The following is a 56,809-nucleotide window of genomic DNA, read 5'->3' as shown; positions in this document are numbered from 1 at the left end:
AGGTCGAGCGGCCCCTCGAAGGTCTCGAGGAACACTTCGAGCGCGTCGGGCGGGATGTAGAGATCCTGCGGCAGCTTGAAGAGCGGCTCGCCGTAGAGGCGCGCGAACGCCGCGACGCCATCGACCGTGTCGGGCGTCGAATCGGCGCCGGCCGGCGCGGCGAGCGCGTCCTCGGGCTTGGCGGCGGCCTCGTCGGCGGCGCTCACGGGCTCAGAAGTTCTGGTAATAGACGTAGGAGGTCTGCTTCACGCGCGACTGCTGCTGCGCCGAGCGCTCGTCGAGGTCGATCGGCTGCTTGTCCCACAGCAGCGCGCGGCCCTTGCGCTGTTCGTCCTCGAGCGACGGCTTCTGCTGCTTGAGCTGGTTCAGGAATTGCGTGACTTCGGACTGATACGACATGGTCGGTTCCGTGCGAAACGGGCGCGCCGCGTGCCGGCGGGCCGCCCGGGTTTGGGGATGGCGGGATTTTACCGCATCGCGGGGAACAGTCGGCGGCCGGCGGCGTCGAAGCAGCGCGGCAGGTCGCGAGCGGCGCCGGATTTGATGATCTTTCAAAATTGCGCCGCGGCGGCCGGATGCCGGTGTGGTCAAATGGCGTCTTTCGTTCCGAACATTCTCCGAGGGGGCGGTATTTGACAGGGCTGGCCATTTCAGCAGACGAGCGTCGCGCCCGCCGCGCGGCAACGCACGCTCGCATGGCGGCGCTGCCGTCGCGCCTGTTCCAGTGGCTTGCCTCGCCCGCGTCGCCCCGGGCGCGGCCGCGCCTCGCGGGCATCCTGCTCGGCTGCCTCGCGGCCGGCTTCGCGCTGCCGGCCCAGGCGAAATACGAGGTCGACATCGACGCGCCGCGCTCGGTGCGCAGCCTGCTCAAGCAGCATCTCGACCTGTCGCGCTTCGCGAAGCGCGACGACATCTCCGACGACCAGTTCGAGTTCCTGATCACCGCGACGCCGCAGCAGGTGCGCGACCTGACCGCCACCGCCGGCTATTTCTCGCCGGTGGTGGCGACCGACGTGCGCAACCACGACGGCAAGCGCGCCGTGACGATCAAGGTCGATCCCGGTCCGCAGACGGCCGTGGCCGGCGTCGAGCTGACGTTTCGCGGCCCGGTCGGCACCGAGGACCCGAAGCAGGAGACGGCCACCCGGCTCGCGTTCTCGCTGCACGAAGGCGATGCGTTCACGCAGTCGGGCTGGGACGACGCGAAGAACGGTGCGTTGAAGCAGCTGCAGTCGCGTCGCTACCTCGGCGCGAAGATCGTCGCCTCGCAGGCGCGCGTCGATCCGCGCACGCGCACCGCGAAGCTGTCGGTCACGTTCGACAGCGGGCCGACGTTTACCATCGGCGCGCTCGACGTGAGCGGCCAGCGCCGCTATCCCGAGCGCATCATCCGCAACGTCAACCCGCTCGGCGTGGGCGAGATCTACGACGTGCAGCGCATCAACGAGCTGCAGCGGCAGGTGCAGAACACGCCGTACTACGCGAGCGTCGCGATCGACGTCGGCGACGACACCGCGAAGCCCGACAACACGCCGGTCCACGTCAAGGTCAGCGAATACCCGTTCAACAGCGTGCGCGGCGGCGTCGGCTACGCGACCGACACCGGGCCGCACGTGCAGGGCTCGTACACGTATCTGGATACGTTCGGCGCGGCATGGCCGCTGCAGGTGTCGGGCCGCATCGACCAGATCCAGCAGTACGGGCAGGTACAGCTGTCGATGCCGCCCGGCCCGCGCGCCTGGACCAACAGCGTGCTGGCGTCGTACACCAACACCAACGTGTCGGACACGCGCATCTACAGCGCGCGGGTGGGCGTGCAGCGCGCCAAGACGAGCCAGAACATCGATTACACCTACTCGATCATGTTCTACGAGGACCGGCTCGACCAGAACGGCGCCGGCCCGACCACCAGCCGCGCGCTGGTGCCGCAATGGTCGTGGACGCGCCGCAACGTCGACGATCCGCTGTTCCCGCGCTCGGGCAACCTGATCCACGCCGAGGCCGGCTTCGCGATCAAGGGCCTGCTGACCGACCAGACCTTCGTGCGCGGCTACGCGCGCGCCCAGCAGTACATCCCGGTCGGCAAGCGCGACCTGGTGTTGTTCCGCGCGGAGGTGGGCGGCGTGTTCACGAGCGGCGGCTCGGCGGGCGTGCCGGCCTCGCTGCTGTTCCGCGCGGGCGGCTCGAACTCGGTGCGCGGCTACGGCTATCAGAGCATCGGCAACACCGTGGACGGCTCGGTGCTGCCGACCAAGTACCTGATGACGGGCACCGCCGAGTATCAGCACTGGTTCAACCACGACTGGGGCGCGGCGACCTTCTTCGACATCGGCACCGCCACCGATGCGTGGGGCGAGCGCGTGTTCTATCCCGGCGTCGGCGTGGGCGCGCGCTGGCGCAGCCCCGTCGGGCCGGTCAACGTCGACCTGGCCTACGGGCTGCGCAACCGCAGCGTGCGGCCGTACCTGACGCTCGGCATCGCATTCTGACGATGGTTTTCCGGATTCCAGCATGACGAAGGACGATTCCCCGCCGCCGCGCGAGCCCGCCTGGGCGGGCGGCCCCCCGGACCTGCCGGGCGACGGCCCCGCGCCGAACGATGCCGCCGCGCCGCCGCCCGGGCCGCCGCGCCGGCACCGGCTCGGCCGCGCGCTCGCGTGGACGGTGGGCGTGGTGTTGCTGATCGTGGTGTTGCTGGTCGGGGCGCTGGCCGGCGCGGTGTTCACCGAACGCGGTACCCGGCTCGCCTGGCAGGCGGCCGTGGCGGTGCTCGGCGGCCGGCTGTCGGGCACGCTGGATGGCGGCGCGCTCGCCACCGGGGTGCGCCTGAGGAACATCGCCTGGGCGCCGCCCGGCGGCAAGAGCACCGAAGTCCGGATCGATCGCGTCGTGTCGCGCTGGGCGCTCACGCGCGCGCCGCTGCGCTTCACCGTCGATACGCTGCGCGCCGGCACCATCGACGTCACGGTCGCGCCGGCGCCGCCGGGCACGACGCCCACCACGCTGCCGCGCAACCTGAACCTGCCGCTGCAACTGATGCTGCGCGACCTGCGCTTCGACACGCTGCGCATCCACGAGGCCGGCGCGACCACCGAGCTCTCGAACCTGGTGTTCCATGGTGCGAGCGACGGACGTCATCACACGGTATCGCTCGACCGGCTCGACACGCCGTTCGGCGCGCTGAGCGCGAACGCGCGGCTCGACGGCGCGCGTCCGTTCGCGATCGACGGCGCGGCGACCTATGCCGGCAAGGTATCGAACGAACAGGTCGACGCGCATGCCAGGCTGTCGGGTTCGCTCGAGGCGCTCGCGGTCGACCTCGACGCCTCGGGGATGAAGCTGGCCGGGCGCGCGCACATCGAGGCCGCGCCGTTCGGCGCGGTGCCGCTCACGCGCGCCACGCTCGCGTTCGATCACGTGAATCCGCGCGCGCTCGCGCCGGGCGCGCCGGTCGCCGATCTGGCGGTGCGCGCCGAGCTGGCGCCGGCGGAGGGCGGGGCCGGTGCCGCTTCGGCTTCGGTGGGTCCGGGGGCTTCCGCGGCTTCGATGACGGCGGCCTCTGGTCTGGCGGCTGTGAACCCGGTTTCGAATCCGGTCGTGAACCCGGCGGCCTCCGGTTCCGCCGCGCCGGCCACCGCGCAAGCGGCGTCCGGTGCATCCGCCCCGGCCTCGACCGCCGCCGCGCATGCCGCCTCGCCCGCATTCGTGGTGGCCGGCACCGTGTCGGTCGTCAACGCCGCGCCGGGCCTGCTGGCCGACGGCAAGCTGCCGCTCGTCGACATCCACACCCGCGTCAGGCTCGACGCGCGCGAGCAGCGCCTCGACGGTTTCGTGCTGCGCACGCTGCGCGACGGCAGCGTGACAGGCGGCGGCGCGCTCGCTTCGAACCACGGCCGCTTCGACCTGCAGGCCGCCAATCTCGATCCGACGCTGTTCTCGAACGCGGTGCGGCCGATGCGGCTCGGCGGCCCGATCGTGGTCGCGCTCGACGCCGGCTCGCAGCACGCGACGGTGGACCTGGCCGATCCGAAGCTCGCGCTCGGCATCAGCGCCGACGTGACGACCGACGCGAACGCCACCACCATCCGGCGCGCGCGCGTGTCGGCCGGCAAGGGCCGCGTGGACCTGAGCGGCGTGCTCAGGCGCGACAAGGCGGCGAGCTACGACCTCAAGGCGACGCTGGTCGATTTCAATCCACTGGCGTTCTCGACGCTGAACCCGGGTGCCTCGGCCGCCGCACGCGGCAAACCGGCGGCGAGCGGAACGAGCGCGAAGAAAGCCCCGGCCGCGGCACCCGTGCGGCGCGCGGCCGGGGCTGCGCGGCCCGTCGAGGCGCGCGTGAACGGCACGCTCGCGGCCACCGGCGCGCTCGCGCCCACGCTCACCGCGAAGCTGCGGTTCCAGCTCGGCGAGAGCGTCTACGACGGCGTGCCGATGACGGGGCAGGGCACGCTGCAGCTCGCCGGCACGCGGCTGCTGCCGAGCACGGCCGAACTCTCGGTGGCCGGCAACCAGGTCTCGCTGAACGGCAGCTTCGGCGCGGCCGGCGACCGCCTGCGCTTCGCCGTCGACGCGCCGCGGCTCGACCGGCTCGGCTTCGGCTTGCAAGGCCTCGTGGCCGCGCACGGCGAGCTGACCGGCAGCCTCGCGCATCCGAACATCGATGCCGACTACAAAGCCACCAGCGTGGTGGTCGGCAGCAACCGGATCGGCTCGGCCGAGGGCCACGCGCAGATCCGCGACGGCGCGAACGGCGCGCTCGCGCTGTCGGTCGACGCGAACGATCTCGTGCTCGGCTCGATCAGCCTCAGGACGCTCAACGCGAAGCTGGCCGGTACGCGCGCGAAGCACACGCTCGAGGCGTCGGCGCTCGGCAACGCCGACGGCCGCGTGATCAACCTGCATCTCGCCGCGGCGGGCGGCCTGACCGAGGCCGCGGGCGGCAGCCGCTGGGACGGCACGGTCTCGGAACTCGTCAATCGCGGCACGCCGGCGGTCTCTCTCGAGGCGCCGCTCTCGGTGTCGGCCGGCGCCGGGCACGTGGTGCTCGGCGCGAGCCGGCTGACCATCGAGGGCGCGGTGCTCGCGCTGCGCGGCTTCACGCTCGACCACGGCACGCTGCGCACGGCTGGCACGCTGACCAATCTGTCGGTCGCGCGCGCGCTGCAGGTGCGCGAGTTCCTGACCGGCGCGCGCGCGCCGGTGCGCACCGACCTCGTGCTCGATGGCGACTGGGACCTGACGCTGGCCGGCACCGCCAGCGGCCACCTGCAGATCCGCCGCCGCGCGGGCGACGTGACGGTCGAGGCCGGGCGCGGCATCGCCTCGCTCGGCATCACCGAACTCAGCGCGCGCGCCGAGTTCGGCGCCGGCAACCGGCTCAACACCACGCTGCATGCGAAGGCGAGCCGGATCGGCACCGCCGACGCCACCATCGGCGTGCCGTTCGCGTTGCGCGACGGCGTGCTCGGCGTGGCCGACGACGGCCCGCTGTCGGGCAACGTCGACGTGGACATCCCGGCGCTGCGCACCACCGGCGGCCTGCTCGGGCCGAGCTACCTGTTCGACGGACGCGCCGCGCTGAAGCTCAGCGTGGCCGGCACGCCGGCCAGGCCCGACCTGTCCGGCACGCTGAGCGGCGACAAGCTGTCGGCGACGATGGTCGACCAGGGCGTACAGCTGAAGGACGGCATCGTGCGGATTCGCCTCACCGACAACCTCGTCGAGTTCCAGCAGGTCGAATTCCACGGCGCCGAAGGCACGCTGCGCGCGCTCGGCCGCGTGCGGCTCGACGGCGACGCGCCCGACCTCACGGCCAGCATCGTGGCCGACAAGCTCGAGCTGTTCGCCTCGCCGGACCGCAAGCTCTCGCTGTCGGGCAACGCGAGCGTGCAGAACGACGGGCCGCGCGGCCAGCTCGCGATCAACGGCAAGTTCACCGTGGATCGGGCGCTGTTCGACCTGCCCGAGTCGTCGGCGCCGCAGCTCTCCGAGGACGTCGTGATCGTGCGTCCCGACGGCACCGTGCCGGGCGAGACGAAGACCGCTTCCGGCGTGCCGAAGGCGATCGCAGAGAAGCCGGCGCCGGCGCTCGGGCCGCGCGCGAACGTCGACATCGATCTCGGCGATCATTTCCGCTTCCAGGGACACGGCGCCGACCTCGGCCTGCGCGGCACGATCACGGTGATGAGCGCGCCGGGCCTGCCGCTGCGCGCGGTCGGCAACGTCCGCGTGACCGAGGGCTCGACCTACTCGACGTTCGGCCGCAAGCTCGCGATCGAGAACGGCTTCTTCACGTTCAACGGCCCGATCGCGAACCCCGGCATCAACATCCTCGCGATGCGCCGCAATCAGGAGGTGGAGGCGGGCGTGCAGGTGACGGGCACGGTGCAGTCGCCGACCGCGAAGCTGGTCTCGGAGCCGAACGTGGCCGACAACGAGAAGCTCTCGTGGCTGCTGTTCGGCCACGGCACCGACCAGGGCAACAACCTCGGCCAGCAGAACACCATGACGACGGCGCTCGCGCTGCTCGGCAGCGCGAGCGGCAAGCGTATCGCGCAGACGGTCGGCCTCGACGAGTTCACCATCGGCCGCAGCGACGTCGGGCTCACCGATCCGCAGGTGGTGCAGCTCTCGAAGGCGATCAACGAGCGCTTCGTGCTCGGCTACGAGCAGGGCCTGCAGTCGGCCAGCAACGCGTTCAAGATGACCATCAATCTGTCGCGGTTCTGGGCCGTGTCGGCCTACGGCGGCACCTTCCAGGGGATCGACCTGAACTACACGCGGCGCTTCGACAAATGGTGGTGGGCGCGGAGCAGGTAACGAACGGTTCGCGCATGAAAAAACCCGCTCGACGAGCGGGTTTTTTTCGGATGCCGCTGCTTGCGGCGATCAGCTCACGCGCATGCCCGGCTTCGCGCCGCTGTGCGGTTCGAGGAGGTAGAGGCCCGGTTCCGACTTCTCATCCTTCGCCGAGGCGGCCAGCACCATGCCCTCGGACATGCCGAACTTCATCTTGCGCGGCGCGAGGTTGGCGACCATCACGGTCAGCTTGCCGACCAGATCCTCGGGCCGGTAGGCCGACTTGATCCCCGAGAACACGTTGCGGGTCGTCTGCTCGCCGATGTCGAGCGTGAGCTGCAGCAGCTTGTCCGAGCCTTCCACGGCCTGGCACGCGATGATCTTCGCGATCCGCAGGTCGACCTTCGTGAAGTCGTCGATCGAGATCGTGCCGTCACCGGCGTCCTTCGCCTCTTTCGCGTCCTTCGCCGGCTTCGCGTCCTTGGCGCCCTTCGCCTTCGGATCGGCGCTCGCGGCCTTGGCCGCGTCGGCCGGCGCGAGCGAGCCGCGGTTCGCCTCGAGCAGCGCCGCGATCTGCTTCGGGTCGACGCGCGTCATCAGGTGTTGATACGCGTTGACGGGCTGCGTCGACGACAGCGGCGTCGCGGCGCTGGCCCAGGTCAGCGGCGCGATGCCGAGGAACGCCTCGACCGATTCGACCACGCGCGGCAGCACCGGCTTGAGCGCCAGCGACAGCAGGCGGAACGCCTCCAGGCTCACGCTGCAGGTTTCGTGCAGCGCCACCGCGTTGGCCGGATCCTTGGCCTGTTCCCACGGCTTGGCGGTATCGACGTAGCCGTTCACCGCGTCGGCCAGCTCCATGGTCTGGCGCAGCGCGCGGCCGTATTCGCGCGCCTCGTAGTGCGCGGCGATCTGCGGGATCGCGCCGCGCAGCGAGGCGAGCAGCGGATGGTTCATCGCGCTGTCCTGCACGCGGCCCTCGAAGCGCTTGATCAGGAAGCCCGCCGCGCGGCTCGCGATGTTCACGTACTTGCCGACCAGATCGCTGTTCACGCGCGCCTGGAAATCCTCGAGGTTCAGGTCGAGGTCTTCCATCGTCGCGTTCAGCTTCGCGGCGAAGTAGTAGCGCAGCCACTCGGGGTTCAGGCCCGTGTCGATGTAGCTCTGCGCCGTGATGAAGGTGCCTCGCGACTTCGACATCTTCGCGCCGTCCACGGTCAGGAAGCCGTGCGCGAACACGTTGGTCGGCGTGCGGTGGCCCGAGAACTCGAGCATCGCGGGCCAGAACAGCGTATGGAAGTAGAGGATGTCCTTGCCGATGAAGTGGTACTGCTCGGCCGTCGAGCCGGGACGCGTCCAGGCGTCGAAGTCGAGCCCGAGCTTCTCGCAGTGGTTCTTGAAGCTCGCGTAGTAGCCCACCGGCGCGTCGAGCCAGACGTAGAAGTACTTGCCGGGCGCGCCCGGGATCTCGAAGCCGAAATACGGCGCGTCGCGCGAGATGTCCCAGTCGGCCAGCTTCGCGTCGCCGGCCTCGCCGAGCCATTCGCGCATCTTGTTGGTGGCCTCGGGCTGCGCGAGGCCGCCCACCCAGCCGCGCAGGAAGTTCTCGCAGCGCGGGTCGGACAGCTTGAAGAAGTGGTGCGTCGACGTCTTGCGGATCGGCGTGGCGCCCGACACCACCGAATACGGGTTCAGCAGCTCGGTGGGCTGGTAGGTCGAGCCGCACACCTCGCAGCTGTCGCCGTACTGGTCCTTCGCGTGGCACTTCGGGCACTCGCCCTTGATGAAGCGGTCCGGCAGGAACATTTCCTTGACGGGGTCGTAAGCCTGTTCGATGTCGCGCTCGGCGATCAGGCCCGCGTCCTTCAGCGCCAGATAGATGTTCTCGCTCAGCACGCGGTTCTCGTCGGAGTCCGTCGTGTAGAAGTTGTCGAACGAGATCGCGTAGCTGTCGAAGTCGCGCTTGTGCTCGCGCCAGACGCGCTCGATCAGCTGCTTCGGCGTGATGCCTTCCTGTTCGGCGCGCAGCATGATCGGCGTGCCGTGCGTGTCGTCGGCGCCGATGTAGTAGACCTCATGGCCGTGCATTCGCAGCGTCCGCACCCAGATGTCGGTCTGGATGTACTCGACCAGGTGGCCGATGTGGATTTGCCCGTTCGCGTAGGGCAGTGCGGAGGTGACGAAGATCTGGCGGCGGCTCGAGGGCGCGCCGGCCTGCACGGTATTGAGATCGGATGCGGACATAGGGTCGTCAGGGAAGGCCGCGCAAGTCGCGGCTCGGGTCGGGGAATGCGTCGGAATGCGAGATTCTAACAGGCGGTGCGCGAGTGCTCCCGGCGTCGCGGCAAGCGGCGCGTTTGCGCGCCGTTTCGGCGGTTTTTCAGCCGAATTCAGGTCGCTTCGGCGTGGTTGCGGCGAATCGGCGTCGCGCTTTGCACCACGCTTTCAATGTGCTTTCGGCGTGTGCGCGCGAGGCATCGAAGCGCGCCGCCGTTGCGGCGTTTCGCGGTCAACGCGGAAGACGGGAGACATTGCGCGCTGGGGACGGATGAATTGCTGCGATACAGCAGACCGATTCCGGGTAAAAAAAACCGGGGCGACTGGTGCCCCGGAGCAACAACGACAAGAGGAGAATGGTGCCGCGGCAGCGTTCATTCCACCGCGTACCGTAAGGAAAGACCCAGGCCCGCGCAATAAGTTCGAAAAAATTTTCGAATCCAGTGCCGGTGCCCCGGAAGGCTTGCCTGGCGGGCCTGCGCGCGATCGACGCGAGCCCGCTCTCCGGTCGCGTCGCGTTATTGCTGCGGCTGCTGCGGCGCGCGCAGGTAGATCTCGACGCGGCGGTTCTGGGCGCGGCCGGCGTCGGTGGCGTTGTCGGCCACCGGGTTCGAGGCGCCCATGCCTTGCGCCGACAGGCGGCCGCCCGCTACGCCGCGCTGCACCAGTGCGGTGACCACGCTCTGCGCGCGGTTCTGCGAGAGCGTCTGGTTGTGCGCGGCCGAGCCGGTGCTGTCGGTATAGCCGACCACCGAGGCGGTGATCTGCGGGTTCTGGTTCAGCGACGCGGACAGGTCGTTGAGCAGCGGGGCGAACGCCGGCGTGATCGCGTACTGGTCGGTCGCGAACGTCACCGAGCTCGGCACGTTCAGCTTCAGCGAGCCGTCCGGCTGCTCCGTCACCTGCGTGCCGGTGCGCTGCGCCGACGGCGCGATGCGGTTCTTGATCGCCTGCCAGTTGTAGCCGGTCACGCCGCCGGCCAGCGCGCCGATCCCGGCGCCGATCGCCGCGCCCTTGCCGCCGCCGGCCAGCGCGCCGATGCCCGCGCCGAGCGCGGCGCCCGCGCCGGTGCCCACGGCGGTGTTGTTGCCCTGTTGCGTGGCGCAGCCGGCGAGCAGGGCGCCGGCGATGGCGAAGACGGAGAGGCGCGTCGCGATTTTGGTATTCATGTCGAGTTCCTTTCTGAAGTGAACGAATCGGTCACTACGCTGATGCGAGGTCCGCGGGCGGGGCCGCGCGGGCGGGCCGCATGCCCCGTCCGGGACCAAGGCTGTTCGGACGAAGCCGCGTCCAGCCTCTACAATATAGGCGTTGCGGGGGCGATATGTCCCCGAGGGACGCCGCAGGCGATCATTGCGCCGCGGGCGGTTTCGCGCAATGACTGCAATAAATTCTTTCACTTTTCCCGCCTGCCGGGCCGTTTCCTGACGATTCTTCACGTTTCGTTGCACCCGATACGGCCACGGGCCGCGTGCGGGCGAATCCATGTCTTCACGGAGTTTCGATGAGTATTGACCGGGCCACAGTCGACGCCGCGCTTGCGGCGCTCGTCGACCCCAACACGGGCCGCCCGTATGCGGCGAACAAGGGCTTGCGCGAGGTCGCGATCGACGGCGACACGGTTTCGGTGTCGGTCGTGCTCGGCTATCCGGCGCGCAGCCAGCACGAGGAGGTGCGCCAGCGCATCGCCGCCGCGCTGGCGGCGGTGCCGGGCGTGCGCGCCGCGCGCGTGGCGGTGCAGCAGGAGATCGTCGCGCACACGGTGCAGCGCGGCGTGAAGCTGCTGCCGAACGTGAAGAACATCGTCGCGGTGGCCTCGGGCAAGGGCGGCGTCGGCAAGAGCACGACCGCCGTCAACCTCGCGCTCGCGCTGGCCGCCGAGGGCGCCTCGGTCGGCATCCTCGACGCCGACATCTACGGCCCGTCGCTGCCGACCATGCTCGGCATCCACGGCCGCCCCGACTCGCCCGACAACCAGTCGATGAACCCGATGCTCGGCCACGGCCTGCAGGCCAACTCGATCGGCTTCCTGATCGACGAGGACAACCCGATGGTCTGGCGCGGCCCGATGGCCACCTCGGCGCTGGAACAGCTGCTGCGCCAGACCAACTGGCGCGACCTCGACTACCTGATCGTGGACATGCCGCCCGGCACCGGCGACATCCAGCTCACGCTCGCGCAGCGCGTGCCGGTGACGGGCGCCGTGATCGTGACGACGCCGCAGGACATCGCGCTGCTCGACGCGAAGAAGGGGCTCAAGATGTTCGAGAAGGTCGGCATCCCGATCATCGGCATCGTCGAGAACATGAGCCTGCACATCTGCTCGAACTGCGGCCACGAGGAACACATCTTCGGCGCCGGCGGCGCGGCGCGCATGGCGGCCGACTACGGCGTGCCGGTGCTCGGCAGCCTGCCGCTCGACATCGCGATCCGCGAGCAGGCCGACAGCGGCACGCCCACCGTGGCCGCCGCGCCCGACTCGACGGTGGCCGCGCGCTATCGCGAGATCGCGCGGCAGGTCGCGATCACGATCGCCGAGCGCGCCAAGGACATGACCTCGAAGTTCCCGTCCATCGTGGTGCAAAATACCTGAAACGGGGGCCAAAACAGTGTTTCGCGCGCGGCGAGCCGGGGTATCATGGCGACTTTCCCCTGGTCCCCTTTCCTGTCCTGCCCGCGGGTCAGCCTGTGCGGCAGGCGCGCTGGCGTGAGGATCGCATGAAACAACGAATCGACCGGACGACATGCGTCACCGCGTGTACCGTCCTGGCCGCCATGGTCCTGCTGAACGGCTGCACGTCGTTCGCGTCCACCCACGAGAAACGCGCCGACGCGCTGCTGCAGCCCACCTTCGGCAGCCAGGCGCGCGGCACGCTGACCTTCGTCGAGCGCCCCGACGGCGTGCAGGTCACCTACAACGTCGCCGGCCTGCCGCCGAGCACCGATCACGCGCTGCAGGTCCACGACCGCGGCGACTGCAACGCGGTGGACGGCGCGAGCGCCGGCCCGGTGTTCGCGCCCGGCGCCGACCGGCTGCGCGCCGGCGCGCGCGTGGCCGGCGATCTCGGCAACATCCACGCCGACTCGAACGGCGTGGCCGCCGGCTTCATCGTCGCGCCCGACGTGGCCCTCGACGGCGTGCGCTCGGTGCTCGGCCGCTCGGTGCTGATCCACCGCGATCCCGGCGACCCCGCCTTCCCGCAGCACGGCGCCGGCCCGGGCCTGGCCTGTGGCGTGGTGCGCTGATGACGCGGCGCCGCGTGCCGGCCGCGATCGCGTAAAATGTGCGCCTTTCCCCGCCGTCCGGTGCGACCGGCGGCGCGACCCCGATCTGTAGCGTTATCTGGCGCCTTTTTATGAGCATCAAGTCCGACAAGTGGATCCGGCGCATGGCCGAGCAACACAAGATGATCGAGCCGTTCGTGCCCGATCAGGTCCGTGCGTCCGAGGACGGCCGCAGGATCGTCAGCTACGGCACGTCGAGCTACGGCTACGACATCCGGTGCGCGGACGAATTCAAGATCTTCACCAACATCAATTCGACGATCGTCGATCCGAAGAACTTCGACGAGGGTTCGTTCGTCGACTTCAAGGGCGACGTCTGCATCATCCCGCCGAACTCGTTCGCGCTCGCGCGCACGGTCGAGTATTTCCGCATCCCGCGCACGGTGCTGACGGTCTGCCTTGGCAAATCCACCTACGCGCGCTGCGGGATCATCGTCAACGTCACGCCGTTCGAGCCCGAGTGGGAAGGCTACGTGACGCTCGAATTCTCGAACACCACGCCGCTGCCGGCCAAGATCTACGCGAACGAGGGCGTCGCGCAGGTGCTGTTCTTCGAGAGCGACGAGGTCTGCGACGTGTCGTATGCCGATCGCGGCGGAAAGTACCAGGGCCAGCGCGGTGTCACGCTGCCGAAAACCTGATCTGGTTGTTTACCGCTACACGCCAACCAGTGACCGGGTGACCGCCGCGCTTTGAGGCGCCGCGGTCGTTCTTTTTGGAGATTCGCCCATGAAGTTTCGTTTTCCCGTCGTCATCATCGACGAAGATTTCCGCTCCGAGAACATCTCGGGCTCCGGCATCCGGGCGCTTGCCGAAGCGATCGAGAAGGAGGGCGTGGAAGTCCTCGGCCTGACGAGCTACGGCGATCTGACCTCGTTCGCGCAGCAGTCGAGCCGCGCGTCGTGCTTCATCCTGTCGATCGACGACGACGAACTGATGCTGGGCGAAACCGGCCCGGACGGCGAGCTGCCCGAACTCGCCACGGCGATCCTCGAGCTGCGCGCGTTCGTGACCGAGGTGCGCCGCCGCAACGCCGACATCCCGATCTTCCTGTACGGCGAGACGCGCACCTCGCGCCATATCCCGAACGACGTGCTGCGCGAGCTGCACGGCTTCATCCACATGTTCGAGGACACCCCGGAGTTCGTGGCGCGCCACATCATCCGCGAAACCAAGGTCTACCTCGATTCGCTCGCGCCGCCGTTCTTCAAGGAACTCGTCAAGTACGCCGACGAGGGTTCGTACTCGTGGCACTGCCCGGGCCACTCGGGCGGCGTGGCGTTCCTGAAGAACCCGCTCGGCCAGATGTTCCACCAGTTCTTCGGCGAGAACATGCTGCGCGCCGACGTCTGCAACGCCGTCGACGAACTCGGCCAGCTGCTCGACCACACCGGACCGGTGGCGGCCTCGGAGCGCAACGCCGCGCGGATCTTCAGCGCCGATCACCTGTTCTTCGTGACCAACGGCACCTCGACCTCGAACAAGATCGTCTGGCACGCCACCGTCGCGCCGGGCGACATCGTGCTGGTGGACCGCAACTGCCACAAGTCGATCCTGCACGCGATCACGATGACGCACGCGATTCCGGTGTTCCTGACGCCGACGCGCAACCACTTCGGCATCATCGGCCCGATCCCGCGCGACGAGTTCAAGCCCGAGAACATCCGCAAGAAGATCGAGGCGAACCCGTTCGCGCGCGAGGCGCTGAAGAAGAATCCGAACGCCAAGCCGCGGATCCTGACGATCACGCAGAGCACCTACGACGGCGTGATCTACAACGTCGAACAGATCAAGGACCTGCTCGGCGACCTGCTCGACACGCTGCACTTCGACGAAGCCTGGCTGCCGCACGCCGAGTTCCACGAGTTCTACCAGGACATGCACGCGATCGGCGCGGGCCGGCCGCGCACCGGCGCGCTGGTGTTTGCGACGCACTCCACGCACAAGCTGCTGGCCGGCATTTCGCAGGCCTCGCAGATCGTGGTGCAGGACTCGGAGAACCGCACGTTCGACAAGCACCGCTTCAACGAGGCCTACCTGATGCATACCTCGACGAGCCCGCAGTACGCGATCATCGCCTCGTGCGACGTGGCGGCCGCGATGATGGAGCCGCCGGGCGGCACCGCGCTGGTCGAGGAATCGATCGCCGAGGCGATCGACTTCCGCCGCGCGATGCGCAAGGTCGACGCCGAGTACGGCGACGACTGGTTCTTCTCGGTCTGGGGCCCGGACACGCTGCCCGACGAGGGCATCGGCTCGCGCGAGGACTGGATGCTGCGCCCGAACGACCGCTGGCACGGCTTCGGCCCGCTCGCGGAAGGCTTCAACATGCTCGACCCGATCAAGGCCACGATCATCACGCCGGGCCTGGACGTGGACGGCGAGTTCGGCGAGACCGGGATTCCGGCCGCGATCGTCACGAAGTACCTGGCCGAGCACGGCATCATCGTCGAGAAGACCGGGCTCTACTCGTTCTTCATCATGTTCACGATCGGCATCACCAAGGGCCGCTGGAACTCGATGGTCACCGAGCTGCAGCAGTTCAAGGACGACTACGACAACAACCAGCCGCTGTGGCGCGTGCTGCCCGAGTTCGTCGCGCAGTATCCGATCTACGAGCGCGTCGGCCTGCGTGACCTCTGCACGCAGATCCACGACGTCTACCGCGCCAACGACATCGCGCGCCTGACCACCGAGATGTACCTGTCGGACATGGAGCCGGCGATGAAGGCGTCCGACGCGTTCGCCAAGCTCGCGCACCGCGAGATCGACCGCGTGCCGCTCGACGAGCTGGAAGGCCGCGTGACCAGCATCCTGCTCACGCCGTATCCGCCGGGCATCCCGCTGCTGATCCCGGGCGAGCGCTTCAACGCCACCATCGTCAGCTACCTGCGGTTCGCGCGCGACTTCAACGAGCGCTTCCCGGGCTTCCACACCGATGTCCACGGCCTCGTCGCCGAGGAAGTGAACGGGCGCGTCGAGTACTACGTCGACTGCGTGCGCGGCTGACGATGGTACGGTTCGGGACGATGCGCTCCGCCGGCGCGCGCCGCGCTCGCGCGCTGGCCGCGGCGGTGCTGGCGCTGGCCGGCTGGCTCGGCGCGGCCGCGCCGGCGCGCGCGGAGGTGGCCGCGGCCGATCCGATCGACGTCGGCATGCGGCAGTGCCTCGCGCGGCGCGACCGGTCGTCGACGGTGGGCCAGATCCAGTGCATGGACGAGGCGCGCGCCAAATGGCTGACGGCCGTGGACGATGCGTTCGCGCAGCTGAACACGGTCGCGCCGGCGAGCGCGAAGCGCGGCTGGCAGGAGAGCCAGCGGCGCTGGCAGCTGTGGCGCAAGGACGAGACGCTGCTCGCGCAGGCCGTCTACGCGACCACCAGCGGCACGATGTACGCGATGGCGAGCGCCGACATGCGGATCCAGCCGGTGCGCGACCGCGCGCTTTCGTTGCGCGACGCCGCCGATCGCTACGCCAAGCCGAACGGCGCGGCCGACGCCGTGCATCGCGTGCGGGCCTGCTCGGACGATGCCGCCTGCGAACACGCGCTGTTCGATCTGAACCGCTACTACGTGAAGCTGCAAAAGCGCATGCCGTCGCGCTCGCGGCCGATGCTGGTGCGTGCCCAGCGCGCCTGGGTGGGATTCCGCGACGCGACCACGCCGCTGATCAGCGAGCAGCAGCGCGTCGATCTGATCGGCGCGCGCGTGGCGACGCTGAAGCGGTTCTCGGAGACGGTGAACAACAAGTAGCGCCGGTGAATCTGCGGTGCAGACGAAAAAACGGACGCCTCGGCGTCCGTTTTTTTTGGGGCATAGGTCGCGCGGCTGTGTCAGCCGCCGGCGTCGCCATCGCCGGCAAGCTGTTTCACGCCGGCGACGAAGACGCCGAAACTATGCGATGCATTGCTCTTCGGTGTCAGGGAAAGATGGGGAGCCATGGCCCTCGCCCCCGACAATTTCTGAAATCGCGGAATGGCTGACTTCAACTCCACCGAGGGTTTATTCAGAGAGTCGGGCTTGGCGACGCGTTTTCGATAGCGCGTGGTATTGATGTCGACGTCCGGATAAGCTGCCGCGAGCGCCACGAGATCGCCGGCATACCAGCTTTCGAGTTCCTGGCAGACGAGACGGACCAGCGTGTCGGGCCGCCCGGCATGGCGGCACAGCGTTGCAAGGCGAGTCTTGATGGCGACGCAGTCCGCGTTGTCGTTGTCGCGGACCACGACGAAGCGCACGCCCGGTTCTCGCCACCCTTGGAGCTTGCGAGGAATGCTGCGATCGAGATCGCTTTTTCCTTCGTGAGGAACGCAGAGGAAGTCGATCGTCTCCTGCCAGCCGGGAATCAACCGGGGCAGCAAGCCATTGAGCAGCGCTGCCATCGACGGCTCTTCAGCAAAAAAATGACGCGTCCCGTTACCGGTTGACCCCTTCGAACAAGCCTTGTTTCCACAGGTATCCGGGCAGATCGCCCTGCTCAAAAAGCGAGCGCAGATTTTCCGAATCGCTGGCTCGAGAAATGACGGTAAAACCATCATCCTTTTTCAGGCAGTAGATTTCTTCGAGTGAGAGCGCATTGAGGAAATCTGGCGAGTGCGTCGAAATGAAGACCTGGCCCCCTCGTTCCGCATAGTCGCGGAATTCCTCGGCCAGCTCCGGCAGCAGTTCCGGATACAGCTGGTTTTCCGGTTCCTCGACGGCAAGCAGCGGGAAGGGTTTCGGATCATGGAGCAGCACCAGATACGCGAACATCTTGATCGTGCCGTCGGAAACGTACCGCGCAATGAACGGATCCTTGAAGCTGCCGTCCTGAAAGCGCAGGACCAGCCGCCCGTCCTCGGTGGGTTTGGCCTCGACGACGGACACGCCGGGCACGCGGCGCTGCATGGCGTCGAGTACCGCATCGAAACGGTCGCGATGATGTTCGAACAGGTAATTGGCGACCAATGGCAGGTTGTCGCCTCGCGTCGAGAGGTGCTCGGCATAGCCGTCGTCCTGGCTGGGCCGGGCGTCGGAGACATGAAAGTCGGAGATGTGCCAGCTCTCGATCATCTGGCGAAACGCACTGGCAGCCTTGAAGCGGTCGAACTGGCCAAGGCCCTTGATCGCCAGGATGTCGTTACCGTCCAGCTCCTGTTCTTCCCGGGCAAGGGCTTCGTCGGGTTTCGAGAAGTCTTCCTCGTTGGTGATGGCGTAGCCCTTGCCGTAGGTGAAATCGAGGAAATAGAAAGGCGCGCCATAGCTACTGCGTTTATAGCGCAGCACTTCGCGAGCGACGGTGGGGCGGCCGTTCGCATCCGGTTCGATCTTGAGCAGGTAGGTCGCGAGCCGCTCGCGGCCGGTAATCTCCAGCCGGAATTGCAGCGTGATCTCGATGGGCTGGTCGGCGCAACCGCGGCTGGCCAGTTCGCGAAAGCCGCCGCGCTTCGCAACGGCCTTCCCGACATTCATGACGAGCGCATCCTTCAGAAAGCAGAACACGTCGAACAGGGTGGTCTTCCCGGTCCCGTTGGCGCCGACCAGCACGCACAGGCGGGGAATGTTCGTGAGCTTCGTGTCACGGAACAGGCGGAAATTTTTGATCTCGATGAATTCGATCTGCATTTTTCCAACCCGATAGTAATGAAGTGTATGAGCAGCGGACGACGCTCACGTCGCCCGCGAGACTTCATGGATATCAGCCGAGCGCCTGGCGCGCCGCGGCAATCGCCGCGCGCACCTGGTCCGGCGCCGTGCCGCCCGGGTGGTTGCGGCTTGCCACCGAGCCTTCGAGCGTCAGGTACGAGAACACGTCGTCGCCGATCAGGTGCGCCACGTTCGGCAGGTCGCGCTTCATCTCGTCGAGCGTGAGGTCGGCCAGGTCGATGCCGCGATCGTCGCAGATCTTCACGGCGTGCGCGACGGCTTCGTGCGCGTCGCGGAACGGCAGGCCGCGCTTGACGAGGTAGTCGGCCAGGTCGGTCGCGGTCGAGAAACCCTGCAGCGCCGCGGCGCGCATCGGCTCGGCCTTCACGGTGATGCCGGCCACCATTTCGGCGAAGATCCGCAGCGTGTCGGCGACGGTGTCGACCGTGTCGAACAGCGGTTCCTTGTCTTCCTGGTTGTCCTTGTTGTAAGCGAGCGGCTGGCCCTTCATCAGCGTCAGCAGCGCCATCAGGTGGCCGTTGACGCGGCCGGTCTTGCCGCGCGCGAGCTCGGGCACGTCCGGGTTCTTCTTTTGCGGCATGATCGACGAACCGGTGCAGAAGCGGTCGGCGATGTCGATGAAGCCCACGCGCGGGCTCATCCACAGCACCAGCTCCTCCGAGAAGCGCGAGACGTGCGTCATCACGAGCGCGGCGGCGGCCGTGAATTCGATCGCGAAGTCGCGATCCGACACGGCGTCGAGCGAGTTCGCGCAGATCCCGTCGAAGCCGAGCGTGGCGGCCACCGCGTGGCGGTCGATCGGGTAGCTGGTGCCGGCCAGCGCGGCCGCGCCGAGCGGCAGGCGGTTCACGCGCGCGCGGCAGTCGCGCAGGCGGCCCGCGTCGCGCGTGAACATCTCCACGTAGGCGAGCAGGTGGTGGCCGAACGTGACGGGCTGCGCGACCTGCAGGTGCGTGAAGCCGGGCAGGATCGTGTCGGCGTGCTGCTCGGCGAGGTCGAGCAGGGCGCCGCGCAGGTCGCCGAGCAGCTCGCCGATGCGGTCGATCTCGCCGCGCAGCCACAGCCGGATGTCGGTGGCGACCTGGTCGTTGCGCGAGCGGCCGGTGTGCAGGCGCTTGCCGGCGTCGCCGATCAGCGCGGTCAGGCGCGCCTCGATGTTGAGGTGGACGTCCTCGAGGTCGAGCTGCCATTCGAATTCGCCGCGCTCGATCTCGCCCTGGATCTGCGCCATGCCGCGCTCGATCGCGGCGAGGTCGTCGGCGCTGATGATCTTCTGCGCGGCGAGCATCTTCGCGTGCGCGAGCGAGCCGGCGATGTCGACGAGCGCGAGGCGCTTGTCGAAGAACACCGACGAGGTGTAGCGCTTGACCAGATCCGACATCGGTTCCGAGAAGCGGGCCGACCAGGCCTCGCCCTTTTTGTGCAATTGGGATGTCATGGCGATGAGTAATGGGAGTGACGCGGCGAGCGCCGCGGGGCAGATGGGGATTCTAGCATTCGGCGGCGCGCGGGCCGCCCGGCTGCGGGCGTCGGGCGCGCGCGCCGGCGCTCAAAATGAGCGCGAGCCGACGCAGGCGGACACGCAGGCGGGCGAGCGCGTTCGCGCCGCGCCTCAGTGCGGTTCGTCGCTCGTCGTGCTGGTGCCGGCCGCGCCGTCTGGCACCAGCACGACGAACTTGAGGTCCTCGCGATGGGCCGGCTTCAGCGTGGTCTGCTGGTAGATCACGCGGCCGTCGCGCGGATGGTCGAACGCGCGCTCGCCGCCCTCGCGCTCGACCACGTCCTGCGAGGCCCAGTAATGCGCGAACGCCTCGCTGTCGGCGATCAGCGCGTCGATCAGCGCGCGGGTCGGCGCGTCGTTCAGGTGGCGGATCGAGTCGGCGCGAAATTCGGCCACGAGCCGGCGCGCGCGCGCGTCCCAGTCGACGATCAGCGTGCGCGCGGCGGCCGAGGTGAACGTGAAGCGCAGCAGGTTGCGGTCGTGGCCGTCGTCGAGCCAGCCGGTGAAGAGCGCCGCGGCCGGCGCGTTCCAGGCGAGCGCGTTCCACTGGCGGTCGAGCACGTAGGCGGGCGCGGCCACCAGCCCGACGGCCGCCACCAGCGTGTCGGGCAGGTCGGCGGTGGCCAGTTCCGGCTCGGCCGGGTCGCGCTGCGCGGCCAACTCGAACAGATAGGCGCGCTCGGCGCGCGAGAGCCGCAGCGCGACGGCGATCCGCGCCAGCGCGTCGGCCGAGGCCGACACCTGCCGGCCCTGCTCGATCCAGGTGTACCAGGTCGGGCTCACGCCGCAGAGCTGGGCGACTTCCTCGCGGCGCAGGCCCGGCGTGCGGCGGCGCGGGCCGGGCGGCAGCCCGATCGCGTCGGGCGTGAGGCGTTCGCGGTGGGCGCGGATGAAATCGCCGAGCGAACGCGCCGGCGTGGCGTCGAGCGGGGGCGGAGCGGGGCGGGAAGAACTCATCGAAATGGCGGTGCGACCGGGAAAAACGGGACGGCGAAACGGGACACGAACCGGGGAGAACCCACCCGGGCACATCGCGCGGCGGGGTAGCGCCGATACCGGGATAAAGCGTCGGCCGGTACTGGTACCGCGATGATTTTGTGATGATTGTACCGGCTCGCTCCGGTCCGCGCGCGCCGTCCGGCCTGCCCACGCCGGAAAACGAACGGCGCGGGCACCGTCGCCGATGCCCGCGCCGTTTTGGTAGCGAGGCGGCTTGCGGTGGCGGCACCAGGCGGCGCCGCCGTTCGCCGGCGTCAGCCGGTGTTGCGCAGGCCGGCCGCGATCCCGTTGATGGTCAGGTGGATCCCGCGCCGCACGCGCGCGTTGGTGTCGCCGGCGCGGTGGCGCTTGATCAGCTCGACCTGCAGATGGTTCAGCGGATCGAGGTACGGGAAGCGGTTCTTGATCGAACGGGCGAGCAGCGGGTTGGTGGCGAGCCGCGCCTCGTGGCCGGTGATCGCGGCGAGCGCGGCCGTGGTGCGTTCCCATTCGGCGACGATGCGGCCGAACACCTGCTTGCGCAGCTTCTTGTCGGCGACGAGTTCCGCGTAGCGCGAGGCCACCGCCAGGTCGACCTTCGAGAGCACCATGTCCATGTTCGAGAGCAGATGCGAGAAGAACGGCCAGGTGCGGTTCATCTTCTGCAGCAGCGCGAGGCGTTTGGCGCGCTCGGCGTCGTTCGCGGCGCCGTCGAGGTAGGCCGCGAACGCGCTGCCGAAGCCGTACCAGCCCGTCAGCAGCAGCCGGCACTGGCCCCACGAGAAGCCCCACGGAATCGCGCGCAGATCCTCGATCCTGCGGTGCTTCGGATCCTGCAGCTTGCGCGAGGCGGGCCGGCTGCCGATGTTCAGCTCGGCGATCTCGCTGATCGGCGTCGAGGAGAAGAAGTAGTCGGTGAAGCCGGGCGTCTCGTAGACGAGCGCGCGATAGGTGGCGATCGCCGCGTCCGACAGCGTCTGCACGGCGGCCTCGAACGCGGGCAGCTGCGCGGGCGCGTTGTTGCGCGGCAGCAGCGAGGCTTCGAGCGTCGCGGCGACCACCGTTTCGAGGTTGCGGCGGCCGATCTCGGGGTTCGAGAACTTGCTCGCGATCACCTCGCCCTGCTCGGTCAGGCGGATCTGGCCGTTCACGGTGCCGGGCGGCTGCGAGAGGATCGCCTCGTAGGTCGGGCCGCCGCCGCGGCCGACCGTGCCGCCGCGGCCATGGAACAGGCGCAGCTTGGTGCCGTGCGCGCGGAACAGCTCGACCAGCGCGAGTTCGGCGCGGTACAGCTCCCAGTTCGAGGTCAGGAAGCCGCCGTCCTTGTTGCTGTCCGAGTAGCCGAGCATCACCTCCTGCTCGCCGCCCTGGCGCGCGACGAGCGCCGCGGCGCCCGGCAGCGCGAAGTAGTCGCCCATGATCTCGGGCGCGTTGCGCAGGTCGGCGATCGTCTCGAACAGCGGGATCACCATCAGCGAATGCTTCGCGTCGGCCGAACCAGCGGTGTCCGGGCCGGCGCCGAAGGTGCCGTCGAGCAGGCCGGTCTCCTTCTGCAGCAGCAGCACCTCGACCAGATCGGAGACCGTCTCGGTATGCGAGATGATGTAGTTGCGCACCGCGCGCGGACCGAAGCGCGCGCGCACCTCGCGGGCCTTCTCGAGCACGCCGAGTTCGCTGTTGGCGAGTTCGGAATAGTCGACGTAGGGAATCCGCAGCGGGCGCGGGTCGGCCAGCGCGGCGAGCAGCACGCGCAGCTTGTCGGCTTCGGCCAGCGCCGCGTAGTCGGCCTCGACGCCGGCGCGCGCGAACAGCTCGGCGATCACGGCCTCGTGGATGTCCGAGCTCTGGCGCAGGTCGATGCTGGCGAGATGGAAGCCGAACGTCTCGGCCGCGCGCACCAGCGGCGCGAGGCGCGGCGTCGCGAGCAGCGCGCCGTGATGGGCGACGAGCGACTCGTGCAGCACGCGCAGGTCGCGCGCGAACGCCTCGGCGTCCGGATACGGCGTCGCGCGCACCGGCGGCGCGCCGCGTCCGGCGCTGCGCACCGCCACCACGCCCTCGCCGAGCCGCACGCGCGCGCTCGCGGCGATGCGCGTGTAGATGCCGATCAGCGCGCGGCGGTACGGCTCGTCGACGCGATGCGGCGACTGGTCCGGCGAGGCCGCCGCGAGCGCCTTGACCTCGTCGCTCGCGCCCACCAGCAGGTCCGACACCGACAGCTCGGCGCCGAGCTTGTGGACCTGCTCCAGGTAGTGTTCGAGGATCACGGTGCCCTGACGGTGGATCGCCTCCTCGAGCGTGGCGGCCGTCACGTTCGGATTGCCGTCGCGGTCGCCGCCGATCCAGCTGCCCATCTGGAAGAAGGCCGGCACGCGCGCGTCCAGGCCGTGTTCGGCGAGCGCTTCCTCGATGTCGGCGTAGAGTGCCGGCAGCTCGTCGAGAAAGGTCGCGCGATAGTAGGACAGCGCGTTGTCGATCTCGTCGCCCACCGTCAGCCGCGCGTCGCGCAGCATGCGGGTCTGCCACAGCGAGGCCACCCGTGCGCGCAGCAGCGCGTCATTGTGTGAGCGCTCGCGCGTGGTCAGCTCCTGATCGCGCTCGGCGAGCAGCCGCGCGATGTCGTGCTGGGCATCGAGGATGCTCTTGCGCTGCACTTCGGTGGGGTGCGCGGTCAGCACCGGCACGATCAGCGCCTCGTCGAAGAAGCGGCTGATCACCTCGGCCGACGCGTCGCCGGCCGCCTTGAGCGCCTGCAGCGCGTAGGACACGGTGCCGGCCTGCGGCGTCGAGCCGGCCAGCGCGTGAATCCGGCGGCGGCGGTTGTGATGGCGGTCCTCGGCGATGTTGGCCAGATGCGAGAAGTAGCTGAACGCGCGCACCACGCTCACGGTCTGCTCGGGCGTGAGCTTGCGCAGCATCCTGTCGAGCGCCTGCGCGGCCTCGCGATCGTCCTCGCGGCGGAACTTCACGGCGTGCTGGCGGATCGTCTCGACCACCTCGAACACGGCGTCGCCTTCCTGCTCGCGCACCACGTCGCCGAGCAGGCGTCCCAGATAGCGGATGTCCTCGAACAGCGGCTGGTCCTTGTCGTCGCGCGTGCGGCCGTTCGCTTTCGGCTTCGGCTGGCCGGCCGCGGCCGTGCCGCCGGTTCGCGCCGGCGTCCTGGCGGGCCTGGCGGTTTTGCCGGCCGGCCTGGCCGTGCCGTTGGCGGTGGTCGTCGCGGCGCCGTTGGCGGCCGGTTTTGCCGGTTTCTTCGTCGTTGCCGTCTTGGCGGCGGGTTGGGCGGCCGTGGTCGTGCCGCGCTGTTGCGCGGGGGCGTCGGTCGTGGCCGGCGCGGTGACGTTGGACGAGGCAGCATTGCGGCGCGCAGCGCGCGCCGATCCGGAGGACTTCACGATGGGTTTCCTTGGGAAAGCACGAGTGAACGGGAGACTGCGGTACTGTCGACTTGCCGGCGGAAGACCGCCGCGCGCCACGCCGGTCGCCGGCGGGCGACCTCGGCGCGTGCGCCCGGACCGCCTGAAAAGGGGGACGGGCGTGCGTGCTACCATTGTTCGTTCCTGATTCCCGTCCTTCGATGCCGCTGCAATGAATTCCGAGACTCTTACGGCCGACGTTCCGGCGACGCTCACGATCGCTTCGCGGGAGAGCCGCCTCGCGATGTGGCAGGCTGAACATGTGCGTGACGCGCTGCGCAAATTATATCCAGCTTGCGACGTGAAAATCCTCGGAATGACGACCCGAGGTGACCAGATCCTCGATCGCACGCTCTCGAAGGTGGGCGGCAAGGGCCTGTTCGTGAAGGAGCTCGAGACCGCGCTGGCCGACGGCCGCGCCGATCTCGCGGTCCATTCGCTGAAGGACGTGCCGATGTCGCTGCCCGAGGGCTTCGCGCTCACGGCCGTGATGAGCCGCGAGGATCCGCGCGACGCGTTCGTGTCGAACGATTACGCGTCGCTCGACGAGCTGCCCACCGGCTCGATCGTCGGTACCTCCAGCCTGCGTCGCGAGGCGATGCTGCGCGCGCGCTATCTCGATATCGACGTGCGGCCGCTGCGCGGCAACCTCGACACGCGTCTGGCCAAGCTCGACCGCGGCGACTACGCGGCGATCATCCTCGCCGCGGCGGGGCTCAAGCGGCTCGGGCTCGGTGCGCGGATCCGCTCGCTGATCGAGGTCGAGACGAGCCCGCCCGCAGCCGGGCAGGGCGCGCTCGGCATCGAGATCGCGTCGGCGCGCGCCGACGTCGCGCGCTGGCTCGCGCCGCTGCACGACCCGGCCACGGCGCTCGCCTGCGAGGCCGAGCGGATGGTCTCGCGCACGCTCGGCGGCAGCTGCGAGGTGCCGCTCGCCGCGCACGCGGTGTGGGACGGCGACGAACTGCAGCTGACGGGCCGCGTGTCGAACCCGAGCGGCACGCGCGTGCTGAGCGCGCGTGCGCGCGCGGCCGTCGCGACGCCCGACGCGGCGCTCGCGCTGGGCCGGCAGGTGGCCGACGAGCTGGCGCGGCAGGGTGCCTTCGAGATCGTCGAGGCGCTGCTCGGAGGGCGGACCTGATGGCCGCCGCCCGCGCGTTCACGGCGGTGCTGACGAAGCCCGAAGGGCAATCGGCGGCGCTCGCCGCGCAACTCGCGGCGGCCGGCATCGACAGCCTCGATTTCCCGCTGATCGACATCGCCCCCGCGGCGGACTTCGGTCCGCTCGACGTGGCGCTCGCGCGCCTCGACGCCTATGCGCTGGTGGTGTTCGTCTCGCCGAACGCGATCGACCGCGCGCTCGCGCGCTTCGGCGCGATCTGGCCGCATTCGCTGCCGGTGGGCGTGGTCGGGCCGGGCAGCGTGGCGGCGCTGGCGCGCCACGGCATCGCGGCGCCCGCGCATCGCGTGATCGCGCCGGGCGGCGCGGATGCGGCCGACGGCTTGCCGGAGACGGGCGCCGGGCCGGACGGCGGCGAGCCGCGCTACGATTCCGAAAGCCTTTACGCGCAGATCGAACGCGCGTTCGGCGCAAGCCGCCCGGTCGATCCGGCCGCGCGGCCGGCCGATCAGGTGTCCGATCAGGTGGCCGATGACGCGGCCGGCGCCAGGGCGAGCGACGGCGTGGCCCTCGACCGCCGCGACGACGGCGCCACGCGGGAAGCGGGCGTCGACTCGGACGCGGCGCGGGATTTCTCCGATTCTTCCGCTGCACCGGCTTCGTCCGGATCGCGCGAGCCCGAGTCCGCGGCGCATCCGGTCCCCGATGCTGATTCCGCTGCCGGCCGCGCCGCCGCCGCGCCGCCGCCCGCCGTGGCTGCCGGGCCGCTCGCCGGCAAGCGCGTGCTGATCGTGCGCGGCGACGGCGGCCGCGAATGGCTCGCCACGCGGCTGCGCGAGGCCGGCGCCGAGGTCGAACTGGTGGCCGCCTATCGCCGGATCGTGCCGGAGCCGTCGATCGGCGCCTGGGAGCGCGTCCACGCGCTGCTGGGCGGCGCGCCGCACGCGTGGCTCGTGACGAGTTCGGAGGGCATGCGCAACCTGCACGAGCTGGCGATCGACCACCTGACCGCGGTCGAGATCGAGGCGCTGCAGCACGCACCGCTGGTCGCGCCCCATCCGCGCATCGCCGATACGGCGCGGGCATTGGGTTTTGATACGATTACGCAGTCCGGCGCGGGTGACGAACGGATCGTCCGCGCATTCAGAACGTTGGCCGACACGGCCGCTCACGCGGCGCAAGCCGCCTCGGTACCCTCTCGCATGACAGACACCAACGATTCCAGCAAGGCTTCCCCCGCGGGCACCGGCAGCGCGCCCGCGCGGCCCGCGGCGGCGCCGCCACCCAATCCGCCGTTCACGCCGTTCGAGGCGCAGGGCCCGAAACGCCGCGGCGGCACGGCCGGCGTGCTGCTCTGGTGCGTGGTGGTGGTGCTCGCCTGTGGCGCGGGCGCCGGCGGCTACGTGCTGAACCGCAAGATCGACCAGCTCGACCGACTCACCGCACAGCGCCAGAAGGCGCTCGACGCGGCTACCGCCGCGGCGCGGCGCCAGTCCGAGCAGGCGCTCGTCAACAGCCATCAGGTGGACGGCCAGGTCTCGCAGTTCGCCGGCAAGCTCGCCGACGCGCAGGCCCAGCAGCAGGCGCTGCAGCAGCAATACCAGGACCTGTCGCGCAACCGCGATGCCTGGCTGCTCGATCAGGTCGAGCAGACGCTGTCGGGCGCGAGCCAGCAGCTGCAGCTCACGGGCGACACGCAGCTCGCGCTGGTCGCGCTGCAGAACGCCGACGCGCAACTCGCCACCTCGCAGGGCGCGCAGGCGATCGCGGTGCGCAAGGCGCTCGCGCAGGACATCGACAAGCTCAAGGCCGCGCCGGCGGTCGACCTGACCGGTCTCGCCATCAAGCTCGACGACGCGATCGGCCGCATCGACGCGCTGCCGCTCGCGGGCGAGGCGCCGATCGGCCGCGCGGTGCCGCGCGCCGCGCATCCGGCCGACGCCGCGCAGCAGGCCGCCGCCACCGGCCAGCCGCGCTGGAAGATCTGGTGGCACGACCTGTCCACCGGTGTCGCCGCGCAGCTCACGAGCCTCGTGCAGGTGCGCCGCATCGACAACGCCGATGCGATGCTGACCTCGCCCGAGCAGGGCTACTTCGTGCGCGAGAACGTCAAGCTGCGCCTGCTGACGGCGCGGCTCTCGCTGCTCGCGCGCAACGACGCGGCGATGAAGTCCGACCTGCACGCGGCGCAGGCCGCGCTCGGCCGCTATTTCGACGCCTCGTCGAAGGACACGCGCACGGTGCAGGACCTGCTCAGGCAGGTCGATGCAGCGTCGCTGTCGGTCGCGGTGCCGAACCTGAACACGAGCCTCTCCGCGATCCAACAGTTCAAGAGCCGGGGGTGACGATGACGCTGCGAGGAATCCTCTGGCTGGCCGTGCTGTTCGCCGTCGCCGTGGCGCTCGCCACGGTCGGCCGCTTCGACGGCGGCCAGGTGCTGATCGTCTATCCGCCGTATCGGGTCGACGTGTCGCTGAACCTGTTCATCGTCGCGATCGTGGTGCTGTTCATCGTGATCTACGCGCTGCTGCGCATCGTGCGCAACGTCTGGCGCATGCCGCAGCGGGTGGCCGCCTATCGCGCGCGGATGCGCCACGAGAAGGCGCACGCCTCGCTGCGCGACGCGATCGCGAACCTCTACGCGGGCCGCTTCTCGCGTGCCGAGAAGGCCGCGCGCGATGCGCTCGCGGTCGACGCGAACCAGGGCGCGGCGGGCCTCGTCGGCGCGGTGGCCGCGCATCGCATGCACGAATACGCGCGCCGCGACGAGTGGCTCGCGAAGGTCGATGCCGGCGACTGGCAGGAAGCGCGGCTGCTCGCGACGGCCGACATGCGCGCCGAGGCGCGCGACGCCGAGGGCGCGCTGGCCGCGCTGGCCGAGATGCAGCAGTCGGGCGGCAAGCGCATCCACGCGCAGCAGGTCGCGCTGCGCGCGCAGCAGCAGCTGAAGAACTGGGCCGAGGTGCTGAAGCTCGCCAAGGCGCTCGAGAAGCGCGAGGCGCTGCATCCGGCCGCGGCCGTGCGGATGCGCCAGCAGGCGGCCGAGCATCTGCTGCGCGACCGTCGCCACGACGCGGACGCGCTGCTGGAAGTATGGCAGTCGCTGTCGGCGTCCGAGCGGCAGTCGCCGCGCCTGGCCGATCTGGCCGCCGAACTGCTGGTCGCGCTCGATCGCCAGCCCGAGGCGCGCCGCATCGTCGAGGACGCGCTCGCGCATCACTGGGACGCGCGCCTGCTGCGCCGCTATCCCGACACCGCGAGTGCCGATGCATTGCCGCTGATCCAGAAGGCCGAGGGCTGGCGGCGCGACCATGCCGACGACGCCGACCTGCTGGTGGCGCTCGGCCGGCTCTGCCAGAAGCAGCAGCTGTGGGGCAAGGCGCAGTCGTTCCTCGAAGCGGCGCTGAAGCTCTCCGACAACGACGCGCTGAAGGTGCGCGCGCATCGCGCGCTGGCGAGCCTGTTCGAGCATCTCGGCGAACCGGACAAGGCGGCGCGCCATTACCGCGAGAGCGCGCTGGCGACGCACCTCGCCTAGTGGCTCACGCTGGCGTGGGCGCCCCCGTGAAACGGCAGCCTTCGGGCTGCCATTTCGCTTTCTAGCGGTTGACGAGCGCCTTCGGCACCGACAGCGCGAGCAGGCCGCCCAGCACGCAGAACGCGGCGAGCATCAGCATCCCGGGCGCGTTCGAGCCGGTCACGGTCTTGAGCCAGCCGATCATGTAGGGGCTCAGGAAGCCGGCCAGGTTGCCGATCGAGTTGATCAGCGCGATGCCGGCCGCGGCCGCGGTGCCGCCGAGGAACGCGGTGGGCAGGCTCCAGAACAGCGGCAGCGTCGTGAGGATGCCGATCGTCGCGAGCGTGAGGCCCACCATCGCGAGCGCGGTCTGGTTCGCCCACATCACCGACAGCAGCAGCCCGAGCGCGCCGAGCGCGGCCGGGAACGCGAGGTGCCAGCGACGCTCGCGATGGCGGTCGGCGCTGCGCGCGATCAGGATCATGCCGATCACGGCCGCCGCATAGGGGATCGCCGAGAGCAGGCCGATCGCGAACGCGTCGGTCACGCCGGTCGACTTGATGATGGTGGGCAGCCAGAAGCCCACGCCGTACAGGCCCATCACGAACGAGAAATAGATCAGCGCCATCAGCCAGACGCGCGGGCTCGCCAGCACGCGCGCCACCGACGGGTCGTCCTTGAGCGCTTCCTCGTCGGCCACGTTGCGCATCAGCAGCGCCTTCTCGTCGTCGCTGAGCCACGCGGCGCGGGCGATGCGGTCCTCGAGCCAGAGCAGCACCAGCAGCCCCACCACGATCGACGGAATCCCCTCCAGCAGGAACAGCCACTGCCAGCCGTGCCAGCCGTTCGCGCCGTGGAAGTGCTTCAGGATGTAGCCCGACATCGGCCCGCCCACCACGCCCGAGATCGCGATCGCGGTCATGAAGAAGGTGGTCATGCGGCCGCGCCGGTGCGCCGGATACCAGTAGGTCAGGTAGAGGATCACGCCGGGGAAGAAACCGGCCTCGGCCACCCCGAGCAGGAAGCGCATCACGTAGAACATCGCCGGCGTGGTGACGAACATCATCAGCGCCGAGATCAAGCCCCAGGTGATCATGATCCGCGCGATCCAGACCCGCGCGCCCACCCGGTGCAGGATGATGTTGCTCGGCACCTCGAACAGGAAATAGCCGAAGAAGAAGATGCCGGCGCCGAGCCCGTAGACGGTGTCGGACAGGTTCAGGTCGGTGGCCATCTGCAGCTTCGCGAAGCCGACGTTGACGCGGTCGAGATAGGCCACCACGTAGCAGAGCATCAGCAGCGGCGCGAGCCGCCAGGTGACCTTGCGGTAGGTGGCCGCCTCGAACGCGGACGGCTGGCCGGGATCGGCCGTTACGGTGCTCGCCATGTGTCGTCTCCTGATCTGATGGTTTTGTCGTATTGGTATGGGTGCTTCGGTGCTTCGGTGCTTCGGTGCTTCGGTGGCGCGCCGTGCGGGCCGCGCCGGTGCGCCGCTGCTTCAGATGCAGCGGCCGCCGTCCACCTCGAGGCAGACGCCGGTGATGAATTCGGCCTCGTCGGAGGCCAGGTAGAGCGCCGCGTTGGCGATGTCCTGCGGCGTCGAGAGCCGGCCGAGCGGGATCGTGGCGAGGAAGCGCTGGCGGTTCTCGGGCGTGTCGTCGACGCCCATGAACTCGGTCATGAGGCCGGTCTCGCCGAGCACCGGGTTGATGCAGTTGACGCGGATCCGGTCGGCGCCCAGCTCGGCCGCGAGCGCCTTGCTGGCGGTGATCATCGCGCCCTTCGTGCTGTTGTACCAGACGAGGCCGGGGCGCGGCCGGATTCCGGCGGTGGACGCGATGTTGACAAACACGCCGCCGCCCACCTCGCGGAAATACGGCACCAGCGTCTGCACGCTCCAGAACAGGCTCTTCATGTTGACGGCGTAGACGCGGTCGTATTCGGCCTCGCTCACGTCGAGCACGGGCTTGTTGCGGTGCGTGGTGCCGGCGTTGTTGACGATCACGTGGACCTGCCGGAAATCGTCGAGCGCGGCGGCGAACAGCGCGCGCCAGTCCTCGCCCTGCGAGACGTCGCCGGCGATCGCGATCGCGCGGCCGCCCGCCACCGCGATCTCGCTGGCCACGCGCTCGGCCGCCGCGCCGTTCAGGTCGTTGATGACCACGTTCGCGCCCTCGCGCGCGTAGGTCCTGGCGATGCCCTCGCCGAAGCCCGAGCCGCCGCCCGTGACGATCGCTGTCTTGCCCGCAAGCCGCATGGATGTCTCCTTGTCCGTTTCAGGTCGGGTAGTCGTTGCGTTGCTGTTGTGTGTTGCGTTGCCGGATCGCGCCCGGCCGCGCGCCGCGCCGGCGCCGGACGCGAGGCGTGGAGCGCGAATTCCGGAATCGGTGAAAAAGGCGGTGCGCCCGCGCGACTCAGCCGTGTTTCAGCGCGACGGTCTTCAGCACCGTGAAGCCGTAGAGCGCCTCGAAGCCCTTCTCGCGACCGTGCCCCGAGCGCCCGCTGCCGCCGAACGGCAGCTCGACGCCGCCGCCCGCGCCGTAGTTGTTGACGAACACCTGGCCGGCCCGCACGCGCCGCGCGAGCCGCATCTGGCGCGCGCCGTCGCGGGTCCAGACGCCGGCCACGAGCCCGTAGGCGGTGCCGTTGGCGAGCGCAACGGCTTCCTCCTCGTCATGGAACGGCAGCGCGGCCAGCACCGGGCCGAACACTTCCTCCTGCGCGAGCCGGTGCGCGGGCGGCACGTCGCGCAGCAGCGTCGGCGCCTGGTAGAAGCCGCTCTCGGGCGCTTCGGGCACGACCTCGCCCTGCGCGGCCATCGCGATGCCGTCGTGCTGCGCGTCGGACAGGAAATCCCAGACCCGCTGCTGCTGCTTGGCGTTGATGAGCGGGCCGCAGTCGAGATCGGCCAGGCCGGGGCCGACGCGCAGCGCGCTGAACGCGGTGGCGAGCCGGTCGAGCAGCGGCTCGTAGACGGCGCGCTCGATCAGCACGCGGCTGCCGGCCGAGCAGGTCTGGCCGCCGTTCTGCACGATCGCCGAGACCAGCACCGGCAGCGCGGCGTCGAGATCGGCGTCGGCGAACACGAGCTGCGGGGACTTGCCGCCCAGTTCGAGCGTGACGGGCACGTGCCGCTCGGCGGCGGCCAGCGCGACGAGGCGGCCGGTCTCGGGCGAGCCGGTGAACGAGATGTGGTCGATGCCGGGATGGGCGGTGAGCGCCGCGCCGGCCTCGTGGCCGGTGCCGGTGACGATGTTCAGCGCGCCCGGCGGCAGGCCGGCCTCGGCCGCGAGCCGCGCGACGTGCAGCAGCGACAGGCAGGCGTCCTCGGCCGGCTTCACGACGCAGGCGTTGCCGGTGGCGAGCGCCGCGCCGACGCTGCGCCCGAAGATCTGCATCGGGTAGTTCCACGGCACGACGTGGCCGGTCACGCCATGCGGCTCGCGCAGCGTCAGCACCGTGTAGCCGGCCTGGTAGGGCAGCGTCTCGCCGTGCAGCTTGTCGGCCGCGCCGGCGTAGAACTCGAAGTAGCGCGCGAGCGCGGCGGCGTCGGCGCGGGCCTGCTTGAGCGGCTTGCCGGTGTCGCGGCATTCGAGCCGTGCGAGCGTGTCCTGCTGCTCGGCCACGCGCTGCGACAGCCGGTACAGCAGCCGGCCGCGCTCGGCGGCGCTGGTCGCGCCCCAGGCGCCCTCGAAGGCCGCGCGCGCGGCGCGTACCGCGGCGTCGATGTCGGCGGCGTTGCCGCGTGCGAGGCGCGCGAACGGCGCGCCGTCGGACGGATCGATGACGGCGAGCGTCTCGCCGCTCGCGGGCGCGGCCCATTCGCCCGCGATGAAGTGCCTTGCCTCTTCCATGCCTGCTCCCGGATCGTGGGTGTCGATGCGCGTTTCAGGTTCTGTCGGGTTCGGTACGCATGCGGCGCGGCGCCCGTTCCGCGCGGGCCGGTGCCCGCATGCCGGTCAAGTGTGCGCCTAACTTCGGCCGAGCGCCATCGGGTGATTGGCTATAATGGCGGCTCTTCGCGGGCCGCGCCGGTTGGCGCCCCGTGCCGTTTTCCATCGTCATGCAGAGAGTGCTCATGAGCTTCAGCAATGTTCCGGCCGGCAAGGATCTGCCGCACGATTTCAACGTCATCATCGAAATTCCGGCGCAAAGCGACCCGGTCAAGTATGAAGCGGACAAGGACCTCGGCGTGCTGGTGGTCGACCGTTTCGTCGGCACCGGCATGCGCTACCCGGTCAACTACGGCTTCATTCCGCAGACGCTGTCGGGCGACGGCGATCCGGTCGACGTGCTGGTGATCACGCCGTTCCCGCTGCTGGCCGGCTCGGTGGTGCGCTCGCGCGCGCTCGGCATGCTGCAGATGACCGACGAGTCGGGCGTCGACGCGAAGCTGATCGCCGTGCCGCACGACAAGGTCTGCCCGATGACGGCCAACCTCAAGTCGATCGACGACGTGCCCGAGTACCTGAAGGACCAGATCAAGCACTTCTTCGAGCAATACAAGGCGCTCGAGAAGGGCAAGTGGGTGAAGGTCGAGGGCTGGGCCGGCATCGACGCCGCGCACAAGGAAATCACCGAAGGCCTCGCGAACGCGAAGAAGTAAGGCTGCGCGAGGCGAGCGGCCGGCAAGGCCGCGCTCGCGACGTGGTGTCAGACCGCGCGTGTCCCGTTTAGGGGCCGCGCGGTTTTGTTTTTGGCCGGGTCGGTTATGAGGCGGCGGCTATGAGGCGGCGCAGACGCGGTGGCCGGATCGGCCGGTGGCCGGGCGCGCGGCGTCCGGCTTGCCGGCGCGGGCACGGCGGCCCGCGATGACGGCCCTCTCCGGCTGCGGGTCGGGCGCGATGGCGTCGAGGCTGTCGATGGCCCACGGAGCGCCGCCGGCATGGAACGAACCGAAGCCGGTTGGTGCATCGAGCGGATCCAGCGCATCGGCCGCCGGTGCTTCAAGCACCGCCACGACACCGGCCGGCAGCACCGAATCGAGCGTGCGCAGCCCGCTCGCGAGTTCGCGCTTGCGCGCCGGCGTCAGGCGCTTGACCCAGTATTCGGCGCGCGAGGCGATCGAGCGGTCGGCCAGCGGGAACGCCGCGAGCACCGCGCGCGGCTTGCGCGAGCGCGTGTAGCGCGCGCCGGTGCCGTTCGCGTGCCGCGCGAAACGCGCGTCCACGTCGGTCGTGATGCCGGTGTAGACGCTGCCGTCGTCGCATTCGATCAGATACAGGAACCAGGACATGGCGGGGCGGCGGGAAGCGGAGCCGTCAGGGTGTCGGAACAGCCGCGCTCACGGCGCACCGTCCTTCAGCGCGCCGTCCTTGAACGGATTGTGCTCGCGCAACTCGTCCACGTAGGCGTGGATCTGCCCCGTCTCGCGCTTGAGGAAATCGCCGACCGCGTCCGAGAACGCCGGATGCGCGAGCCAGTGCGCCGAACGCGTGACGGTCGGCATGAAGCCGCGCGCGAGCTTGTGCTCGCCCTGCGCGCCGCCCTCGAACGCGGTGAGCTTCTCCTCGATGCAGAATTCCAGCAGCTGATAGTAGGCGGCCTCGAAATGCAGGCAGGGGACGTGTTCGAGCGCGCCCCAGTAGCGGCCATAGAGCGTGCCGCCGCCGGCCGGATCGCGCCGGTACACGGCCAGCGCGCTCGCGATCGGCTTGCCGTCGGCCTCGGCGATCACGAGCAGCAGGTTCTCCGGCATGGTCTCGCCGATTTGCCGGAAGAAGTCGAGGTTCAGGTACGGGCTCGAATAGTGTTCGCGGTAGGTCTGCCGGTAGCAGCGCGAGAAGAAGCGCCAGTCGGCGTCGGTGGCATCCTCGCCGCGCACGCGGCGGAACGTGACGCCGGCCTCGGCCACCTTGCGCCGCTCGGCGCGGATGTTCTTGCGCTTTTTCTGCTCGAGCGTCGAGAGGAAATCGTCGAAGTGCCGGTAGCCGTCGTTGAGCCAGTGGAACTGCACGCCTTCGCGCAGCATCATGCCCATCTCGTCGAGCAGCGCGGCTTCGTCAGCGGTCGGAAACAGCACGTGCAGCGACGACACCTCGCTCTGCTCGGCCAGCGCGACCAGCGTGGCCGCGAGCTGGCGGCGCGCGCGCGGGTTGTCGGCGATCAGGCGCGTGCCCTGCACCGGCGTGAACGGCACCGCGCAGAGCAGCTTCGGATAATACGGCACGCCGTTGCGCTGGTAGGCGTCGGCCCAGGCCCAGTCGAACACGTATTCGCCATACGAATGCTGCTTGGCGTAGAGCGGCGCGGCGGCCACCAGCGCGTCGGTGGCCGGGTCGGTGAGCGTGACGAAGTTCGGCGACCAGCCGGTCTCGCCGGTCGCGCAGCCGGTGGCGTGCAGCGCGGCAAGGAATTCGTGGCGCAGGAACGGCGTGGGATGCGCCTGCCGTTCGACGAGGGCGTTCCATTCGTCGGCGCTCGTTTCGAGCGGAGACGACAGGAGCCCCATGCGATAATCGTTGCGTTCGTGTTTCAACCGTCAGAGACCCGTTTCGTTCGGCGCGCGCGACGCGGCGCGCACCGGTGATGCGCCCGGAGGCGCTCGTCACGCGACCCGCGAGGCCGCGCAGATTCCGTCATGAAAACCCGTATCGCTCTCGCCCAACTCAACGTCACCGTCGGCGATTTCGCCGGTAACGTCACCCGCATCGTCGAGGCCGCGCGCGCCGCGCACAACGATGGTGCGCAGCTGCTCGTCGCGCCGGAGCTCGCGTTGTCGGGGTATCCGCCCGAGGACCTGCTGCTGCGCCCGGCGTTCTACAGCGAGGCGGCCGAGGCGCTGGCGACGCTGGCCGAGCGCCTGAAGCCGTTCGAGGGGCTCGCGGTGCTGGTCGGCCATCCGCTGCGCACGCCCAGCGCCGATGGTAATGCAAACCGCCCGATCGGGCGCGGCGCGACGCCGGTGGACACCTACAACGCGGCGTCGCTGATCGCGGGCGGCGCGATCGCGGCCACCTACCGCAAGCAGGATCTGCCGAACACCGAGGTGTTCGACGAGAAGCGCTACTTCGCCACCGATCCGCAGCCGTGCGTGTTCGAGCTGAACGGCACGCGCTTCGGCGTGATCATCTGCGAGGACGCCTGGCATGCCTCGGCCGCCCAGCTCGCGAAGGCGGCCGGCGCCGAGGTGCTGCTGGTGCCGAACGGCTCGCCGTATCACATGAACAAGGACGCGGTGCGCGTCGGGATCGTGCGCGAGCGAATCCGCGAGACGGGCCTGCCGGTGGTCTACGTGAACCTGGTGGGCGGGCAGGACGAGCTCGTGTTCGACGGCGGCTCGTTCGTGCTCGACGGCGCGGGCGAACTGGTCGCGCGCATGCCGCAGTTCGAGGCCGGCCACGCGATCGTCGAGTTCGACGGCGCGCGCCCGCTGCCGGCCGCGATCGCGGCGCCGCTGTCGGTCGAGGCGCAGGTCTACCGCGCGCTGGTGCTCGGCGTGCGCGACTACATCGGCAAGAACGGGTTTCCCGGCGCGCTGATCGGCCTGTCGGGCGGCGTCGATTCGGCGCTGGTGCTGGCGGTGGCCTGCGACGCGCTCGGCCCCGAGCGCGTGCGCGCCGTGATGATGCCGTCGCGCTACACGGCCGACATCTCCACCACCGACGCGGCCGAGATGGCGCGCCGGGTGGGCGTGCGCTACGACGAAATCGCGATCGCGCCGATGTTCGACGCGTTCCGCGGCGCGCTCGCCGACGAGTTCGCGGGCCGCGACGAGGACGCCACCGAGGAGAACATCCAGGCGCGGATTCGCGGCACGCTGCTGATGGCGCTATCGAATAAATTCGGTTCGATCGTGCTGACCACCGGCAACAAGAGCGAGATGGCGGTGGGCTACTGCACGCTCTACGGCGACATGGCGGGCGGCTTCGCCGTGATCAAGGACATCGCGAAGACGCTGGTCTACCGGCTCTGCCATTACCGCAACGCGGCCGGCGAGTTCGGCGCGACCGACGTGATCCCGGAGCGGATCCTCACGCGCGCGCCGTCCGCCGAGCTGCGCGAGAACCAGACCGACCAGGACAGCCTGCCGCCCTACGATGCGCTCGACGCGATCATGCGCATGTACATGGAAGAGGACCAGCCGCTCGCGGCGATCGTCGCGGCCGGCTACGACGAGGCCGACGTGACGCGCGTCACGCGGCTCATCAAGATCAACGAATACAAGCGGCGCCAGGCGCCGATCGGGATTCGCGTCACGCACCGCGCGTTCGGCCGCGACTGGCGCTACCCGATCACGTCGCGCTTCACCGAGCGTATCGACTGACGGGGCGCCGCGCGTAGAATCCGTTCCAGTCATCCCTTTACCGGAGCATCATCATGAAACGCATTACCGCCATCATCAAACCGTTCAAGCTCGACGAAGTCCGCGAGGCGCTCGCCGAGGTCGGCCTGACCGGCCTCACCGTGACGGAAGTGAAGGGCTTCGGCCGCCAGAAGGGCCACACCGAACTCTATCGCGGCGCCGAATACGTCGTCGATTTCCTGCCGAAGATGAAGATCGAGGTGGTGGTCGCGGCCGATCAGGTCGACCAGGTGATCGACGCCGTGATCGGCGCCGCGCGCACCGGCAAGATCGGCGACGGCAAGATCTTCGTGTCCGACGTCGAGCGCGTGATCCGGATCCGCACCGGCGAGGAGAACGAAGCGGCGGTCTGAGCCCGCGCGGCGGCGTGGTGTCCGCTCATGCATGACGATCGGGGCGCGGCCTGCCGCGTCCGGTCCGGCCCGGCTCTCCGGGCCGTTTTCATTTGGGGCAGTTCGCGGACGGTTCGATTCGCGCCGCGTCACCGGTCCGGGCCGCCAATAAAAAACGGTGCGATACCCGTTGGGGTACCGCACCGATACGCGCCTCTCGCAGCAGCGTGAAACTTTCAGTTCTAAGTCTGGGTTCCGGTTCGTCGCCGACGATCAGAACAGATGCTGGATGCCGGCGTAGACGCCCGTCTGCGAGCCGCCGGCCTTCGGGTTGCCCGAAGCGACCGAGGTGCCCGCGCCGTTCGCGTTCAGGCTGAAGTTCGCGGTCTTGCTGTTGCGAACCGTGGCCGCCTGCAGGTCGAGCAGCGTGCGCTTGGACAGGTTGTACGAGCCGCCGATCGTGTAGATTGTCGCGTTGCCGCCGCCATTGTTCGCGTTCACGTGGTACACCGCCGCGATCAGCGCCGCCGCCGGCGTTGCCTGCCACGTCACGCCGCCCCACACCTGCTGCGTCGTCGTGATGCCGTTGTTGACGGCCGGGCCGCCGCTGTCGGCGTGCGAGCTTTGGTACGACACCTGCAGCTTGAACTGGCCGAGGAACACGTTCGCGCCGGCGAAGTATTCGCGCGAGAAGTTGAACACGTCGTCGAACTTGCCGGTCGCGCCGTCACGCGTTTCGTCGAACAGGCCGCGAACCTGGAACAGCGAGTTCGTGTAGGTCAGCTGCAGGCCGTCGCTGCGGCCCTGGCTGCCCGCGGCGCCGGTGCCGCCGTTGTAGGTCGTCTGGTTCGACAGCGAGTACTGGCCGTAGGCGTCGAAGCCGTAGAACGACGGCGACTGGTACGAAATGTTGTTGCTGGTCTTGTTCCAGTTACGACCGCGCACGAGCGAGGCGGTCGACCAGTTCGACTGGCCGAACGGATCGAAGTCCCACACGCCGTTGGCGATCGCGAGTTCGCGACCGAGCAGCAGCGTACCGTAGGCGTCGTTCGAGATCCCGACCGTCGCGAAACGATCCCAGATCGTACCGGTCGAGCCCATGGCGCCCGTCATCGTGTTGAAGGCGCCTTCGAGGTGGAACAGGACCTTGTAGCCGCCGCCGATGTCCTCGGTGCCCTTGATGCCCCACAGGCTCGTGCCCCAGTCACCGCTTTCCGCGCGGATGCTGTGACCGTTCTGCAGGCCGTTCATGTACTCGAGCCCGGCGTCCAGGCGGCCGTACAGCGTCACGCTGCTTTGTGCCTGCGCTGCCACTCCGGCAGTCATCAGTGCTGCCGCCAGCAATGCTTTCTTCATCATCTCCTCCATACCCTGTCAAAAAGTCAACCCACCAACTGCGCAAGATGCCGGACGCTGAATGCGTCCGGTCAACATGGGATAACCAGGGAGACCGCGTGCGGCTGCCGGATAGGCGGACGCGATACGTGCGGACTGAACCGTTTTGCAGGCCGTTTTGCCGGGCAGGCAAGCCGGGGTCTCCTGTTGTCATGAAGTCAAACTACATTTCATGACTTTCGTTTTGCTACTTTGGTTACTAATTTAGCAAAAATACACTTTGATGGCGACGAAAATCGTTGTTTGACTAGCTGGTGTCTCCAAATTGCCATAAAGAGAGGGCGCGATCGTTGCTACGCCACGCTGCGACCGCAGGGAATGCCTTGTCCGACAAGGCATCCACGACTTACGGCAAAGTGGGTCAAGGATTGCCACTATTGACGCAGTCGCGTGAGGCGCGTACCGAAAAATCGGAGGAAATCGTTAGTTTTCCGTAAAGAAATGAGGTTCGACGGCTCTAAACAAAAAGAGATGTTTACTTCGTTTTGCTAAACGGATGATGGCGACGCCACGCATGCGCGCGAAGCGCACGCGAACACGTGGTGCGATCGCAACGGCGAGGCGATGCATGACGATGCGGGTAATCCCGGCGGCGGTCGCTGACGACGTCGATGAAGCGCGCGGGGGCGAGGCGGGAGAGGGCGGCGGAACGCGGGGGAACGCGGGGGAATGCGGGAGGGGGGGCCTGACGGTGCCGTGCCGGCAGCGAAGCCGGCACGGTATTGGCGATCGCTTACTTGAGGCTGCCCGAGAGGAACTGCTTCAGGCGTTCGCTGCGCGTGTTGCCGAACACCTCGGCGGGTGCGCCTTCTTCCTCGACGCGGCCCTGGTGCAGGAACATGACGTGGTTCGAGACGTTGCGCGCGAAGCCCATCTCGTGCGTGACCACGATCATGGTGCGGCCTTCCTCGGCCAGCTTCTGCATCACCTTCAGCACCTCGCCCACCAGCTCCGGGTCGAGCGCCGAGGTCGGTTCGTCGAACAGCATCACGTCCGGATGCATCGCCAGCGCGCGCGCGATCGCCACGCGCTGCTGCTGGCCGCCCGACAGATGCGACGGGTATTGCTTCTCGACGCGCGGCGGCAGGCCGACCTTCTCCAGGTACTCGCGCGCGCGCTCCTCGGCCTCGCGCTTCGACAGCCCGAGCACGTGGACCGGCGCCTCGGTCACGTTCTCGAGCACGTTCATGTGCGACCAGAGATTGAAATGCTGGAACACCATCGAGAGCTTGGTGCGCACGCGCTGCAGCTGCTTCGTGTCGGCCGCCTTCAGCGCGCCGGTCTTGTCCTTCGCGGTGCGCACTTCCTCGCCGTCCACGAAGATGCGGCCGGCGTTCGGCTGCTCGAGGAAGTTGATACAGCGCAGCATCGTGCTCTTGCCCGAGCCGGACGAGCCGATCACGCTGATCACGTCGCCGGCGTGCGCCTTCAGCGACACGCCCTTCAGGACTTCGTTGCTGCCGTACTGCTTGTGGAGATCGTCGACGAAAAGCTTGTGCATCTTGGAATTCATCAGGAGTCCTCGCGCCGTTTATTTGCCTTGCGGGCGCAGGTAGGCGAGCCAGCGCCGCTCGGCCTGGCGGAACAGCCACACGAGCGTGAACGAGATCGCGAGATAGAGGAGCGCGGCGATGCCGAACGCGTGGAACGACATGTAGGTGGCCGAGTTGACGTCGCGCGCGATCTTCAGGATGTCGGGCACGGTGGCCGTGAACGCCACCGTGGTGGCGTGCAGCATCAGGATCACCTCGTTGCTGTAGAGCGGCAGCGCGCGGCGCAGCGCCGAGGGCAGGATCACGCGCCGGTAGAGCGTGAAGGTGGACATGCCGTAGGCGCGCGCGGCCTCGATCTCGCCGTAGGCGGTCGCCTTGATCGCGCCGGCGAAGATCTCGGTGGTGTAGGCGCAGGTGTTGAGCGTGAACGCGAGCAGCGTGCAGTGCATGCCGTCGCGGAAGAACTCGTTCAGGAGCGGCGTGCCGCGCACTGCCTGCAGGCTGTAGAGGCCCGTGTAGCAGAGCAGCAGCTGCACGTAGAGCGGCGTGCCGCGGAACACGTAGGTATAGAGCCACACCGCGCCGGCCAGCCACTTGCGCTTCGACACGCGCGCGCAGGCGAGCGGCACCGACAGGCAGAAGCCGAGGCCGATCGACACCACCAGCAGCCACAGCGTGATCGCCACGCCGGTGATGTGATAGCCGTCGGTGTAGAGGTAGTTGCGCCAGTATTCCTGAATCAGTTCGATCATAGGTCAGCCTTGCGGACGCCCGTGGAGTAGCGCTTTTCCAGCCACATCAGCACGAAGTTCGAGATCGTCGTGATCGCGAGGTAGATGGCCCCCGCGAGCAGCGTGAAGAAGAAGAAACGCAGCGTGCCCTTGCCGGCGTCCTGCGAGGCCTTGACCACGTCGGCCAGGCCGATGATCGAGACCAGCGCGGTGGACTTGACGAGCACCTGCCAGTTGTTGCCGATGCCCGGCAGCGCGAAGCGCATCATCTGCGGGAACATCACGCGCGAGAACACCTGCCAGTTCGACATGCCGTAGGCGGCGCCGGCCTCGAGCTGGCCGCGCGGCACCGACAGGAACGCGCCGCGGAACGTCTCGGTGAAGTAGGCGCCGTAGATGAAGCCGAGCACCAGCACGCCGGCCGCGAACGGGTCGATGTCGATCTGATCCCAGTTCATCAGGTCGGTGAACTGGTTGAGCCAGATCTGCAGGCTGTAGAACAGCAGCAGCATCAGCACCAGGTCGGGCACGCCGCGGATCAGCGTGGTGTAGAGCGTGCCGATGCCGCTCGAGATCCGGTTGCGCGAGAGCTTCGCGGCCGCGCCGACGAGGCCGAGCACGAACGCGAAGACGAGCGACAGCACGGCGAGCTTGATGGTCTGCCAGGTGCCGGAAAGTATCAGCGGGCCGTAGCCTTGAAGAAACATATGAAGTCCTTGACGGCGCAACGCGCGCGCCGAGAAAGACGCGTGCCGCGGGTCGGGCGGCACGCCCCGTGCATGTGGGTCGGGCCGTCCGGTGATTCCGCCGGGCGGCTGGCGACTTCCTCGTGCCGGGCTCGCCGCCGTGCGCGGTGACGCGCGGCGGCAAGCCCGGCCGAAACGTGGTTACTTCGCCGAATACACGCTGAACGAGAAGTACTTATGCGACAACCTGTCGTAAGTCCCGTCCTTGTGCATCGCGGCGAGAGCGGCGTTGATCTTCGCCTTCAGATCCGTGTCCTCCTTGCGCAGGCCGATCGCGGTGCCGTCGCCGATCGTCTTCGGATCCGTCACTTCCGGGCCGGCCCACGCGAAACCCTTGCCGCGCGGCGTGCGCAGGAATCCGTAGTCGGCCTGCAACTCGTCCTGCAGCGCGGCGTCGAGCCGACCGGTCCCGAGATCGGCGTAGACCTGATCCTGGTTCTGGTACGGCACGATCGTCACGCCGTGGGGTTCCCAGTACGTCTTCGCGTAGGTTTCCTGCGTCGACCCCTGCTCGACGCCGACGCGCCGGCCCTTGAGCGAGGCGAGCGTGGGCCGCAGCGGCGAGCCGGCCGGCGCGATCATCCGCGCCGGCGCGTCGTACAGCTTGTCCGAGAAGTCGATCTGCTCGCGGCGCTTGTCGGTGACGGTCAGCGACGACACGATCATGTCGAACTTGCGCGCCTTCAGCGCCGGGATGATCCCGTCGAGATCCTGCGCGACCCAGGCGCAGCGCACGGCGATGCGCGTGCAGATTTCCTTCGTCAAGTCGACGTCGAAGCCGACGATGTCGCCGTTCTTCGCGACCGATTCGAACGGCGGGTAACTGGCGTCGACGCCGATCCGGACCGTCTTCCACTCCTTCGCGACGGCGCCGCTCGCCACCACGGCGAGCGCTGCGCACAGGGCGAGCTTCTTCATCTGATTCCTCTTGCGACTGCCGCGCGCCGGCCTTCGCCCGCATCGCGCCGGCCGTATTCTAGTCAGTCAAAATTCGGTGTCGGCAGCTTCGGCGATCGGGCGGGCGGGGGCCGGCCGGCCAAAAGGGCGGTATTTTACCCGAGCCGGCGGTGCACAAGGTCGAATCTCGATTCGGGATCTGCGCTAACTGGTGCTGCGCGCGGGCGGGGCGGCATGCCGTATGGCACGGGCCGGCGCCGCGGATCGTGTCGCGGGGCGCGTGCGGGTGGAGCGGCGGGATTGTCAACAATGATGGCGGCGGGGCGGCGGGGCGGCGGGGCGGCGGGGTGACGAACGATGGCGGGCGGGCGCGGCGCCATTGTCGGCGCGGAAGGCCAAGGGCCGGGCCAGCGCCGAGCAGCCCCAAGGCAGGCGACGCGCCGCCCCGGGGGCTGCGGTTGCGGCGGAGGAGGCTGCCGTGGCCGCCCAAGCGGGCCGGCTGCTCCGCCCGCTGCGCGCAGCAGGAGCGTGGCGGATTCACCACGCCGCCGGCACCGCCCGGCGAGAAAACGAAACCGGCCGGCGCCGCTGCCGCGGGCCGGCCGGTGCGCCGAGGCGCGGCGGCGCTTACTGCGAGGCCGCCGTCGCCTGCGCCGCGTGGTGCTGCTGCCAGCGCGCCTTCATCTGGTCGTGGTGCGCCTTCATGTTCGCGAACTGCTGCTTGAGCGCGGCGCTCACGGTCGTCTTCTGCTGGTCGTTCAGGCCGTCGTAGAACGCCAGCCAGGCGCGCTCGGTCTGCTCGCGCAGCAGCGTGTTCTGCTGTTCCGCCTGCTGGCGCGCGCTGTGCAGCGCGTCGAGGTCGAGGATCGGCTGGTTCTGCGCGGCCTGGAACTGCGAGCGGGCCTGCTCGAAGCTCTGGCGCATCGCCTGGTGGTTCTGCTTCGCGGTGGCTTCGGCGGCCTGGTACTGCTGCTCCTGCTGCGCGTTCAGCTTCAGCTGGTCGTGCAGGCGCTTGAACACGGCGTAGGGGCCGCCGTGGTGATGCCAGTGGTGGCCCGGGCCGCCATGCGCGCCGGCGGGCGGCACGGGGGCGCTGGCGGTCTGGGCCTGGGCGGCGGCGCCGAACGAGAGGGCCAGTACGGCGGCGGCTGCGATAGCCATGCGAGACGTCTTCTTATACATTGCGGTGACTCCTGATCGAATGGGTGAGTCGACGTGGCGGTGCGGTACTCGAAGCTGCCGGCGCCGTCCGCATCGGTAAGACGCAGCGTAGCCAAGCGCCCCGAGGCCCGTGTTACGTCGGCGCTGTCCCCGGTTACCGCGCATTACATCCGGCTTGCGCGGTAATTCCCAGTAACCCATTCCTCTGGATGTTTCAGCCGGCCCCGCCAACCCGCACGGTAAACTTCACGCCATGACTACCCAGATCCTCATCGTCGACGACGACCAAGAACTGCGCGACCTGTTGCGCGACTATCTCGTGCGCCAGGGCATGGAGGTGTCGGTGCTGCACGACGCCGCCTCGCTCGAGAAGCGCCTCGAGCGCGAACGGCCCGACCTGATCGTGCTCGACCTGATGATGCCGGGCGTCGACGGCCTGACCGCGCTGCGCCAGCTGCGCGCGGCCGGCGACGACATCCCGGTGATCATGCTGACCGCGCGCGCCGACGACGTCGACCGCATCGTCGGCCTCGAACTCGGCGCCGACGACTACCTCGGCAAGCCGTTCAACCCGCGCGAGCTGCTCGCCCGCGCCCAGGCGGTGCTGCGCCGGCGCCGCGCGACGCCGTCGGCGGCCGCGCCCGAGCAGCGCGAGCCCTACGCGTTCGGCCGCTTCGTGCTCGATTTTCAGGCCCGCACGCTGTCGGTGGACGGCCGGCCCGCCACGCTGTCGAGCAGTGAATTCGCGCTGCTGAAGATCTTCGTCAACAACGCGTTGCGCACGCTCACGCGCGAGCGCCTGCTCGAACTGCTGCACGGCCCCGAATACGACGGCACCGACCGCGGCATCGACGTGCAGGTCTGGCGCCTGCGGCGGATCCTGGAAAGCGATCCGTCCACGCCGCGCTTCATCCAGACGGTGCGTGGCCGCGGCTACGTGTTCGTGCCCAACGGCGAGGCCCATGCGCAGACCCATTGATTCGCTGTTCGGCCGGCTCGCGCTGCTGGTGGTGGGCGTACTGCTGCTGTCGCACTTCGCGTGGTATCTGGCGATCCGGCTCGACCGCAACGAATCGCAGATGCGCTACGCGGTGGAGGAGGCCGCGTTCCTGGTCGACGCGGTCCGCCAGCACGAGCAGCGCACCCCGGACCAGCCGCTGCCCTCGCGCGTGCGGCTCGTGCCGCCCGACAGCGCCGACGTGCCGCGCGAAGACCCCGACATGCCGCCGCCGCCGAAGCGTTTCCTCGACGATCTGCGCGATCGCATGCCGCCCGGCACCGAAGTGCGCTTCGGCCAGCCGGGCAAGCCGCCCGTGCTGTGGGTGAAGGAGCCGAACGACCGCAACTGGATCGTGGTGCCGGCGCAGCCGCTGCACCCGCGCCGCTCGCGCGACCGCATGCTGATCTGGCTCGGGATGATCTTCTCGGCCGCGGTGATGGCGGCGCTGTTCGCCGCCTGGCAGCTGCAGCAGCCGCTGCGTTCGCTCGCGCGCGCGGTGGGCCGCTTCGGCCGCGGCATGACGGTGCCGCCGGTGCGCGAGGCCGGCCCGCGCGAGTTGCGCCAGCTCACGCGCGGCTTCAACCAGATGGTCGAGCAGGTTTCGCGCGCCGAGAACGATCGCGCCGTGATGCTGGCCGGCGTCGCGCACGACCTGCGCACGCCGCTCGCGCGGATGCGGCTGCGCGCCGAGATGATGGACGACATGCGGCTGCGCGACGGCGTGGTTCGCGACGTCGATTCCATGTCGCACATCGTCGACCAGTTCCTCGTGTTCGCGCACGGCGGCGCCGATCGCAGCGAGGTGGTGGAGGTCGACCAGGCCTGCGAGCGGATCGCGCGCACCTATCGCGCGGTCGCGCCGAACGCGCCGCCCGTCGAGATCGCGCTCGCGGCCGGCGGCGGGTTCCGGCTGCCCGCCGCGACGCTCGACCGGATCCTCTCGAACCTGCTCGACAACGCGCACGCCTACGGCGCGCCGCCGGTGCGGATCGCCACCGAGCGGACCGGCGAGGGCTACCTGCTCAGCGTCAGCGACCACGGCAAGGGCATCGCGCAGCGCGACCTGGCCGATGCGACGCGGCCGTTCGTGCGGCTCGACCCGGCGCGCGGCGGCAACGGCCACAGCGGGCTCGGGCTTGCGATCGTCGAGCGGCTCGTGCAGCGCATCGGCGGGGCGTGCCGGATCGGCAATCAGGAGCAGGGGGGATTGCGGGTCGCGATGGTGTTCCCGTTCGACGTGGTGCCGAAACCCGAACGCGAATCCGTGGGGGCGTGAGCCGGCCGGCTCGGGGCGGGCGCGGCGTGTCCCGTTGCCCTGCGGTGCTGTCCGGCGTTCGCCGGGTGCCCCTTTTGTGTTGCACGGCGCGGCAGTGCGCCGCGCCGGCTTGTCGAATTACTCGCCGAACAGCGACCCGAGCGTTTCCGCCGCGTGGCTGTCGATCGTGTTGTAGGTGACGCTCGTCGCCTCGAAGATGTACAGCGTCGTGTATTTGCCGAGCCGCTCGAGGATCTCGTCCTGCAGCGATTCCGGCACGATGTTCATGTTCAGATACCACGCGGTAGACGACAGCCGCGCCTGGAACGCACCGTACTCCTGCATCAGCGTGTAGAACGCATCCGCATCCTGATCCCGGCACACGATAACCAGATTTCCTGCCATTCAGCCCTCCTGCATGTAGACGTTCGTTCTTGCGAAGCAAACCCGATCATACCTGCTTCGCCGCGGCTGTTTGCCCGCGTTTCGCGGGACACGCGCGCCGCCGCTGTTGCATCCGCACCCGGGCGGGTTTCGCCGCGTGCCGGATCGCGGCATAATTCGCCCTTGCACGGCCGCGCTCACGTTGCAGCCCGCTTGCGAGTTCTTTCAAAATCCCGCGATCCACCCGTTTTTGGGTCGATTTCTCCACGATTCGCGGTGGATGTCAGCACGTTGCGCACCGGAAGCTTGTGCCTGAAACAGGGGTTGTAGTAGTGTCGTGCCGTCGTCGCGTCGGGCGGTTTCGCCGACGACGGGAAGGTGGGGCGGACGGGGCAGCGGTGGCCTCGATTCGCGATTGCCAGTCATAACGAAACGCCGCGCTTCGCGCCTTACCATGAGTCGTGTGTGCATGATGGCCTTAATTTTTGACTCGAACGGCCGTACCGGGGAGGGCGCCTGATGGACTTTGGTTTCAATCCGAACCGGATCGCGAACGCGTCGGCGTGGCGCGTGCTGCCGAACCGCTGGGATTTCATCGCCTTTCCGCTGATCCTCTGCGTGATCGCGATGGCGGCGGTCGGTTTCCACCAGACGATGGCGCCGATCGCCACGCTCTCCGCCCAGAAGATCTCGCTCGATCCCGCGAACCTGCCCGAATACGCGCTGCGCACCACGCTGCGCATGCTGGCCGCGATGGTCGCCTCGCTCGTCTTCACGCTGGTCTACGGCACGCTGGCGGCCAAGAGCCGCCGCGCGGGCATGGTGCTGGTGCCGATTCTCGACATCCTGCAGTCGGTGCCGGTGCTCGGCTACATCTCGTTTACGGTCACCTTCTTCCTCGCGCTGATCCCGAGTCGCGTGGCGGGCGCCGAGCTGGCCGCGATCTTCGCGATCTTCACGAGCCAGGCCTGGAACATGACGTTCAGCTTCTACCAGTCGCTGCGCACGGTGCCGCGCGACCTGGACGAGGTCTCGCGCGGCTTCCACCTCACCACCTGGCAGCGCTTCTGGAAGCTCGAGGTGCCGTTCTCGATGCCGGGCCTGGTCTGGAACATGATGATGTCGATGTCGGGCGGCTGGTTCTTCGTGGTGGCCTCCGAGGCGATCACGGTCGGCAACCACACCATCACGCTGCCCGGCATCGGCGCGTACCTGGCGCAGGCGATCACCGAGCAGAACCTGCACGCGGTGGGCTGGGTGATCCTGACCATGACGGTGGTGATCCTCGCCTACGACCAGCTGCTGTTCCGCCCGCTGGTGGCCTGGGCCGACAAGTTCCGCATGGAGAACACCAGCTCCGGCGACGCGCCCGAATCCTGGCTGCTCGACCTGGTGCGCCGCACGCGCCTGATCCACCAACTGCTGGTGCCGGCCGGCTGGCTGTTCGCGAAGATGGCGCGGCTGCCGTTCCGGCTGCCGAGCTTCGACGCCGCGCGTTTCACGCTGCCGCGCGTCGAGAAGCAGGCCTCGCGCGCCGCCGACATCGGCTGGGCGATCCTGGTGCTGCTCGGCACCGCCTACGTGGTCTGGCGCGTGGTGGCGTTCGTCAGCACCGGCGTGACGTTCGACGAGGTCGGCCACGTGTTCCTGCTCGGCCTTGCCACGCTGCTGCGCGTGATACTGCTGATCGCGATCGCCTCGGTGATCTGGGTGCCGATCGGCGTCTGGATCGGCCTGCGCCCGGCGCTTGCCGAGAAGGCCCAGCCGGTCGCGCAGTTCCTCGCGGCGTTCCCGGCCAACCTGCTGTTCCCGGTGTTCGTGATCGTGATCGCGCGCTACAAGCTGAACCCGGACATCTGGCTGTCGCCGCTGATCGTGCTCGGCACGCAGTGGTACATCCTGTTCAACGTGATCGCGGGTGCGACGTCCTACCCGAACGACTATCGCGAGGCCGCCACCAACTTCCGCATCCGCAGCTGGCAATGGTGGCGCCAGGCGATCCTGCCCGGCATCATGCCGTACTACATCACGGGCGCGATCACGGCCTCGGGCGGCGCGTGGAACGCGAGCATCGTCTCGGAGTTCGTCCAGTGGGGCGACACCAAATTCGAGGCGCACGGGCTCGGCGCCTATATCGCGCAGATGACGGCGGCCGGCGACTATCCGAAGATCATCATGGGGATCACCGTCATGTCGCTGTTCGTGACGCTGTTCAACCGCCTGTTGTGGCGCCCGCTGTACGCCTACGCCGAAGCCAAGCTGCGGCTCGACTAAGACTCATTGAGAGCGAAACGCGATGCAAAACCAGAATGCTGCCCCGACGCCGGCGCCGCTGCGCCTGGGCGACGAGATCCTGAACGTCAAGGACGTCAGCCGTGGCTTCAACAAGACCCAGGGCGAGCTGCTCGTGCTGGACGGCGCGAACCTGTCGCTGCGCGAGGGCGAGATCGTCGGCCTGCTCGGCCGCTCGGGCTCGGGCAAGTCGACGCTGCTGCGCATCATCGCCGGGCTGATCGAACCGACGGGCGGTGACGTCACCTATCTCGGCAAGCCGCTGAACGGCCCGGCCGAGGGCGTCGCGATGGTGTTCCAGACCTTCGCGCTGTTCCCGTGGCTGACCGTGCTGCAGAACGTCGAAGCCGGCCTCGAGGCGCTCGGCGTGGCCGCTCGCGAGCGGCGCGAGCGCGCGCTCGCGGCGATCGACCTGATCGGCCTCGACGGCTTCGAGAACGCCTATCCGCGCGAGCTGTCGGGCGGCATGCGCCAGCGCGTCGGCTTCGCGCGCGCGCTGGTGGTCGATCCGACCATCCTGCTGATGGACGAGCCGTTCTCGGCGCTCGACGTGCTGACCGCCGAAACGCTGCGTACCGACCTGCTCGACCTGTGGACGCAGGGCCGCATGCCGATCAAGTCGGTGCTGATCGTCACGCACAACATCGAGGAAGCGGTGTTCATGTGCGACCGGATCCTCGTGCTGTCATCGAACCCGGGCCGCGTGATCGCCGAGATCAAGGTGCCGTTCAAGCATCCGCGCAACCGTCTGGATCCGGCGTTCCGCCGCCTCGTCGACGACATCTACGCGAAGATGACGGCGCGCCAGACCGGTGAGGCGACCAAGAAGGGGCTGGAGCTCGGCAGCTGGCTGCCGCAGGTGTCGACCAACCTGATGGCCGGCCTGATCGAAACGCTGGCCGCGGCGCCGTATCACGGCCGCGCCGACATGCCGGAAATCGCGCGCTCGCTGCACCTGGAAGTGGACGACCTGTTCCCGATCGCCGAAGTGCTGCAGTACCTCGGCTTCGCCGACGTGCGCGAGGGCGACGTGTTCCTGACGCCGCCGGCGCGCGTGTTCGCCGAGTTCGGCACGCAGGAGCGCAAGCTGATGTTCGCCGATCATTTGCTACGGCACGTGCCGCTCGCGGCGCGGATCAAGAAGGTGCTCAACGAGCGGCCCGGCCATCGCGCGCCGCGCGTGCGCTTCGAGCAGGAGCTCGAGGATTTCCTGTCCGACAGCGCGGCCGAGGAAACGCTCGACTCGGTGATCGACTGGGGCCGTTACGGCGAGATCTTCTCGTACAACGACCAGACCGAGATCTTCAGCCTCGAGGACGTCGAGTCCTGATCGACGGCGGGGCGGCGGCGCGCAGCAGCGTGTGCCTGTCCGCCTCGCGCCTGCCTCATTCCGCCTCGGCTATTCCGTCTTACTGCAAACTCCCCCAGCGCGCCACGGCCGGCTCGGCCGAGGCCCAGCTCCAGCGGCCCTGCGGCGCCTGACAGGCGCTCGCGATGAACCAGTCGGCCGGGTGGTCGCCGTCCTTCACCGAAAACGCGAATTCCTTGCAGAGCGCGAGCGGCGTCGAGAACGCGCGCGTCACGCGCACCTCGCCTTCGCCGTTGTCGATCGGCAGCCGGTTCTTCACTTTCCACGGCGCCGTCTCGCCCACCGCCAGGCCGCCCGCGGTGGTCGCGATCACGTCCTGCTGATGCGCCTGGAAATGCTTCATGGTGCGGTTGACGGCCTCGTCGGTGGCCGCCTGCACGGCGATGCCCACGCCGATGCCGACCGCCGGGTTGGCCGTGACGAGCCCGGTGGCCGCGCCGGCCAGCGCGCCGCTCGCCGCGCCCACCGAGCCGCAGCCGGGCAGCGTCGCGACCGCCGCCGCGAGCACGCAGACGGTGGCCGCGCAGCGCCACGCGCTCATTGCAGTGCTCCCCAGCGTGCCGTGGCCGGCTCGGCCGAGGCCCATTTCCACTTCGGCCCGTCGCGGCAGATGGTGGCGACGTAGAACGACGAACCCAGTTGCGCGGGCGGCGTGGCTGACGCCGCCGCCGGCGCGGACGCCGCCGTTGCCCCCGAAGCCGCGCCGGCCGCGGCCGCGTGCTTCGCGTCGCTGTCCACCGAAAACACGATCTCCTTGCAGTCGAGCGGCCCGACGCTGATCAGGCGGCTGACCGTGACGCGGCCGAACTCGTCGTCCTCGATCGGCACCGTGTGGTGCGTGGCCCAGCGCGCGACGCCGCCCACTTCGAGCGGGCCCGCCGCGTCCGCGATCTGGCCTTGCGAATAGGTGTGCGCGACGCGCTGCGTGTACTGCACGCCGGCGCGCGCCGCGGCCACCGCGCCGAGGCCGATGCCGGTGGCCACCGCCGCGTTGTTGGTGACCTTCGCGGCCACCGCCGCGCCGGCGATACCGGCGCCGGCGGTCGCGCCTTCGCTGTAGAGGGAGTTGCAGCCGGAGAGCAGCAGCGACAGCGCGGCGCCGGCGAGCGCGAGGCTCGCGACGCGGGGCGGCCGCCGGGGCGAAGCGGTGCGTGAGTTCATGCTGGATGCGGTCCTGTCGGGAATGCGCCGCGTCCGGATTGCTCGCGCGGCACCGGCGCTCATTGTTCCGCAATGTTCCGATCCGAATTGCAAAGGATGGAAAAAACGTTTGCGGCGCCGGTCGGCGCATAGTGTCATACAAAAGCTCGGGGCAGGGTCGCATCGTTACAAATTGAAGGTAATTGTTACCTTCGCATCGATCGGGCCAGCCTACACTGGCTCGTCACTGTTTCAACGGCGATGCGCCGCACAGCTCGATGAGACATCCTGCAATGCGCCGTGCCCGGCGCAACCCGCGCCCCGAAGGCGGCAGCGACACGCGCCGCACGACTCCCGCCGGCCCCGCCGCGTCCAGGCCCGAGCGGCCCGACGCTCCCGCGGACGGCGAGCACAACCAGGGCGGCGCGCGCCCCGAAGGGATCGACTACCAGCGCGATCTCGGTTCCGAGCAGGACGCGTGAGGCGGCCGTTAGCGCCGTCTCCCCGCTTCATCCGCATCGCGGTGCCGGCCATTCGCGCCGGTTGCCGTCGCCGTCCAGTCCGATCGTTATATCCACGCCGTCGCGCCGGGCATATCGCATGCTCGCGACGGAGGGACCCGGCTGCGTCAGGCGCCCGGGGTATCCAGCACAGGAGGGCCGTATGAGCAGATTGATCGTGGTTTCGAATCGTGTGGCAGCCGGGCAGGACACGCGTCCATCGGCGGGCGGGCTCGCCGTGGGTGTACTCGACGCGCTGCAGCAGTCGGGCGGGATCTGGTTCGGATGGAACGGCGAGATCGTCGGCGAGCCCGGCGAACCGGTGATCGAGCGCGAGGGCAACGTCACCTACGCGACGGTGGGGCTCACGCGGCGCGATTACGACCAGTACTACCGCGGCTTCTCGAACGCCACGCTGTGGCCGGTGTTCCACTACCGCATGGATCTGGCGCGCTTCGACCGGCAGGAGTACGAAGGCTATCAGCGCGTGAACGCGACGCTCGCCCGACAACTGCGCGCGCTGATCCGGCCCGACGACATCATCTGGGTCCACGACTATCACCTGCTGCCGTTCGCGCACGCGCTGCGCGCGCTCGGCGTGCAGAATCCGATCGGCTTCTTCCTGCACATCCCGTTCCCCTCGCCGGAGGTGCTGCGCACCGTGCCGCCGCACGAGGAACTGATCCGCTGCATGTGCGCCTACGACGTGGTGGGTTTCCAGACCGAATCGGATCAGCAGGCGTTCGTCGACTACATCGAACGGCGTGGCATCGGCACCTCGAGCGAAGACGGCATGCTGCACGTCCACGGCCGCGTCGTGAAGGTGGGCGCCTATCCGATCGGCGTCTATCCGGAAGCGATCGCCGAGGCCGCGGTCCAGCATGCGCAGCGCAAGCCGGTGGCCTCGCTGCGCGACGCGATTCGCGACCGCAAGCTGGTGATGAGCGTGGACCGGCTCGATTACTCGAAGGGGCTGGTCGAGCGCTTCCAGGCGTTCGAGCGGATGCTGGCCAATGCCTCGGGCTGGCAGGGCCGCGTCTCGTTCGTGCAGGTCGCGCCGCCGACGCGCTCCGACGTGCAGACCTACCAGCGGATTCGCCAGACTCTCGAGCAGGAGGCGGGCCGCATCAACGGCCGCTTCGCGCAGCTCGACTGGACGCCGATCCAGTATCTGAACCGCAAGTACGAGCGCAACCTGCTGATGGCGCTGTTCCGGCACGCGCACGTCGGCTACGTGACGCCGCTGCGAGACGGCATGAACCTGGTCGCGAAGGAGTACGTCGCCTCGCAGAATCCTGACGATCCCGGCGTGCTGGTGCTGTCCGAGTTCGCGGGCGCCGCGGCCGAGCTGCCGGGTGCGCTGATCGTCAATCCGGCCGACCTCTCGCAGATGGCCGAGGCGCTCGAGCGCGCGCTGTCGATGCCGCTCGGCGAGCGGCGCGAGCGGCATGGCAGCAACTTCGCCGCGCTCAAGCGCAACGATCTCTCGGTGTGGCGCGATTCGTTCGTCTCGGACCTGCGCAGCGTGGCGACGGCCGCGTCGGTCACCCAGCGCGCGGGACGGCGCACCGCGGATGCATGACGGCGAACCGGCCGCCGAGGCAGGCGGACCAGGAACGGGCGGCGCCGAGGCGCCGCCTTTTTTCATCGTGACGGGCGGGCCCGGCGCGGGCAAGAGCACGCTCGTCGACGCGCTGGCCGCGCGCGGGCTGGCCCGCACCGACGAGGCGGGGCGCGGCGTGATCGTCGACCAGGTCGCGATCGACGGGCCGGCGCTGCCGTGGCGCGATCGCGCGGCGTTCGCGGAACTGATGCTCGGCTGGGAAATGCGTTCCTATGCGCTGGCCCGGCGCGAGGCGGCGCGCGGTGCCGGGCCGGTGTTCTTCGATCGCGGTGTGCCTGACGTGATCGGCTATCTGACGCTGTGCGGGCTGCCCGTGCCGCCGCACGCGCTGGCGGCGGCGCGGCACTATCGCTATCGAAGCCTGGTGTTCCTCGCGCCGCCGTGGCCCGAAATCTATGCGCGCGACGCCGAGCGCAAGCAGGATTACGCCGAGGCGGTGCGCACCGCGGAGGTGATGAGGCAGGTCTATGGCGCGCTCGGCTATCGGCTCGTCGAGCTGCCATGCGTGGAGGTCGAAGCGCGCTGCCGGTTCGTGCTCGGCGCGCTCGCCGCCGACGGCATCGCGGTCGCGCGCTGATCCGGCCGGCCCGGAAGGCTCAGGCCGCGGCGTCCGACGCGCGCGCGCCGAGCCGCAGCAGGCTCACGCAGGCGGCGAGCGCCGCGAACGCGGTGGCCACGTACAGTGCGACGGTCGGCCCGCGCGCGGGCACGACGCCGAAGATCAGCGCGACCAGCGCAGCGCCGAGCGTCTGCCCGGTGAGCCGCGCGGTGCCGAGCATGCCACTCGCGCCGCCGCTGCGATGGCGCGGCGCCGACGACAGGATCGTGCGGTTGTTCGGCGACTGGAACAACCCGAAGCCGGCGCCGCAGAGCGCCATGCGCCAGATGATGTCGCCGGCCCCCGGATGCGCGTCGAGCATCGCCAGCGCGAGCAGGCCGGCCGCGAACAGCGCGAGCCCGATCCCGCCCAGCACGCCGGCCGAGTAGCGGTCGGACAGCACGCCCGCGAGCGGCGCGGCCACCACGATCACGAGCGGCCACGGCGTCATGTAGAGCCCGGTCTCGACCTGCGACAGGCCGAGCGTGTGCTGGAGCCAGAACGGCAGTGCGACGAACGCGAGCATCTGCGAGGTGAACGAGGCGACCGAGGTGCCGATCGACAGCGCGAATACCGGGATGCGCAGCAGGTCGACGGGCAGCAGCGGCGCGGGCTGCGTCAGCTGCCGGCGCACGAACACGTAGCCGAGCCCGAGCGCGCCGAGCGCGCCCGCGGCCACCAGCGCGTAGTCTACGCCGTGCCCGAAGCTGTCGACGGTGACGATCACGAGGCCGAACACGCAGGCGTTCAAGAGCGCGCTCAGGTAGTCGTAGGGCGCGTCGTGGCCGCGGTTGACGGGCAGCGCGCGCAGGCCGAGCGTGATCGCGACGATGCCGATCGGCACGTTGATCGCGAACAGCCACGGCCACGGCGCGAACGCGAGCACGGCCGAGGCCACCGTCGGCCCGATCGCCGAGGCGAGCGCGACCACCACCGCATTCAGCGCGACGCCGCGGCCGAGCAGGCGCGCCGGATAGATGGTCCGCACCAGCGCGGTGTTGACGCTCATGATGCCGGCCGCGCCGAAGCCCTGGATCACGCGCATCGTCGCGAGCGAGACGAGCGACCCGGCGAGCGAACAGCCCAGCGACGAGACGGTGAACAGCATCAGCCCGGCCACGTAGACGCGCCGGTAGCCGATCCGGTCACCGAGCGCGGCGAGCGGCAGCAGCGAGATCGTGACGGCGAGCTGGTAGGCGTTGACGATCCAGATCGAGGCCGCGTCGCTGGCCTGCAGGTCGTGGGCGATGGTCGGCAGCGCGACGTTCGCGATCGCGCCGTCTAGCACGGCGAGCAGTACGCCGAACGCAACGCAGAGAATCGCCCAGTAGCGTTGTGGAAGGGGCAGGCCGTGGTCGTCGGCGTTCATGGCGGCTGGTCGGGCTGGTCGGGCGGGGCGGGCGTGCATGGCGGCGCCGCTGTCAGGTTGGTTGCGCGCGCAACCGGTTGGGCGGCTGCGGCGGCGCGGGGGCGCGCGGCCAGGGAGCCGCGCGTCGTCGGTGAGCGCGACGGGTTCGGTTACTTCAGTTCGTAGAGGCCGGTGTAGCTGGCCGACGCGATCTGGTTCAGGTGGATCATGAAGCGTGCCACCGCGTTCGTCGTGTCCGGCGTGATGGGCAGGCTGTCTACCTTCAGCGCGTGGACGCGGAAGATGTAGCGATGCGGCTTGTCGCCTCGCGGCGGGGCCGCGCCGCCGAAACCGTCGTCGCCGTAGTCGTTGCGCACCTGCAGCGCGCCGGCCGGCAGTGCCGAGCCGCCCGCCGCGCCCGCGCCTTCCGGCAGGCTGGTGGTGCCGACCGGCAGGTTCACGGCGACCCAGTGCCAGAAACCGCTGCCGGTGGGCGCGTCGGGATCGTAGACGGTGACGGCGAGGCTCTTCGCATCGGCCGGCACGCCTTCCCAGCGCAGCGCGGGCGAGGTGTTGCCGCCATCCACGCCGAATCCGGCGTGGTGGTATTCCTGCGCTTTCGGCATCAGTGCGCCTTCGGCGAAAGCATCGATGTGCAGCCGGAATTCAGCCATGGTGATCGGTCTCCTGAGTTCGGTGGGAAGCGGCCGCGAACCGGGCCTGCCGGCCGCGCCGACGCGGACCGGGCGAGTGTATCACCGGCATCCCGATCGCGACGGCGGCCGCCGCGCGCGTGGTCGGGCCGGGCCGGCTCCGCCGCGGCTGCGCCGTCTGCATGCCATCCACGAGCCGCGTTTCGCGTCCGTCGTGCCGCGGCGTGCAGGCGCCTTACGCTTCGAAATCGAGGCCGCCGAGCAGCACGTGCGGCGTGGTCTGCGTGCGCGAGCCGAAGTCGAGGCCGCGCGCGCCTTCCCAGCCCGGCAGCTTGCACGACAGCGCGTCGAGATAGCGCGCGAAGCGGGCGCCGTCGTGTTCCGCGACGAGCCGTTCGATCTCGTCGGTATCCCAGGTCAGCGTGATGTCGAGCGGATGGTCGAAGCCGCGCACGTGTTCGGGCGTCGTACTGACGACGTTGATCTGGCTGGGGTGCCCGTGGCCGCCGTAGGGAACGGCGGCGACGCGCACGCGCGGGCCGAGCATCGTCGCGATCCGTTCGGCGATGCGGGGGGCGAGTTCGGTGTCGAACCGGTGCGCGGTGTCGGGATTCATGGTGATGGCATGGCGATGCTGGGTCGGGGGGCGCCGCTGCGTTCCGGCGTTCGAAAATCCTAGCATGCGACCCCGCGATACCGCTCGTGCTGCCCGTACCGCGTGTCAGGCGCGCGTAATCCGGCGTTACCACTTGCTGCACCTGTTACGGCGGGCCCGTCCCACAATGGGTTTCATCACGTACCACTTCGAGTGGAGAGCATCATGATCAACAAGAAAATCGTCGCAGTGCTGGTTACCGCCGGGGCGCTCGTCGCCGCCGGCCCAGCTTCCGCTCACGGGCGCTGGCATGGTCACGGCGGCGGTGGCGGCGGCGCCGTGGTCGGCGCGCTGATCGGGGGCGCCGTGCTCGGCGCGATCGTCTCGTCGGCGCTGACGCCCGCGCCGGCCTACGCGGCGCCGGCTTATCAACCGGTCTATCAGCAGCCCG

The 56,809-nt window shown here is 69.3% G+C and carries 47 protein-coding genes (2 of these 47 running past the window's edge); 21 read left to right on the top strand and 26 right to left on the bottom strand.

What is annotated here, in order from left to right:
- Together BpN12_RS29720 and BpN12_RS29715 are read right to left on the bottom strand one after the other, a co-directional pair.
- On the bottom strand, positions 1–206 hold the 5' portion of the coding sequence (locus BpN12_RS29720; protein ID WP_246795724.1) for a segregation and condensation protein A. Its footprint begins 664 nt before the window's first position; the window shows 206 of its 870 coding nt (coding positions 1–206); its start codon is at positions 204–206; its stop codon lies beyond the left edge, outside the window.
- A 4-nt stretch (positions 207–210) separates the two neighbouring features.
- The gene (locus tag BpN12_RS29715) at positions 211–399 is read right to left on the bottom strand and encodes a DUF3460 family protein (protein WP_246795723.1); all 189 of its coding nucleotides are present in this window, start codon (positions 397–399) and stop codon (positions 211–213) included.
- 296 nt (positions 400–695) lie between these two features.
- Here BpN12_RS29715 and BpN12_RS29710 point away from each other — a divergent pair, with 296 nt between their 5' ends.
- Positions 696–2,489, top strand: a complete 1,794-nt coding sequence (locus BpN12_RS29710) for an autotransporter assembly complex protein TamA (protein ID WP_425306334.1) — start codon at positions 696–698, stop codon at positions 2,487–2,489.
- 22 nt (positions 2,490–2,511) lie between these two features.
- A complete protein-coding gene (locus tag BpN12_RS29705; protein ID WP_246795721.1) occupies positions 2,512–6,822 on the top strand; it encodes a translocation/assembly module TamB domain-containing protein in 4,311 nt (1,436 codons plus the stop codon).
- A gap of 69 nt (positions 6,823–6,891) precedes the next feature.
- On the opposite strand, the gene metG is transcribed toward BpN12_RS29705, so the two are convergent.
- Both metG and BpN12_RS29695 read right to left on the bottom strand, forming a co-directional pair.
- Positions 6,892–9,045, bottom strand: coding sequence for a methionine--tRNA ligase (gene metG / locus BpN12_RS29700; protein ID WP_246795720.1), 2,154 nt, complete (start codon positions 9,043–9,045; stop codon positions 6,892–6,894).
- A gap of 551 nt (positions 9,046–9,596) precedes the next feature.
- Positions 9,597–10,247 (bottom strand): YiaD family glycine zipper/OmpA-like lipoprotein, encoded by a 651-nt coding sequence (locus BpN12_RS29695; protein WP_246795719.1) that lies wholly within the window; start codon positions 10,245–10,247, stop codon positions 9,597–9,599.
- Positions 10,248–10,582: 335 nt separating this feature from the next.
- Here BpN12_RS29695 and apbC point away from each other — a divergent pair, with 335 nt between their 5' ends.
- The 5 genes from apbC to BpN12_RS29670 all read left to right on the top strand — a co-directional run bounded on the left by apbC (position 10,583) and on the right by BpN12_RS29670 (position 16,115).
- A complete protein-coding gene (gene apbC, locus BpN12_RS29690) occupies positions 10,583–11,671 on the top strand; it encodes an iron-sulfur cluster carrier protein ApbC (protein WP_246795718.1) in 1,089 nt (362 codons plus the stop codon).
- Between the two features lie 125 nt (positions 11,672–11,796).
- Entirely contained in the window at positions 11,797–12,324 is a 528-nt protein-coding gene (locus tag BpN12_RS29685; RefSeq protein WP_198251400.1) for a superoxide dismutase family protein, read from the top strand.
- 110 nt (positions 12,325–12,434) lie between these two features.
- The gene (gene dcd, locus BpN12_RS29680) at positions 12,435–13,004 is read left to right on the top strand and encodes a dCTP deaminase (RefSeq protein WP_013699055.1); all 570 of its coding nucleotides are present in this window, start codon (positions 12,435–12,437) and stop codon (positions 13,002–13,004) included.
- 88 nt (positions 13,005–13,092) lie between these two features.
- Entirely contained in the window at positions 13,093–15,372 is a 2,280-nt protein-coding gene (locus tag BpN12_RS29675; RefSeq protein ID WP_246795717.1) for an arginine/lysine/ornithine decarboxylase, read from the top strand.
- Positions 15,373–15,392: 20 nt separating this feature from the next.
- Positions 15,393–16,115, top strand: coding sequence for a lysozyme inhibitor LprI family protein (locus BpN12_RS29670; protein WP_246795716.1), 723 nt, complete (start codon positions 15,393–15,395; stop codon positions 16,113–16,115).
- An 80-nt stretch (positions 16,116–16,195) separates the two neighbouring features.
- On the opposite strand, the gene BpN12_RS29665 is transcribed toward BpN12_RS29670, so the two are convergent.
- The 5 genes from BpN12_RS29665 to ppc form a co-directional block, all read right to left on the bottom strand.
- Positions 16,196–16,744, bottom strand: coding sequence for a DUF4276 family protein (locus BpN12_RS29665; RefSeq protein WP_246795715.1), 549 nt, complete (start codon positions 16,742–16,744; stop codon positions 16,196–16,198).
- A gap of 34 nt (positions 16,745–16,778) precedes the next feature.
- Complete coding sequence (locus BpN12_RS29660; RefSeq protein ID WP_246795714.1) at positions 16,779–17,966, bottom strand: AAA family ATPase; 1,188 nt, start codon at positions 17,964–17,966, stop codon at positions 16,779–16,781.
- A 73-nt stretch (positions 17,967–18,039) separates the two neighbouring features.
- Positions 18,040–19,446, bottom strand: coding sequence for an argininosuccinate lyase (argH, locus tag BpN12_RS29655; RefSeq protein WP_198251403.1), 1,407 nt, complete (start codon positions 19,444–19,446; stop codon positions 18,040–18,042).
- 174 nt (positions 19,447–19,620) lie between these two features.
- Positions 19,621–20,466: a helix-turn-helix transcriptional regulator gene (locus tag BpN12_RS29650; protein WP_246795713.1), complete on the bottom strand. Its 846-nt coding sequence runs from the start codon at positions 20,464–20,466 to the stop codon at positions 19,621–19,623.
- A 296-nt stretch (positions 20,467–20,762) separates the two neighbouring features.
- Positions 20,763–23,882 carry a phosphoenolpyruvate carboxylase gene (gene ppc, locus BpN12_RS29645; protein WP_246795712.1) on the bottom strand — a complete coding sequence of 1,040 codons (3,120 nt, stop codon included), beginning with the start codon at positions 23,880–23,882 and terminating at the stop codon, positions 20,763–20,765.
- A gap of 193 nt (positions 23,883–24,075) precedes the next feature.
- On the opposite strand from ppc, the gene hemC reads away from it, so the two are divergent.
- Genes hemC through BpN12_RS29630 form a run of 3 tightly spaced genes read left to right on the top strand, consistent with a single transcriptional unit; the run spans position 24,076 to position 28,561 of the window.
- Positions 24,076–25,044 (top strand): hydroxymethylbilane synthase, encoded by a 969-nt coding sequence (hemC, locus tag BpN12_RS29640; RefSeq protein ID WP_246795711.1) that lies wholly within the window; start codon positions 24,076–24,078, stop codon positions 25,042–25,044.
- Positions 25,044–27,368, top strand: a complete 2,325-nt coding sequence (hemDX, locus tag BpN12_RS29635) for a fused uroporphyrinogen-III synthase HemD/membrane protein HemX (RefSeq protein ID WP_342346211.1) — start codon at positions 25,044–25,046, stop codon at positions 27,366–27,368. The genes hemC and hemDX overlap by 1 nt, the downstream gene beginning before the upstream one ends.
- A 2-nt stretch (positions 27,369–27,370) precedes the next feature.
- Positions 27,371–28,561, top strand: coding sequence for a heme biosynthesis protein HemY (locus BpN12_RS29630; protein WP_246795710.1), 1,191 nt, complete (start codon positions 27,371–27,373; stop codon positions 28,559–28,561).
- A gap of 61 nt (positions 28,562–28,622) precedes the next feature.
- Here BpN12_RS29630 and BpN12_RS29625 read toward each other — a convergent pair whose 3' ends face one another.
- The 3 genes from BpN12_RS29625 to BpN12_RS29615 form a co-directional block, all read right to left on the bottom strand.
- Positions 28,623–29,927, bottom strand: a complete 1,305-nt coding sequence (locus BpN12_RS29625) for an MFS transporter (RefSeq protein ID WP_246795709.1) — start codon at positions 29,925–29,927, stop codon at positions 28,623–28,625.
- 111 nt (positions 29,928–30,038) lie between these two features.
- The gene (locus tag BpN12_RS29620) at positions 30,039–30,797 is read right to left on the bottom strand and encodes an SDR family oxidoreductase (protein ID WP_246795708.1); all 759 of its coding nucleotides are present in this window, start codon (positions 30,795–30,797) and stop codon (positions 30,039–30,041) included.
- A gap of 157 nt (positions 30,798–30,954) precedes the next feature.
- A complete protein-coding gene (locus BpN12_RS29615; RefSeq protein ID WP_246795707.1) occupies positions 30,955–32,394 on the bottom strand; it encodes an aldehyde dehydrogenase family protein in 1,440 nt (479 codons plus the stop codon).
- A gap of 224 nt (positions 32,395–32,618) precedes the next feature.
- Between BpN12_RS29615 and ppa the strand changes: the two genes are divergently transcribed.
- Positions 32,619–33,146 carry an inorganic diphosphatase gene (ppa, locus tag BpN12_RS29610; protein ID WP_246795706.1) on the top strand — a complete coding sequence of 176 codons (528 nt, stop codon included), beginning with the start codon at positions 32,619–32,621 and terminating at the stop codon, positions 33,144–33,146.
- 117 nt (positions 33,147–33,263) lie between these two features.
- Here the strand turns inward: ppa and BpN12_RS29605 are convergent, their stop codons facing one another.
- Positions 33,264–33,776: a GIY-YIG nuclease family protein gene (locus BpN12_RS29605; RefSeq protein WP_246795705.1), complete on the bottom strand. Its 513-nt coding sequence runs from the start codon at positions 33,774–33,776 to the stop codon at positions 33,264–33,266.
- A gap of 48 nt (positions 33,777–33,824) precedes the next feature.
- Complete coding sequence (locus BpN12_RS29600; RefSeq protein ID WP_246795704.1) at positions 33,825–35,018, bottom strand: GNAT family N-acetyltransferase; 1,194 nt, start codon at positions 35,016–35,018, stop codon at positions 33,825–33,827.
- 102 nt (positions 35,019–35,120) lie between these two features.
- Here BpN12_RS29600 and BpN12_RS29595 point away from each other — a divergent pair, with 102 nt between their 5' ends.
- Together BpN12_RS29595 and BpN12_RS29590 are read left to right on the top strand one after the other, a co-directional pair.
- The gene (locus BpN12_RS29595; protein WP_246795703.1) at positions 35,121–36,806 is read left to right on the top strand and encodes an NAD+ synthase; all 1,686 of its coding nucleotides are present in this window, start codon (positions 35,121–35,123) and stop codon (positions 36,804–36,806) included.
- Between the two features lie 53 nt (positions 36,807–36,859).
- Entirely contained in the window at positions 36,860–37,198 is a 339-nt protein-coding gene (locus BpN12_RS29590) for a P-II family nitrogen regulator (protein ID WP_013699037.1), read from the top strand.
- A gap of 252 nt (positions 37,199–37,450) precedes the next feature.
- Here BpN12_RS29590 and BpN12_RS29585 read toward each other — a convergent pair whose 3' ends face one another.
- From BpN12_RS29585 to BpN12_RS29560, 6 genes are all read right to left on the bottom strand, one after another.
- Positions 37,451–38,536, bottom strand: coding sequence for a porin (locus tag BpN12_RS29585; RefSeq protein WP_246795702.1), 1,086 nt, complete (start codon positions 38,534–38,536; stop codon positions 37,451–37,453).
- 769 nt (positions 38,537–39,305) lie between these two features.
- The gene (locus BpN12_RS29580) at positions 39,306–40,085 is read right to left on the bottom strand and encodes an ABC transporter ATP-binding protein (RefSeq protein WP_280529145.1); all 780 of its coding nucleotides are present in this window, start codon (positions 40,083–40,085) and stop codon (positions 39,306–39,308) included.
- An 18-nt stretch (positions 40,086–40,103) separates the two neighbouring features.
- Positions 40,104–40,817, bottom strand: a complete 714-nt coding sequence (locus tag BpN12_RS29575) for an ABC transporter permease (protein WP_015876706.1) — start codon at positions 40,815–40,817, stop codon at positions 40,104–40,106.
- Positions 40,814–41,503 (bottom strand): ABC transporter permease, encoded by a 690-nt coding sequence (locus tag BpN12_RS29570; RefSeq protein ID WP_246795701.1) that lies wholly within the window; start codon positions 41,501–41,503, stop codon positions 40,814–40,816. The genes BpN12_RS29575 and BpN12_RS29570 overlap by 4 nt, the downstream gene beginning before the upstream one ends.
- 180 nt (positions 41,504–41,683) lie before the next feature.
- The gene (locus BpN12_RS29565) at positions 41,684–42,460 is read right to left on the bottom strand and encodes an ABC transporter substrate-binding protein (RefSeq protein WP_246795700.1); all 777 of its coding nucleotides are present in this window, start codon (positions 42,458–42,460) and stop codon (positions 41,684–41,686) included.
- 606 nt (positions 42,461–43,066) lie between these two features.
- On the bottom strand, positions 43,067–43,621 hold the full coding sequence (locus tag BpN12_RS29560) for a periplasmic heavy metal sensor (protein WP_246795699.1): 555 nt from the start codon (positions 43,619–43,621) through the stop codon (positions 43,067–43,069).
- Between the two features lie 232 nt (positions 43,622–43,853).
- Between BpN12_RS29560 and BpN12_RS29555 the strand changes: the two genes are divergently transcribed.
- On the top strand, positions 43,854–44,579 hold the full coding sequence (locus BpN12_RS29555) for a response regulator (RefSeq protein WP_042625724.1): 726 nt from the start codon (positions 43,854–43,856) through the stop codon (positions 44,577–44,579).
- Positions 44,563–45,876, top strand: coding sequence for an ATP-binding protein (locus BpN12_RS29550; protein ID WP_246795698.1), 1,314 nt, complete (start codon positions 44,563–44,565; stop codon positions 45,874–45,876). Before BpN12_RS29555 ends, BpN12_RS29550 begins: the two co-directional genes overlap by 17 nt.
- Positions 45,877–45,993: 117 nt before the next feature.
- Here BpN12_RS29550 and BpN12_RS29545 read toward each other — a convergent pair whose 3' ends face one another.
- Positions 45,994–46,260, bottom strand: a complete 267-nt coding sequence (locus BpN12_RS29545) for a double-stranded DNA-specific endonuclease (protein ID WP_015876700.1) — start codon at positions 46,258–46,260, stop codon at positions 45,994–45,996.
- Positions 46,261–46,758: 498 nt separating this feature from the next.
- Here BpN12_RS29545 and BpN12_RS29540 point away from each other — a divergent pair, with 498 nt between their 5' ends.
- Entirely contained in the window at positions 46,759–48,513 is a 1,755-nt protein-coding gene (locus BpN12_RS29540; protein WP_246795697.1) for an ABC transporter permease, read from the top strand.
- A gap of 22 nt (positions 48,514–48,535) precedes the next feature.
- Positions 48,536–49,861: an ABC transporter ATP-binding protein gene (locus BpN12_RS29535; RefSeq protein ID WP_246795696.1), complete on the top strand. Its 1,326-nt coding sequence runs from the start codon at positions 48,536–48,538 to the stop codon at positions 49,859–49,861.
- 79 nt (positions 49,862–49,940) lie between these two features.
- Here the strand turns inward: BpN12_RS29535 and BpN12_RS29530 are convergent, their stop codons facing one another.
- On the bottom strand, positions 49,941–50,441 hold the full coding sequence (locus tag BpN12_RS29530) for a hypothetical protein (protein ID WP_246795695.1): 501 nt from the start codon (positions 50,439–50,441) through the stop codon (positions 49,941–49,943).
- Positions 50,438–51,061 carry a hypothetical protein gene (locus BpN12_RS29525; protein WP_246795694.1) on the bottom strand — a complete coding sequence of 208 codons (624 nt, stop codon included), beginning with the start codon at positions 51,059–51,061 and terminating at the stop codon, positions 50,438–50,440. The genes BpN12_RS29530 and BpN12_RS29525 overlap by 4 nt, the downstream gene beginning before the upstream one ends.
- 257 nt (positions 51,062–51,318) lie before the next feature.
- On the opposite strand from BpN12_RS29525, the gene BpN12_RS29520 reads away from it, so the two are divergent.
- The 3 genes from BpN12_RS29520 to BpN12_RS29510 all read left to right on the top strand — a co-directional run bounded on the left by BpN12_RS29520 (position 51,319) and on the right by BpN12_RS29510 (position 53,741).
- Complete coding sequence (locus tag BpN12_RS29520) at positions 51,319–51,522, top strand: hypothetical protein (RefSeq protein ID WP_246795693.1); 204 nt, start codon at positions 51,319–51,321, stop codon at positions 51,520–51,522.
- Between the two features lie 181 nt (positions 51,523–51,703).
- Positions 51,704–53,122 (top strand): alpha,alpha-trehalose-phosphate synthase (UDP-forming), encoded by a 1,419-nt coding sequence (otsA, locus tag BpN12_RS29515; protein ID WP_246795692.1) that lies wholly within the window; start codon positions 51,704–51,706, stop codon positions 53,120–53,122.
- Positions 53,115–53,741 carry an AAA family ATPase gene (locus BpN12_RS29510; protein WP_246795691.1) on the top strand — a complete coding sequence of 209 codons (627 nt, stop codon included), beginning with the start codon at positions 53,115–53,117 and terminating at the stop codon, positions 53,739–53,741. The genes otsA and BpN12_RS29510 overlap by 8 nt, the downstream gene beginning before the upstream one ends.
- A 19-nt stretch (positions 53,742–53,760) precedes the next feature.
- Here the strand turns inward: BpN12_RS29510 and BpN12_RS29505 are convergent, their stop codons facing one another.
- The 3 genes from BpN12_RS29505 to BpN12_RS29495 form a co-directional block, all read right to left on the bottom strand.
- Positions 53,761–55,131 (bottom strand): MFS transporter, encoded by a 1,371-nt coding sequence (locus tag BpN12_RS29505; protein ID WP_246795690.1) that lies wholly within the window; start codon positions 55,129–55,131, stop codon positions 53,761–53,763.
- A 149-nt stretch (positions 55,132–55,280) separates the two neighbouring features.
- Positions 55,281–55,784 (bottom strand): YbhB/YbcL family Raf kinase inhibitor-like protein, encoded by a 504-nt coding sequence (locus tag BpN12_RS29500; RefSeq protein WP_246795689.1) that lies wholly within the window; start codon positions 55,782–55,784, stop codon positions 55,281–55,283.
- Between the two features lie 214 nt (positions 55,785–55,998).
- Complete coding sequence (locus tag BpN12_RS29495; protein ID WP_246795688.1) at positions 55,999–56,379, bottom strand: DUF5594 family protein; 381 nt, start codon at positions 56,377–56,379, stop codon at positions 55,999–56,001.
- A gap of 204 nt (positions 56,380–56,583) precedes the next feature.
- Between BpN12_RS29495 and BpN12_RS29490 the strand changes: the two genes are divergently transcribed.
- A protein-coding gene (locus tag BpN12_RS29490) for an ecotin precursor (RefSeq protein ID WP_246795687.1) crosses the window boundary here: on the top strand, positions 56,584–56,809 show its 5' portion. The gene runs 128 nt beyond the window's last position; 226 of the gene's 354 nt are visible here — the first part of the coding sequence; its start codon is at positions 56,584–56,586; the stop codon falls past the right edge of the window.

The organism is Burkholderia perseverans, from assembly GCF_022870505.1.
Classification (GTDB): Bacteria; Pseudomonadota; Gammaproteobacteria; order Burkholderiales; family Burkholderiaceae; genus Burkholderia; species Burkholderia plantarii.
This window is presented reverse-complemented; position numbering and strand designations above follow the sequence as displayed.

Coding starts and splice junctions, on each gene's coding strand:
- BpN12_RS29595 (WP_246795703.1), top strand. CDS start 35,121: ATGAAAACCCGTATCGCTCTCGCCCAACTCAACGTCACCGTCGGCGAT.
- BpN12_RS29685 (WP_198251400.1), top strand. CDS start 11,797: ATGAAACAACGAATCGACCGGACGACATGCGTCACCGCGTGTACCGTC.
- metG (WP_246795720.1), bottom strand. CDS start 9,045: ATGTCCGCATCCGATCTCAATACCGTGCAGGCCGGCGCGCCCTCGAGC.
- BpN12_RS29555 (WP_042625724.1), top strand. CDS start 43,854: ATGACTACCCAGATCCTCATCGTCGACGACGACCAAGAACTGCGCGAC.
- BpN12_RS29550 (WP_246795698.1), top strand. CDS start 44,563: ATGCGCAGACCCATTGATTCGCTGTTCGGCCGGCTCGCGCTGCTGGTG.
- ppa (WP_246795706.1), top strand. CDS start 32,619: ATGAGCTTCAGCAATGTTCCGGCCGGCAAGGATCTGCCGCACGATTTC.
- BpN12_RS29675 (WP_246795717.1), top strand. CDS start 13,093: ATGAAGTTTCGTTTTCCCGTCGTCATCATCGACGAAGATTTCCGCTCC.
- otsA (WP_246795692.1), top strand. CDS start 51,704: ATGAGCAGATTGATCGTGGTTTCGAATCGTGTGGCAGCCGGGCAGGAC.
- dcd (WP_013699055.1), top strand. CDS start 12,435: ATGAGCATCAAGTCCGACAAGTGGATCCGGCGCATGGCCGAGCAACAC.
- BpN12_RS29575 (WP_015876706.1), bottom strand. CDS start 40,817: ATGATCGAACTGATTCAGGAATACTGGCGCAACTACCTCTACACCGAC.
- BpN12_RS29620 (WP_246795708.1), bottom strand. CDS start 30,797: ATGCGGCTTGCGGGCAAGACAGCGATCGTCACGGGCGGCGGCTCGGGC.
- BpN12_RS29530 (WP_246795695.1), bottom strand. CDS start 50,441: ATGAGCGCGTGGCGCTGCGCGGCCACCGTCTGCGTGCTCGCGGCGGCG.
- BpN12_RS29670 (WP_246795716.1), top strand. CDS start 15,393: ATGCGCTCCGCCGGCGCGCGCCGCGCTCGCGCGCTGGCCGCGGCGGTG.
- BpN12_RS29545 (WP_015876700.1), bottom strand. CDS start 46,260: ATGGCAGGAAATCTGGTTATCGTGTGCCGGGATCAGGATGCGGATGCG.
- BpN12_RS29565 (WP_246795700.1), bottom strand. CDS start 42,460: ATGAAGAAGCTCGCCCTGTGCGCAGCGCTCGCCGTGGTGGCGAGCGGC.
- BpN12_RS29540 (WP_246795697.1), top strand. CDS start 46,759: ATGGACTTTGGTTTCAATCCGAACCGGATCGCGAACGCGTCGGCGTGG.
- BpN12_RS29605 (WP_246795705.1), bottom strand. CDS start 33,776: ATGTCCTGGTTCCTGTATCTGATCGAATGCGACGACGGCAGCGTCTAC.
- BpN12_RS29650 (WP_246795713.1), bottom strand. CDS start 20,466: ATGAGTTCTTCCCGCCCCGCTCCGCCCCCGCTCGACGCCACGCCGGCG.
- BpN12_RS29710 (WP_425306334.1), top strand. CDS start 696: ATGGCGGCGCTGCCGTCGCGCCTGTTCCAGTGGCTTGCCTCGCCCGCG.
- BpN12_RS29590 (WP_013699037.1), top strand. CDS start 36,860: ATGAAACGCATTACCGCCATCATCAAACCGTTCAAGCTCGACGAAGTC.
- hemC (WP_246795711.1), top strand. CDS start 24,076: ATGAATTCCGAGACTCTTACGGCCGACGTTCCGGCGACGCTCACGATC.
- BpN12_RS29585 (WP_246795702.1), bottom strand. CDS start 38,536: ATGATGAAGAAAGCATTGCTGGCGGCAGCACTGATGACTGCCGGAGTG.
- BpN12_RS29570 (WP_246795701.1), bottom strand. CDS start 41,503: ATGTTTCTTCAAGGCTACGGCCCGCTGATACTTTCCGGCACCTGGCAG.
- BpN12_RS29705 (WP_246795721.1), top strand. CDS start 2,512: ATGACGAAGGACGATTCCCCGCCGCCGCGCGAGCCCGCCTGGGCGGGC.
- BpN12_RS29500 (WP_246795689.1), bottom strand. CDS start 55,784: ATGGCTGAATTCCGGCTGCACATCGATGCTTTCGCCGAAGGCGCACTG.
- BpN12_RS29520 (WP_246795693.1), top strand. CDS start 51,319: ATGAGACATCCTGCAATGCGCCGTGCCCGGCGCAACCCGCGCCCCGAA.
- BpN12_RS29580 (WP_280529145.1), bottom strand. CDS start 40,085: ATGAATTCCAAGATGCACAAGCTTTTCGTCGACGATCTCCACAAGCAG.
- hemDX (WP_342346211.1), top strand. CDS start 25,044: ATGGCCGCCGCCCGCGCGTTCACGGCGGTGCTGACGAAGCCCGAAGGG.
- BpN12_RS29615 (WP_246795707.1), bottom strand. CDS start 32,394: ATGGAAGAGGCAAGGCACTTCATCGCGGGCGAATGGGCCGCGCCCGCG.
- apbC (WP_246795718.1), top strand. CDS start 10,583: ATGAGTATTGACCGGGCCACAGTCGACGCCGCGCTTGCGGCGCTCGTC.
- BpN12_RS29715 (WP_246795723.1), bottom strand. CDS start 399: ATGTCGTATCAGTCCGAAGTCACGCAATTCCTGAACCAGCTCAAGCAG.
- BpN12_RS29630 (WP_246795710.1), top strand. CDS start 27,371: ATGACGCTGCGAGGAATCCTCTGGCTGGCCGTGCTGTTCGCCGTCGCC.
- BpN12_RS29510 (WP_246795691.1), top strand. CDS start 53,115: ATGCATGACGGCGAACCGGCCGCCGAGGCAGGCGGACCAGGAACGGGC.
- BpN12_RS29525 (WP_246795694.1), bottom strand. CDS start 51,061: ATGAACTCACGCACCGCTTCGCCCCGGCGGCCGCCCCGCGTCGCGAGC.
- argH (WP_198251403.1), bottom strand. CDS start 19,446: ATGACATCCCAATTGCACAAAAAGGGCGAGGCCTGGTCGGCCCGCTTC.
- BpN12_RS29660 (WP_246795714.1), bottom strand. CDS start 17,966: ATGCAGATCGAATTCATCGAGATCAAAAATTTCCGCCTGTTCCGTGAC.
- BpN12_RS29535 (WP_246795696.1), top strand. CDS start 48,536: ATGCAAAACCAGAATGCTGCCCCGACGCCGGCGCCGCTGCGCCTGGGC.
- BpN12_RS29625 (WP_246795709.1), bottom strand. CDS start 29,927: ATGGCGAGCACCGTAACGGCCGATCCCGGCCAGCCGTCCGCGTTCGAG.
- BpN12_RS29495 (WP_246795688.1), bottom strand. CDS start 56,379: ATGAATCCCGACACCGCGCACCGGTTCGACACCGAACTCGCCCCCCGC.
- BpN12_RS29665 (WP_246795715.1), bottom strand. CDS start 16,744: ATGGCAGCGCTGCTCAATGGCTTGCTGCCCCGGTTGATTCCCGGCTGG.
- BpN12_RS29695 (WP_246795719.1), bottom strand. CDS start 10,247: ATGAATACCAAAATCGCGACGCGCCTCTCCGTCTTCGCCATCGCCGGC.
- BpN12_RS29505 (WP_246795690.1), bottom strand. CDS start 55,131: ATGAACGCCGACGACCACGGCCTGCCCCTTCCACAACGCTACTGGGCG.
- BpN12_RS29560 (WP_246795699.1), bottom strand. CDS start 43,621: ATGTATAAGAAGACGTCTCGCATGGCTATCGCAGCCGCCGCCGTACTG.